This is a genomic window from Rhodoferax sp. P1_F3 (assembly GCF_056405715.1).
In genome coordinates this window covers 1-55,299 of record NZ_JBFUBO010000012.1, presented here as the reverse complement: position 1 = coordinate 55,299, position 55,299 = coordinate 1, and the positions used below count along the sequence as shown (strand labels likewise).

57 protein-coding genes and 1 tRNA gene (1 of these 58 only partly in view) are annotated in these 55,299 nt (G+C 61.0%); 26 read left to right on the top strand and 32 right to left on the bottom strand.

Annotation, left to right across the window (positions count from 1 at the left end; translation table 11 throughout):
* Window positions 1–1,150: the 3' portion of a Glu/Leu/Phe/Val family dehydrogenase gene (locus AC1DZ5_RS17945; protein WP_477891523.1), read on the top strand. The gene continues 176 nt to the left of window position 1, outside the view; 1,150 of the gene's 1,326 nt are visible here — the last part of the coding sequence; its start codon lies beyond the left edge, outside the window; the stop codon is at window positions 1,148–1,150.
* A gap of 36 nt (window positions 1,151–1,186) precedes the next feature.
* Here AC1DZ5_RS17945 and AC1DZ5_RS17940 read toward each other — a convergent pair whose 3' ends face one another.
* The 24 genes from AC1DZ5_RS17940 to AC1DZ5_RS17825 form a co-directional block, all read right to left on the bottom strand.
* Window positions 1,187–1,663 (bottom strand): DUF1178 family protein, encoded by a 477-nt coding sequence (locus AC1DZ5_RS17940; RefSeq protein ID WP_477891521.1) that lies wholly within the window; start codon window positions 1,661–1,663, stop codon window positions 1,187–1,189.
* A gap of 17 nt (window positions 1,664–1,680) precedes the next feature.
* On the bottom strand, window positions 1,681–2,280 hold the full coding sequence (locus AC1DZ5_RS17935) for an NUDIX domain-containing protein (protein ID WP_477891519.1): 600 nt from the start codon (window positions 2,278–2,280) through the stop codon (window positions 1,681–1,683).
* 15 nt (window positions 2,281–2,295) lie between these two features.
* A complete protein-coding gene (locus AC1DZ5_RS17930) occupies window positions 2,296–2,598 on the bottom strand; it encodes a DUF2818 family protein (protein ID WP_477891517.1) in 303 nt (100 codons plus the stop codon).
* A 15-nt stretch (window positions 2,599–2,613) separates the two neighbouring features.
* Complete coding sequence (gene nuoN / locus AC1DZ5_RS17925) at window positions 2,614–4,125, bottom strand: NADH-quinone oxidoreductase subunit NuoN (protein ID WP_477891515.1); 1,512 nt, start codon at window positions 4,123–4,125, stop codon at window positions 2,614–2,616.
* Between the two features lie 24 nt (window positions 4,126–4,149).
* A complete protein-coding gene (locus tag AC1DZ5_RS17920; RefSeq protein WP_477891513.1) occupies window positions 4,150–5,625 on the bottom strand; it encodes an NADH-quinone oxidoreductase subunit M in 1,476 nt (491 codons plus the stop codon).
* A 13-nt stretch (window positions 5,626–5,638) separates the two neighbouring features.
* On the bottom strand, window positions 5,639–7,684 hold the full coding sequence (gene nuoL / locus AC1DZ5_RS17915; RefSeq protein WP_477891511.1) for an NADH-quinone oxidoreductase subunit L: 2,046 nt from the start codon (window positions 7,682–7,684) through the stop codon (window positions 5,639–5,641).
* Window positions 7,685–7,689: 5 nt separating this feature from the next.
* On the bottom strand, window positions 7,690–7,998 hold the full coding sequence (nuoK, locus tag AC1DZ5_RS17910; RefSeq protein WP_138514852.1) for an NADH-quinone oxidoreductase subunit NuoK: 309 nt from the start codon (window positions 7,996–7,998) through the stop codon (window positions 7,690–7,692).
* Window positions 7,995–8,645, bottom strand: a complete 651-nt coding sequence (locus tag AC1DZ5_RS17905; protein ID WP_477891509.1) for an NADH-quinone oxidoreductase subunit J — start codon at window positions 8,643–8,645, stop codon at window positions 7,995–7,997. Before AC1DZ5_RS17905 ends, nuoK begins: the two co-directional genes overlap by 4 nt.
* Window positions 8,646–8,670: 25 nt before the next feature.
* A complete protein-coding gene (gene nuoI / locus AC1DZ5_RS17900) occupies window positions 8,671–9,195 on the bottom strand; it encodes an NADH-quinone oxidoreductase subunit NuoI (RefSeq protein ID WP_477891507.1) in 525 nt (174 codons plus the stop codon).
* Window positions 9,196–9,206: 11 nt separating this feature from the next.
* On the bottom strand, window positions 9,207–10,283 hold the full coding sequence (gene nuoH, locus AC1DZ5_RS17895; protein WP_477891505.1) for an NADH-quinone oxidoreductase subunit NuoH: 1,077 nt from the start codon (window positions 10,281–10,283) through the stop codon (window positions 9,207–9,209).
* Window positions 10,280–12,418, bottom strand: coding sequence for an NADH-quinone oxidoreductase subunit NuoG (gene nuoG, locus AC1DZ5_RS17890; protein ID WP_477891503.1), 2,139 nt, complete (start codon window positions 12,416–12,418; stop codon window positions 10,280–10,282). The genes nuoH and nuoG overlap by 4 nt, the downstream gene beginning before the upstream one ends.
* A gap of 12 nt (window positions 12,419–12,430) precedes the next feature.
* Complete coding sequence (gene nuoF, locus AC1DZ5_RS17885; protein ID WP_477891501.1) at window positions 12,431–13,783, bottom strand: NADH-quinone oxidoreductase subunit NuoF; 1,353 nt, start codon at window positions 13,781–13,783, stop codon at window positions 12,431–12,433.
* Window positions 13,783–14,271 carry an NADH-quinone oxidoreductase subunit NuoE gene (nuoE, locus tag AC1DZ5_RS17880; protein ID WP_477891499.1) on the bottom strand — a complete coding sequence of 163 codons (489 nt, stop codon included), beginning with the start codon at window positions 14,269–14,271 and terminating at the stop codon, window positions 13,783–13,785. The genes nuoF and nuoE overlap by 1 nt, the downstream gene beginning before the upstream one ends.
* Complete coding sequence (locus AC1DZ5_RS17875) at window positions 14,268–15,521, bottom strand: NADH-quinone oxidoreductase subunit D (RefSeq protein ID WP_477891497.1); 1,254 nt, start codon at window positions 15,519–15,521, stop codon at window positions 14,268–14,270. The genes nuoE and AC1DZ5_RS17875 overlap by 4 nt, the downstream gene beginning before the upstream one ends.
* A 12-nt stretch (window positions 15,522–15,533) precedes the next feature.
* Window positions 15,534–16,142, bottom strand: coding sequence for an NADH-quinone oxidoreductase subunit C (locus tag AC1DZ5_RS17870; protein WP_477891495.1), 609 nt, complete (start codon window positions 16,140–16,142; stop codon window positions 15,534–15,536).
* Window positions 16,143–16,150: 8 nt separating this feature from the next.
* Window positions 16,151–16,630, bottom strand: coding sequence for a NuoB/complex I 20 kDa subunit family protein (locus tag AC1DZ5_RS17865; protein WP_094478019.1), 480 nt, complete (start codon window positions 16,628–16,630; stop codon window positions 16,151–16,153).
* Window positions 16,631–16,633: 3 nt separating this feature from the next.
* A complete protein-coding gene (locus AC1DZ5_RS17860; RefSeq protein WP_310344383.1) occupies window positions 16,634–16,993 on the bottom strand; it encodes an NADH-quinone oxidoreductase subunit A in 360 nt (119 codons plus the stop codon).
* 63 nt (window positions 16,994–17,056) lie between these two features.
* A tRNA-Leu gene (locus AC1DZ5_RS17855) sits at window positions 17,057–17,141 on the bottom strand.
* A 117-nt stretch (window positions 17,142–17,258) separates the two neighbouring features.
* A complete protein-coding gene (gene secG, locus AC1DZ5_RS17850) occupies window positions 17,259–17,621 on the bottom strand; it encodes a preprotein translocase subunit SecG (protein WP_310344209.1) in 363 nt (120 codons plus the stop codon).
* A 34-nt stretch (window positions 17,622–17,655) separates the two neighbouring features.
* Window positions 17,656–18,399 carry a triose-phosphate isomerase gene (gene tpiA, locus AC1DZ5_RS17845; protein WP_477891492.1) on the bottom strand — a complete coding sequence of 248 codons (744 nt, stop codon included), beginning with the start codon at window positions 18,397–18,399 and terminating at the stop codon, window positions 17,656–17,658.
* Window positions 18,396–19,391 carry an NAD(P)H-quinone oxidoreductase gene (locus AC1DZ5_RS17840; protein WP_477891490.1) on the bottom strand — a complete coding sequence of 332 codons (996 nt, stop codon included), beginning with the start codon at window positions 19,389–19,391 and terminating at the stop codon, window positions 18,396–18,398. Before AC1DZ5_RS17840 ends, tpiA begins: the two co-directional genes overlap by 4 nt.
* A 66-nt stretch (window positions 19,392–19,457) precedes the next feature.
* Window positions 19,458–21,575: a polyribonucleotide nucleotidyltransferase gene (pnp, locus tag AC1DZ5_RS17835; RefSeq protein WP_477891488.1), complete on the bottom strand. Its 2,118-nt coding sequence runs from the start codon at window positions 21,573–21,575 to the stop codon at window positions 19,458–19,460.
* Window positions 21,576–21,795: 220 nt separating this feature from the next.
* The gene (rpsO, locus tag AC1DZ5_RS17830) at window positions 21,796–22,062 is read right to left on the bottom strand and encodes a 30S ribosomal protein S15 (RefSeq protein ID WP_477891486.1); all 267 of its coding nucleotides are present in this window, start codon (window positions 22,060–22,062) and stop codon (window positions 21,796–21,798) included.
* 130 nt (window positions 22,063–22,192) lie between these two features.
* A complete protein-coding gene (locus AC1DZ5_RS17825) occupies window positions 22,193–23,506 on the bottom strand; it encodes a branched-chain amino acid ABC transporter substrate-binding protein (RefSeq protein ID WP_477891484.1) in 1,314 nt (437 codons plus the stop codon).
* A 95-nt stretch (window positions 23,507–23,601) separates the two neighbouring features.
* On the opposite strand from AC1DZ5_RS17825, the gene AC1DZ5_RS17820 reads away from it, so the two are divergent.
* Entirely contained in the window at window positions 23,602–23,991 is a 390-nt protein-coding gene (locus AC1DZ5_RS17820; protein WP_477891482.1) for an Hsp20/alpha crystallin family protein, read from the top strand.
* 3 nt (window positions 23,992–23,994) lie between these two features.
* Here the strand turns inward: AC1DZ5_RS17820 and tsaD are convergent, their stop codons facing one another.
* Complete coding sequence (gene tsaD, locus AC1DZ5_RS17815; RefSeq protein WP_477891480.1) at window positions 23,995–25,050, bottom strand: tRNA (adenosine(37)-N6)-threonylcarbamoyltransferase complex transferase subunit TsaD; 1,056 nt, start codon at window positions 25,048–25,050, stop codon at window positions 23,995–23,997.
* Between the two features lie 70 nt (window positions 25,051–25,120).
* On the opposite strand from tsaD, the gene AC1DZ5_RS17810 reads away from it, so the two are divergent.
* From AC1DZ5_RS17810 to AC1DZ5_RS17780, 7 genes are all read left to right on the top strand, one after another.
* A complete protein-coding gene (locus AC1DZ5_RS17810) occupies window positions 25,121–25,882 on the top strand; it encodes a GNAT family N-acetyltransferase (protein WP_477891478.1) in 762 nt (253 codons plus the stop codon).
* Window positions 25,883–25,889: 7 nt separating this feature from the next.
* Window positions 25,890–26,537: an ANTAR domain-containing response regulator gene (locus AC1DZ5_RS17805; RefSeq protein WP_477891476.1), complete on the top strand. Its 648-nt coding sequence runs from the start codon at window positions 25,890–25,892 to the stop codon at window positions 26,535–26,537.
* 66 nt (window positions 26,538–26,603) lie between these two features.
* Window positions 26,604–27,053, top strand: coding sequence for a hypothetical protein (locus AC1DZ5_RS17800; protein WP_310344192.1), 450 nt, complete (start codon window positions 26,604–26,606; stop codon window positions 27,051–27,053).
* A gap of 470 nt (window positions 27,054–27,523) precedes the next feature.
* Window positions 27,524–28,768: a CmpA/NrtA family ABC transporter substrate-binding protein gene (locus tag AC1DZ5_RS17795; RefSeq protein WP_477891473.1), complete on the top strand. Its 1,245-nt coding sequence runs from the start codon at window positions 27,524–27,526 to the stop codon at window positions 28,766–28,768.
* Window positions 28,769–28,797: 29 nt separating this feature from the next.
* Window positions 28,798–29,739 (top strand): nitrate ABC transporter permease, encoded by a 942-nt coding sequence (ntrB, locus tag AC1DZ5_RS17790; RefSeq protein ID WP_477891471.1) that lies wholly within the window; start codon window positions 28,798–28,800, stop codon window positions 29,737–29,739.
* On the top strand, window positions 29,736–30,575 hold the full coding sequence (locus tag AC1DZ5_RS17785) for an ABC transporter ATP-binding protein (protein ID WP_477891469.1): 840 nt from the start codon (window positions 29,736–29,738) through the stop codon (window positions 30,573–30,575). Before ntrB ends, AC1DZ5_RS17785 begins: the two co-directional genes overlap by 4 nt.
* Before the next feature lie 245 nt (window positions 30,576–30,820).
* A complete protein-coding gene (locus tag AC1DZ5_RS17780; RefSeq protein ID WP_477891467.1) occupies window positions 30,821–32,035 on the top strand; it encodes an MFS transporter in 1,215 nt (404 codons plus the stop codon).
* Between the two features lie 188 nt (window positions 32,036–32,223).
* Here AC1DZ5_RS17780 and AC1DZ5_RS17775 read toward each other — a convergent pair whose 3' ends face one another.
* Window positions 32,224–32,973, bottom strand: coding sequence for a hypothetical protein (locus AC1DZ5_RS17775; RefSeq protein WP_477891465.1), 750 nt, complete (start codon window positions 32,971–32,973; stop codon window positions 32,224–32,226).
* 393 nt (window positions 32,974–33,366) lie between these two features.
* Between AC1DZ5_RS17775 and AC1DZ5_RS17770 the strand changes: the two genes are divergently transcribed.
* From AC1DZ5_RS17770 to AC1DZ5_RS17755, 4 genes are read left to right on the top strand one after another with little or no spacing between them, the layout of a single operon-like run.
* Entirely contained in the window at window positions 33,367–33,828 is a 462-nt protein-coding gene (locus AC1DZ5_RS17770; RefSeq protein ID WP_477891463.1) for an SRPBCC family protein, read from the top strand.
* A 32-nt stretch (window positions 33,829–33,860) separates the two neighbouring features.
* The gene (locus tag AC1DZ5_RS17765; protein ID WP_477891681.1) at window positions 33,861–34,208 is read left to right on the top strand and encodes an ArsR/SmtB family transcription factor; all 348 of its coding nucleotides are present in this window, start codon (window positions 33,861–33,863) and stop codon (window positions 34,206–34,208) included.
* Entirely contained in the window at window positions 34,171–34,662 is a 492-nt protein-coding gene (locus tag AC1DZ5_RS17760; protein ID WP_477891461.1) for an SRPBCC family protein, read from the top strand. Before AC1DZ5_RS17765 ends, AC1DZ5_RS17760 begins: the two co-directional genes overlap by 38 nt.
* Window positions 34,663–34,666: 4 nt before the next feature.
* Window positions 34,667–35,098, top strand: a complete 432-nt coding sequence (locus AC1DZ5_RS17755; protein WP_477891459.1) for a DUF1801 domain-containing protein — start codon at window positions 34,667–34,669, stop codon at window positions 35,096–35,098.
* Window positions 35,099–35,155: 57 nt separating this feature from the next.
* On the opposite strand, the gene cynS is transcribed toward AC1DZ5_RS17755, so the two are convergent.
* Complete coding sequence (cynS, locus tag AC1DZ5_RS17750) at window positions 35,156–35,599, bottom strand: cyanase (protein WP_477891457.1); 444 nt, start codon at window positions 35,597–35,599, stop codon at window positions 35,156–35,158.
* A gap of 56 nt (window positions 35,600–35,655) precedes the next feature.
* On the bottom strand, window positions 35,656–36,123 hold the full coding sequence (locus tag AC1DZ5_RS17745; RefSeq protein WP_477891455.1) for a nuclear transport factor 2 family protein: 468 nt from the start codon (window positions 36,121–36,123) through the stop codon (window positions 35,656–35,658).
* Between the two features lie 98 nt (window positions 36,124–36,221).
* Between AC1DZ5_RS17745 and AC1DZ5_RS17740 the strand changes: the two genes are divergently transcribed.
* Entirely contained in the window at window positions 36,222–36,797 is a 576-nt protein-coding gene (locus AC1DZ5_RS17740) for a TetR/AcrR family transcriptional regulator (RefSeq protein WP_477891453.1), read from the top strand.
* 1 nt (window position 36,798) lies between these two features.
* Here AC1DZ5_RS17740 and AC1DZ5_RS17735 read toward each other — a convergent pair whose 3' ends face one another.
* A complete protein-coding gene (locus AC1DZ5_RS17735) occupies window positions 36,799–38,559 on the bottom strand; it encodes a bifunctional protein-serine/threonine kinase/phosphatase (protein ID WP_477891451.1) in 1,761 nt (586 codons plus the stop codon).
* Between the two features lie 78 nt (window positions 38,560–38,637).
* Window positions 38,638–39,888, bottom strand: coding sequence for an ANTAR domain-containing protein (locus tag AC1DZ5_RS17730; RefSeq protein ID WP_477891448.1), 1,251 nt, complete (start codon window positions 39,886–39,888; stop codon window positions 38,638–38,640).
* A 367-nt stretch (window positions 39,889–40,255) separates the two neighbouring features.
* Here AC1DZ5_RS17730 and nirB point away from each other — a divergent pair, with 367 nt between their 5' ends.
* The 10 genes from nirB (at window position 40,256) to AC1DZ5_RS17680 (ending at window position 51,594) form a co-directional block, all read left to right on the top strand.
* Window positions 40,256–42,694 carry a nitrite reductase large subunit NirB gene (nirB, locus tag AC1DZ5_RS17725; protein WP_477891446.1) on the top strand — a complete coding sequence of 813 codons (2,439 nt, stop codon included), beginning with the start codon at window positions 40,256–40,258 and terminating at the stop codon, window positions 42,692–42,694.
* Between the two features lie 11 nt (window positions 42,695–42,705).
* Window positions 42,706–43,497, top strand: a complete 792-nt coding sequence (locus tag AC1DZ5_RS17720; protein WP_477891444.1) for a type IV pili methyl-accepting chemotaxis transducer N-terminal domain-containing protein — start codon at window positions 42,706–42,708, stop codon at window positions 43,495–43,497.
* A gap of 78 nt (window positions 43,498–43,575) precedes the next feature.
* The gene (nirD, locus tag AC1DZ5_RS17715) at window positions 43,576–43,959 is read left to right on the top strand and encodes a nitrite reductase small subunit NirD (RefSeq protein WP_477891442.1); all 384 of its coding nucleotides are present in this window, start codon (window positions 43,576–43,578) and stop codon (window positions 43,957–43,959) included.
* Between the two features lie 24 nt (window positions 43,960–43,983).
* Entirely contained in the window at window positions 43,984–46,791 is a 2,808-nt protein-coding gene (locus AC1DZ5_RS17710) for a nitrate reductase (RefSeq protein ID WP_477891440.1), read from the top strand.
* An 18-nt stretch (window positions 46,792–46,809) separates the two neighbouring features.
* Window positions 46,810–47,715, top strand: coding sequence for a DNA-binding protein YbiB (ybiB, locus tag AC1DZ5_RS17705; protein ID WP_477891438.1), 906 nt, complete (start codon window positions 46,810–46,812; stop codon window positions 47,713–47,715).
* On the top strand, window positions 47,712–48,530 hold the full coding sequence (gene cobA / locus AC1DZ5_RS17700) for a uroporphyrinogen-III C-methyltransferase (RefSeq protein WP_477891436.1): 819 nt from the start codon (window positions 47,712–47,714) through the stop codon (window positions 48,528–48,530). Before ybiB ends, cobA begins: the two co-directional genes overlap by 4 nt.
* Window positions 48,531–48,591: 61 nt before the next feature.
* Complete coding sequence (locus tag AC1DZ5_RS17695) at window positions 48,592–49,296, top strand: methyl-accepting chemotaxis protein (RefSeq protein WP_477891434.1); 705 nt, start codon at window positions 48,592–48,594, stop codon at window positions 49,294–49,296.
* A 143-nt stretch (window positions 49,297–49,439) separates the two neighbouring features.
* Window positions 49,440–50,684, top strand: a complete 1,245-nt coding sequence (locus AC1DZ5_RS17690; protein WP_477891432.1) for a BaiN/RdsA family NAD(P)/FAD-dependent oxidoreductase — start codon at window positions 49,440–49,442, stop codon at window positions 50,682–50,684.
* A gap of 131 nt (window positions 50,685–50,815) precedes the next feature.
* Window positions 50,816–51,028 carry a 30S ribosomal protein S21 gene (gene rpsU, locus AC1DZ5_RS17685; protein ID WP_105262375.1) on the top strand — a complete coding sequence of 71 codons (213 nt, stop codon included), beginning with the start codon at window positions 50,816–50,818 and terminating at the stop codon, window positions 51,026–51,028.
* 119 nt (window positions 51,029–51,147) lie between these two features.
* On the top strand, window positions 51,148–51,594 hold the full coding sequence (locus AC1DZ5_RS17680) for a GatB/YqeY domain-containing protein (protein ID WP_477891430.1): 447 nt from the start codon (window positions 51,148–51,150) through the stop codon (window positions 51,592–51,594).
* A 9-nt stretch (window positions 51,595–51,603) separates the two neighbouring features.
* Here the strand turns inward: AC1DZ5_RS17680 and AC1DZ5_RS17675 are convergent, their stop codons facing one another.
* Window positions 51,604–52,401: a DUF4399 domain-containing protein gene (locus AC1DZ5_RS17675; RefSeq protein ID WP_477891428.1), complete on the bottom strand. Its 798-nt coding sequence runs from the start codon at window positions 52,399–52,401 to the stop codon at window positions 51,604–51,606.
* A 16-nt stretch (window positions 52,402–52,417) separates the two neighbouring features.
* The gene (pmbA, locus tag AC1DZ5_RS17670) at window positions 52,418–53,839 is read right to left on the bottom strand and encodes a metalloprotease PmbA (RefSeq protein ID WP_477891426.1); all 1,422 of its coding nucleotides are present in this window, start codon (window positions 53,837–53,839) and stop codon (window positions 52,418–52,420) included.
* A gap of 23 nt (window positions 53,840–53,862) precedes the next feature.
* On the opposite strand from pmbA, the gene yjgA reads away from it, so the two are divergent.
* Together yjgA and mog are read left to right on the top strand one after the other, a co-directional pair.
* The gene (yjgA, locus tag AC1DZ5_RS17665) at window positions 53,863–54,525 is read left to right on the top strand and encodes a ribosome biogenesis factor YjgA (RefSeq protein WP_477891424.1); all 663 of its coding nucleotides are present in this window, start codon (window positions 53,863–53,865) and stop codon (window positions 54,523–54,525) included.
* Window positions 54,522–55,121 carry a molybdopterin adenylyltransferase gene (mog, locus tag AC1DZ5_RS17660; RefSeq protein WP_477891422.1) on the top strand — a complete coding sequence of 200 codons (600 nt, stop codon included), beginning with the start codon at window positions 54,522–54,524 and terminating at the stop codon, window positions 55,119–55,121. The genes yjgA and mog overlap by 4 nt, the downstream gene beginning before the upstream one ends.
* The last annotated feature ends 178 nt before the right edge of the window (window positions 55,122–55,299 follow it).

Below are 55,299 nucleotides of genomic sequence, written 5' to 3'. Positions count from 1 at the left end.
CCCCAAGCGCGCACTGATCGTGGACGTGCCTATCCAGCTGGACAACGGCACTGTGGCCCACTTTGAGGGCTACCGCGTGCAGCACAACACCTCGCGTGGCCCCGGCAAGGGCGGTGTGCGTTTTCACCAGGACGTAACGTTGTCGGAAGTGATGGCACTGTCGGCCTGGATGTCGATCAAGAACGCCGCGGTGAACGTGCCCTACGGCGGTGCCAAGGGCGGTATCCGTGTCGACCCCAAAACCCTGTCGCGTGGCGAGCTCGAGCGCCTGACGCGCCGCTACACCAGCGAGATCGGCATCATCATCGGACCCAACAAGGACATCCCTGCGCCTGACGTGAACACCAACGAGCAGATCATGGCGTGGATGATGGACACCTACTCCATGAACACCGGCTCTACCGCTACCGGCGTGGTGACAGGCAAGCCGATTGATCTGGGTGGTTCACTCGGTCGGCGCGAAGCCACCGGCCGCGGCGTGTACACCGTGGGCGTGGAAGCGGCGCAGCATATTGGTTTGGATATTTCCAAGGCACGCGTGGCCGTGCAAGGCTTCGGCAATGTGGGCGGTATCGCCGGCAAGCTGTTCGCCCAAGCCGGTGCCCGTGTCGTGGCCGTGCAAGACCATGGCGGCACCATTTACCAAGAGTCAGGCCTGGACGTACCGGCCCTGCTGGCCCACGTAGCGGCCCACGGCTCTGTGGCCGGGTTCACACCGGCCGAGGTGATTGCCAACGACGCATTCTGGGACGTGGACTGCGACATCCTGATCCCCGCGGCACTAGAGCAACAAATTACCAAGGCGAATGCCGGGCGCATCAAGGCAAAACTGGTGATTGAAGGCGCCAACGGCCCCACCACGCCCGAGGCCGATGACATCCTGCAAGAGCGCAACGTGCTGGTCTTGCCCGACGTGATTGCCAACGCCGGCGGCGTGACTGTGAGTTACTTTGAATGGGTGCAGGATTTCTCCAGCTTTTTCTGGAGCGAGGACGAGATCAATGCCCGTCTGGTGCGCATCATGAAGGAGGCATTTGCCGGCGTCTGGAATGTGGCGCAGGACCACAAGGTGAGCCTGCGCACCGCCACCTTCATCGTGGCCTGTAAGCGCATCTTGCATGCGCGCGAGTTGCGCGGCTTGTACCCCTGAGCAACGCCCCACGCAGTGGTGGAGCGACAAGCTCCGCTACTGCAGGGGCTCTTTGAGCGCTTCGGGGAGGGCAAAGGGCATCACATCAATGCCCTCCTCCACCAGCTCACGCGCTTCTTTTTCCGTGGTGCGGCCACGGATGCCACGTTCTTCGGCCTCGCCATAGTGCATCTTGCGCGCCTCCTCGGCAAACTGCGGCCCCACGTCGGTAGTGGTGGCCACCACGTGGCGCGCCATTGCCATCCATGCCGCAGCCAGGGCCGCATTGTGAGGCACGGTGGTCACTGCGTCACCGTGGGGCTTTTGGTCAACCGCCTGCTCTTGCTCTGCCGCAGGTGCGCGGGCGCCAGACAGGTTCAAACGTGGGGCACTGAGTTTTTTGACCACCGAAGGATCGCCACACACCGGGCATTGCACCAGCGCACGGGCGCACTGGGACACAAAATCGTCTTCCGACGCAAACCACCCTTCAAACGGGTGGCCTTGGGCGCAATGAAGGTCCAGAACTTTCATGGCCGTATTGTCCGCCCTCAGGGCATGGGCAGTGCCGCGCCCCATTGCAAAGGCCAGCTGCCTTGCAGGACTTGTTGCAACCACAGCGCACCCGTCAGAGTTTTGGCATCGGTGACCCGGCCCTGTTGGCACCACTGCAGCAGTTCTTCCAGCGTGGCGGTGAACACTTCCAGAAATTCACCCGCATCCAGCTTTGCAGCACCGGGCGTCAGGCCACGGGCAAACCAAATGTCAATGAATTCGGTGGAATACGCAATCGCCGGGCGCATCTGACCCGCGCGCGCCCATTCGGTGGCGGTGTAGCCGGTTTCCTCCAGCAGCTCGCGCTGGGCGCAGAACTGCACGGTCTCACCGGTATCCAGCTTGCCAGCCGGAAACTCCACCATCACCTGGCCAATGGGGTAGCGAAACTGGCGCTCCAGCACCACACGGATCTGGCCCGCATCGTCCTGCAGCAAGGGAATCACCATCACCGCACCGGGATGGACAAAGTATTCGCGGGTGGCAGAAGCACCGTCTGGCAAGGTAACGGTGTCGCGAAAGGCATGCAGGAATTTGCCTTTCAGAATTTCTTCGCTGGAGTGCGTGTGCTCACGCAGGTGGCTGTCGTCTTCCATAGAACGCGCTGGTGATCAGTCGCGCCGCTTGAGCAGGTAGCGATAGACAAAGCCCGGGAACGCAAACGTCATGAACAAGGCCCAGGTGATGGCAAAGAATTCCCAGCCCTGCGGAGTGATTTGCCCAGCGTGCTTTTCCAGACCCGCGCCCACCGCACCTGTCACGCCGTACCAGAGCAGCAACTCCAGCAAACGCAAGCCCAGCGACTTGCGCTGTGCCACAGGCAAAACGCCCATCAGTTTTTCGGTGAAGAACGGCAGGTTGGCACCCAACAGTGCCAACACCACCAACGCACCCACCGCGAAAGAATTGCCCATCAGCCGACTGCGACTTCAGGTGCCCAGCATCTGCTTGATGGACGCTGCACACAGCGCCATCAGCCCGCTGGGGAACAGACCCAACAGCAACACCAGGGCGCCGTTGATGCACAGCACCACGCGCACATCGGTCGGTGCACTCACGGTGGTGGCGGTAATGGGTTCATCAAAGTACATGACCTTGATGAGGCGCAGGTAGTAGAACGCACCGACCAGCGAGGTCAGCATGGCGAACACGGCCAATCCTAGGTAGAACGAATCACCCGAAGCGATCAAGGCTTGTAACACCGACAACTTGGCATAGAAGCCCACCATGGGGGGAATACCCGCCAAGGAGAACAAGGCAATGGCCATGATGGCGGCGTACAGAGGGCTGCGCTGGTTCAGACCGGCAAAGTCCGCAATTTCTTCACTCTCAAAACCTTCGCGCGAGAGCAGCAAAATCACGCCGAAGCTGGCCAGCGTGGTCAGCACATAGCTGATCACGTAGAACATGGCGGAACTGTAAGCATTGGCAGCCGGAGCAATATTGCCGTTGACCACACCCGACATCAGGCCCAACAACACAAAGCCGATCTGGGCAATGGTGGAAAAGGCCAGCATTCGCTTCACGTTGGTTTGTGCAATGGCGGCAAAGTTGCCGATCAGCAAAGACCCCACCGCCAGCACCATCAACATTTGCTGCCAATCACCCGCCAAAGGCAGCATGCCTTCGACCAGCAAGCGCATAACGATGGCAAATGCAGCCAACTTGGGCGCCGCACCAATCATCAGCGTCACCGCCGTGGGCGCGCCTTGGTACACGTCGGGAATCCACATGTGGAACGGCACGGCACCCAGTTTGAACGCCAGACCCGCCACGATAAAGACCAAACCGAACACCAGCACGCCGTGTTGGTACTTGCCGGAAGAAATAGCCCGGAACACTGCATTCACGTCCAACGAACCGGTGGCACCATAGAACATGGACATGCCGTACAGCAAGAAGCCAGACGCCATCGCACCCAGCACAAAGTACTTCATGGCGGCTTCAGTGGCGGTCGCGTTATCGCGGCGTAGGGCCACCAGCGCATAGCTGGACAGGGTCAGCAACTCCAGCCCCAGGTAGGTCACCAGGAAGTTGTTGCCGGAAATCATGACGAACATGCCCAACAAGGAAAACAGGCTGAGCGTGAACATCTCACCGCCGCGCAGCATGTCGCGCTGGCCAGCGTAGGGGCGGCCGTACACCAAGGTCACCATCACCGCCAGCGTGGCAAAGCACTTGAGCCAGTTGCCCATGGAGTCACTGACCACCATGTTGCCAAAGCCGTACACAGTTTGACTTACGCCCAGCCATGCTTGCGTAGCGCCCGTGCCAAGGCTTGCCTGCAACAACGCCACGACGGCTAACGTCAACAGGGTGAGTATGTAGGTGGCGCCGCGCAATGGCGTCTTGACACCCAAATCGGCGATGGCGATGACACAGGCCATCACCATGAGCACGATCTCGGGGTACACCGTGATCCAACTGAGTTTGTCAATCATCATTCGTCTCTCAATTCAGTCTGATCAGTTCAACTTGGACACTGCCACATGCTTGAGCAGCTGGGCCACCGAAGCATCCATGACATCGGTGAAGGGCTTGGGGTACAGGCCCATGTAAAGCACAGCGGCTGCCAGCAGCGCCAGCATCAGGAATTCACGCGCATTGATGTCCACCAGGGACTTCACATCGTCGTTGGTCACGGGGCCGAGGTACACCCGCTTGAACATCCACAGCGTGTAGGCCGCACCAAAGATCAAGGCGCTGGCGGCCGCAAAACCGATCCAGAAGTTGAACTTCACCGCACCCAGAATCACCATCCACTCGCCCACGAAACCAGCAGTTCCTGGTAGACCGCAGTTGGCCATGGAGAACAGCAGCGCAAACGCTGCGAACTTGGGCATGGTGTTGACCACACCGCCGTAGCTGGAAATTTCACGCGAGTGCACGCGGTCGTACAGCACGCCAATGGACAAGAACATCGCGCCGGACACAAAGCCGTGGGCAATCATTTGCACCAGACCACCGGCAACGCCGAGGTCGTTGAAGATAAAGAAACCCAGGGTCACAAAACCCATGTGTGCCACCGACGAGTACGCCACCAGCTTCTTCATGTCTTGCTGCACCATGGCCACCAGGCCCACGTACACCACCGCAATCAGAGACAGCGCGATCATGGTTGCACCCCATTCATGCGCCGCATCGGGCGCAATGGGCATGGAGAAGCGCAGGAATCCATAGGCGCCCAGCTTCAGCATGATCGCAGCCAGCACGGCGGAACCACCGGTCGGCGCTTCCACGTGCACATCGGGCAACCAGGTGTGCACTGGCCACATGGGAACCTTGACCGCAAACGCTGCAAAGAAAGCAAAGAACAGCAAAGTCTGAGGCGTACGACCCAAGGGCAGCGCATGCCAAGTAGCCAGATCAAAGCTGCCACCGGATTTGGTGTACAGGTAAATCAACGCCACCAGCATGAGCAAGGAGCCCATCAAGGTGTACAGGAAGAACTTGAAAGCCGCGTAAATCTTGTTCGGGCCACCCCAGATACCAATGATCAAGTACATCGGGATCAGCGTGGCTTCGAAGAACACATAGAACAGCAAGCCGTCCAGCGCCGTGAACACGCCAATCATCAGACCACTGAGGATCAGGAACGCGCCCATGTACTGGTTCACGCGCTGGGTAATGACTTCCCAGCCCGCAATCACCACCACCACATTGATGAAGGCGGTAAGTAGCACAAACCAGAAGGATATGCCATCCACGCCCAGGTGGTAATTGACGTTGAAGCGTTCAATCCAGCGGGCGTTTTCTACAAACTGCATGGCCGCCGATGCATTGTCGAACTGGCCATACAACGGCAACGTCACCAGCAAACTGACCGCGGACCCAATCAACGCGATCCAGCGCACCACACCGGCATGCTCATCGCGCCCGAACGCCAACAGCACCAGGCCGAAGGCAATAGGTGTCCAAATTGCAAGGCTCAACAAACCCATATTATTTTTCTCCTTAGCGGCCAAGCCATTGAACAACCATGGGCCATGTCACGAAGTAAGACATGATCAAGAACACGCCCAAAATCATGACCAGCGCGTAGTGGTACAGATAGCCGGATTGAACCTGGCGCACGAGACCCGAAATCCAGCCCACCAGCTTCCACGATCCGTTGACCACCGCACCATCGATGATGGCCTGGTCGCCCACCTTCCACAGCCCCATACCCAATCCGCGAGCGCCGCGGGCCAAGATGTTTTCGTTGATCCAGTCGAGGTAGTACTTGTTTTCCAACAAGTTAAAAATCGGCATCACGTTGCGCTTAATGGTGGCGGGAACCGCAGGGAACACCATGTACATCAGGTACGCCGTCACTACGCCTGCCAGTGCCAGCCAGAACGGCAAGGTCGTGAAGGCATGCATGGCCATTTGCAGCGGGCCATGGAAGGCATGGGCCAGCTCTTCCATCGCAGGGTGCTTCTCCAGGTCGACGGCTATCACGCCTTTGAAGAAATCGCCAAACAGCATGGGCTGGATGGTCAGGTAGCCGATCAACACCGAGGGAATAGCCAACAACACCAGCGGAACGGTCACAACCCAAGGGGATTCGTGCGGATGGTGGTCATGGTGATCGCCATGGTCCCCATGGTGGTCGTCGTGGTGTGCATCCGGGTTCTGGTCAAAACGCTCTTTGCCATGGAACACCAGGAAGTACATGCGGAAGGAATAGAACGCGGTGACAAACACACCTGCGAGCACCGCGAACGAAGCAAAACCGGCACCCGGCAGATGGCTTTCGTGCACCGCTTCAATGATGCTGTCCTTGGAGTAAAAACCGGCGAACAGCGGCGTGCCGATCAGGGCCAGAGATCCCAGCAAGGACGTGATCCAGGTGATGGGCATGTACTTGCGCAAGCCACCCATCCAGCGGATGTCTTGGTTGTGGTGCACACCCATGATGACCGAGCCCGCGGCAAGGAACAACAGAGCCTTGAAGAAGGCGTGCGTCATCAGGTGGAACACCGCCACGGAATAGGCCGAGGCACCGAGCGCCACCGTCATGTAACCCAGCTGTGACAGCGTGGAGTACGCGACCACGCGCTTGATGTCGTTCTGGATGATGCCCAAAAAGCCCATGAACAAGGCAGTGATGGCACCAATCACAAGGATGAAGTTCAACGCCGTATCGCTCAATTCAAACAGGGGCGACATACGCGCCACCATGAAGATACCGGCGGTCACCATGGTCGCGGCGTGGATCAGCGCGGAGATGGGTGTGGGGCCTTCCATGGAGTCTGGCAACCACACATGCAATGGGAATTGGGCCGATTTACCCATGGCACCGATGAACAGGCAAATGCAGATCACGGTGATCAGCATCCAGTCGGTTCCGGGGAAAGACAGCTGCGCCAGCGCATCTGCCTTGGCAAAGACTTCCGCATAGTTCAGCGTCCCGCCAAAGGCCACGATGAGGCCAATACCGAGGATGAATCCGAAGTCACCCACGCGGTTGACCAGAAAGGCCTTCATGTTGGCGAAGATGGCGGTCGGCTTGTTGAACCAGAAACCGATCAGCAGATAGGACACCAGGCCCACAGCCTCCCAGCCAAAGAACAGCTGCAGCAGGTTGTTGCTCATCACCAGCATCAGCATGGCAAAGGTGAACAGGGAGATGTAGGCGAAGAAGCGGTTGTAGCCTTCGTCCTCTTCCATGTAGCCCACGGTGTAAAGGTGCACCATCAGCGACACAAAGGTCACGACGCACATCATCATCGCGGTGAGGCCATCGACCAGAAAGCCGACCTCCATTTTCAAGCCACCGACCACCATCCAGGTGTAGAGGGTTTCGCTGAACCGGGCACCATCCAGTGCCACGGACTTCAAGGTGGCAGCCGACAAAACAAAGGCTATCAGCACACCCAAAATGGTCAGTGTGTGACTCAGCTTGCGGCCAATCCAGTTACCGCCAAAGCGGGTACCAAACACACCGGCGAGCAACGAGCCCACCAGGGGTGCCAGGGGAACGGCCAGCAGCGTAGAAGCAGAAAGGGTTTGACTCATTTCGATTAGCCCTTCAGCGTATTGAGTTCATCGACGCTGATACTGGACTTGTTGCGGAACAACAGAACCAGAATGGCCAAGCCAATGGCTGACTCGGCGGCCGCCACGGTCAGAATGAAGAACACGAAGATTTGTCCGTGCATGTCGTGCAGGTAATGCGAGAACGCCACAAAGTTGGTATTGACAGCCAGCAGCATCAATTCGATGGCCATCAACAACACAATCAGGTTGCGACGGTTCAAGAAAATGCCAACCACCGACAGCGCGAACAACATCGCGCCCAACGACAGGAAATGTCCTAAGGTCAAGGTCATACTTTGGTCTCCGCTTGCGACTCACCCACTTCAGGGGCTAGGGCTGCTTGGGTTGCGGCCATCTTCACCACGGTCATCCGGTCGCGTGACATCACGCGCACCTGGTCGCCGGGGCTCACATACTTGCTGTCCTTGCGGGTACGCAGGGTCAGAGCGATAGCCGCGATCACGGCAACCAACAAAATCGCGGCCGCAACTTCCAGCGGCAGCAGGTACTGGGTGTAGAGCAACTTGCCCAGTTCTTTGGTATTGGACGCGCCAGCCACCGCCGCGGCATTCGCAGCTTGGGGGTCATCCACCACACGAAAGCCACCCATCAGTACAGCGGCCATTTCGAGGGAAATCACAACCCCCACCAGAGCGGCAAGGGGAAAATGCTTCCAGAAACCAATGCGAAGATTCTCCACATTAATGTCCATCATCATCACCACAAACAGGAACAACACCATCACCGCCCCAACGTACACCAGCACCAGCGTGATGGACAAAAATTCCGCCTTCAACAGCATCCACACCATGGCCGCTTGAAAGAAGGTCAGCACCAAAAACAGCGCTGCGTGGACAGGGTTGCGTGCCGTAATCACCCGGAAGGCTGCAAACAGCAGCACGGCCGAGAACACATAGAAAAGACCGGTCGTAACACTCATGATTCAAACACTTTCTTGCGACGGATCAGCGGTACTTGGCATCTGCCTGTTTGGCAGCGGCAATTTCGGTTTCGTAACGATCGCCCACCGCCAGCAGCATCTCTTTGGTGAAGTACAGATCACCACGCTTCTCGCCGTGGTATTCCAGAATATGCGTTTCCACGATCGAATCCACAGGGCAGCTTTCTTCGCAAAAGCCACAAAAGATGCACTTGGTGAGATCGATGTCGTAGCGAGTCGTGCGGCGCGAGCCATCGCTGCGCACATCCGACTCGATGGTGATCGCCATGGCGGGGCACACCGCTTCACACAACTTGCAGGCGATACAGCGTTCTTCACCATTTTCATAACGGCGCAGCGCGTGAAGACCGCGGAAGCGGGGAGACAGCGGTGTCTTCTCCTCAGGAAACTGCACCGTGATCTTGCGTCGGAACATATAGCGGCCTGTCAAGGCCAAGCCCTTGAACAGCTCGATCAAAAGAAAGCTGGACAGGAAATCCCACAAGGAGAAGGCGGGCGAAGGTGTACGGGTCAAAGCAGTCGTTGTCATGTGTGGTTCCTTCAGGGCCAGATGTTGAAGGACGTTTGCATCCAAGCGCCTACTACCAGCAACCAAACCAGCGTAACCGGGATAAACACCTTCCAACCCAGACGCATGATCTGGTCATAGCGGAAGCGAGGGAACGTGGCACGAACCCAGATAAACAGGCTGACCACGGAGAAAGTCTTGAGGCCCAACCAGATCCAGCCGGGTATGAAGTCCAGCGCAGCCAGTGGCGACAACCAGCCGCCGAGGAACATCACCGTGGCGAGGATGGAGATCAGCCACATGTTGACGTATTCAGCGAGATAGAACATCGCGAACGACATGCCAGAGTACTCGACCATGTGGCCGGCCACGATTTCGGCTTCGCCTTCGACCACGTCAAATGGGTGACGATTGGTCTCGGCCAGTCCCGAGATGAAATAGACAACGAAAACAGGCAGCAGCGGCAACCAGTTCCACGAGAGGATGCCCAAGCCCTTGTCAGCCATCATGCCCTTGCCTTGGCCCAGCACAATGTCGGTCATGTTCATGCTGCCGGAAATCATCAGCACGATCACCAAGCAGAATCCCATGGAGATCTCATAGCTGACCATCTGCGCCGAAGCACGCATGGCACCCAGGAACGAATACTTGGAGTTGGAGGCCCAGCCAGCGACGACAACCCCATACACTTCCAAGGAAGTAATGGCCATCAGAAACAGCAAACCTGCATTGATATTTGCCAGCACCGCATCCGGACCAAACGGCACCACCGCCCAAGCCGCGAGTGCCGGCATGATCGTCAAAATGGGGCCGATGAAAAACAAACCCTTGCTGGCGTTTGTTGGCGTCAGGATCTCTTTGGTCAGCAGCTTGAGCGCATCGGCAATTGGTTGAAGGAGGCCCAAAGGCCCGACGCGGTTAGGACCGACACGGACCTGCATCCAGCCCAGAAACTTGCGCTCCCACAGGGTCAGGTACGCCACGAGCCCCATGAGCGGCAGCAACACCACAACAATCTTGATCAGCACCCACAGAACGGGCCATGCCACGCTGGTCCACCATGCTGCGGCCAGCAAGCCCAGGCCGGCGTTGTAAATCGTGTCGATCATGACAAAACCTCTTCCACAGATGGGGTCGCAGACCGGGCATCGGCCGTGAGCTGCAGAGATGTCGCGCGACGCACGGTACCGTCCAGCTGGTAAATCGACGCCACCACGGGGTCTTCTCCCTGCGAAGACACATCGACAGGACCGCGGTAGGCATTGCTCAAGCGTGCGGCCGGCACGAACTCGGGCACCGCTGCAGCGTCAGAGTGCAGGCTCTTCAGCACGTCTTGCGACGATTCAAAGTCAAACCCGGACAGGCCCATGAGGTTGGCGAGCACGCGCAGCACCTTCCAGGCGGGACGTGTCTCACCCAAGGGCTTGACCACCGCATGAAAACTCTGCACGCGCCCTTCCGCATTCACAAACGTACCCGAAGTTTCAGTGAACGGTGCAATCGGCAACAACACGTCGCTGAACGCCATATTGGCCTTGAAAGGGCTCAACGTGACCACCATCTCAGCCTTGGAAATACCTTGCGCGGCGGCGGCACCCGCGGCGCTGTCGTAGACCGGTTCGGTGTTGAGCAACAACGCGGCTTTCAGACCGCCAGCCAGCATTTGGCCAGCGTGCACACCATTGCCTTGCGGCACGGCGCCAGCGATCTGGGCGCCCACGGTATTGGCGGCTTCCGTCAGGTAGCCCACGGTGGCACCCACTTGCTCACCAATCCAGTTGGCCAAACTCAGCAGGCTGCTGGCTTTGGCGTGGTGTGCGGCGGCATTGCCCAGCAAGATAGCCTTGCGCTCGCCCGAGATCAGCGACAAGGCAATCGCCTTGGCCTGAACACTGGCGGTTCCGGAAGCGGGCGCTGAAACGCCCTTCTCTGCAGCTACGGCGGTGGCAATGTCGGCCAGGGATTGCACCCAGGCAGACGCAGGCACTTGCACGCTGTGCGTCACGGGCAACGCCCAGTCAGGGGTGCTGGAAGTGATGGCGCTGACCACACCACCGACTTTGGTAGCTTGGCGAATGCGCTGGGCGAACAGGGGATGGTCTTTACGGAGGTTGGAACCTACAACCAGAACTCGCTGCAGCTGTGACAAAGAAGCGATGCTGGTACCCAGGTAGCGCACACCTTCGGTGGCCACAAACTCGGCATTGCGCAAGCGGTAGTCGATGCTGTCGCTACCCAGGCCGCGCACCAAGGCACCGGCCAAATGCAGTTCTTCCAGGGTGCTATGGGGGCTGACCAAGGCGCCGATCGACGCAGCGCCGTGGTTAGCCTTGATTTGCTTCAACCCATTGGCCACGTATTCCAGGGCGGTTTGCCAGTCCACGCTCTTCCACTCACCGCCCTGCTTGAGCATGGGTGTGGTCAAACGTTCGTCGCTATTGAGCGCTTCGTAAGAGAAACGGTCGCGGTCGGCAATCCAGCATTCGTTCACCGCTTCATTTTCCAACGGCACCACGCGCAGAACCTTGTGGTTCTTGACCTGAACAATCAGGTTGGAACCTGTGGAGTCATGTGGACTGACCGACTTGCGGCGCGACAACTCCCAAGTGCGGGCGCTGTATCGGAAGGGTTTGCTGGTCAAGGCACCCACGGGGCAAATGTCAATCATGTTGCCCGACAGCTCGGAGTCCACCGAGTCACCGATGAAGGTTTCGATTTCGGCATGTTCACCGCGGTGCGACATGCCCAGCTCCATCACACCAGCCACTTCCTGACCGAAACGCACGCAGCGTGTGCAATGGATGCAACGGCTCATCTCTTCCATAGAGATCAGCGGCCCCACGTCCTTGTGGAACACCACACGTTTTTCTTCTTCGTAGCGCGAGGAGGAACCGCCATAGCCCACGGCCAAATCCTGCAACTGGCATTCGCCACCCTGGTCGCAAATCGGGCAATCCAGAGGATGGTTGATCAGCAGGAATTCCATGACCGACTTTTGGGCCTTGATGGCCTTGTCGCTCTTGGTACGCACGATCATGCCCTGGGTCACTGGCGTGGCGCAGGCAGGCATGGGTTTGGGCATCTTTTCCACGTCCACGAGGCACATGCGGCAGTTCGCCGCAATGCTCAATTTCTTGTGGTAGCAGAAGTGGGGAATGTAGGTGCCCGCTTTGTCGGCGGCATGCATGATCATGCTGCCTTCAACAATGTCCACCTTCTTGCCGTCGAGTTCGATTTCAATCATCTTGGGCTTTGCTTAAACGTGGGCCGCAACCATGCTGGTCTTGTGCTCTACGAGGTACTCAAATTCGTGCCGGAAGTGTTTGATCATGGCGCGCACCGGCATGGCCGCAGCGTCGCCCAAGGCGCAAATCGTGCGCCCCATGATGTTCTCGGCCACGTTGTCCAGCAGCGCCATATCGCTGGGACGGCCTTGGCCGTCCACAATGCGGTCCACCATGCGTGAGAGCCAACCCGTGCCTTCGCGACAGGGCGTGCACTGGCCGCAGGACTCGTGCATGTAAAAGTAGCTCAAGCGTTGCAAGGCCGTAACCATGCAACGGGTTTCATCCATCACGATGACCGCACCCGAGCCCAGCATGGAGCCTGCCTTGGCAATCGAGTCGTAGTCCATGGTGCATTCCATCATGATGGAAGCGGGCAACACAGGCGAGGAAGATCCACCGGGGATCACGGCCTTTAGCGCCTTGCCACCTTTGACGCCACCAGCCAACTCCAGCAGCTTGGCAAACGGCGTGCCCATGGGGATTTCGTAATTGCCGGGGCGCTCCACATCTCCACTGATGGAGTAGATCTTGGTGCCGCCGTTGTTGGGCTTGCCGCATTCCAGGTAGGCCTGACCACCGTTGCGGATGATCCATGGAACCGCCGCAAAGGTCTCGGTGTTGTTGATCGTGGTGGGCTTGCCGTAGAGGCCAAAACTGGCCGGAAACGGTGGCTTGAAACGTGGCTGGCCTTTTTTGCCTTCCAGCGACTCCAGCAAGGCGGTCTCTTCACCGCAGATATAGGCGCCAAAACCGTGGGCCGCATGCAACTGGAAGCTGAAATTGCTGCCCTGGATGTTGTTGCCCAGCAGGCCTGCGGCGCGGGCTTCTTCCAAGGCTTCTTCAAAGCGCTCATAGGCCGAGAAGATTTCACCGTGGATGTAGTTGTAGCCGACCGTGATGCCCATGGCATATGCCGCAATCGCCATGCCCTCGATTACGATGTGCGGGTTGAACTGCAGGATGTCGCGGTCCTTGCAGGTACCGGGCTCACCCTCGTCGGAGTTGCAGACCAAGTACTTCTGCCCCGGAAATTGGCGGGGCATAAAGCTCCACTTCAATCCCGTGGGAAAACCAGCACCGCCGCGTCCACGCAGTGAAGATTCTTTGACCGTGGCAATCACCTGGTCTTGCGTCAGGCCTTCACCGCCATCTTTACCCAGGATTTTGCGCAGGGCCTGGTAGCCGCCGCGCGCTTCGTAGTCTTTCAGGCGCCAGTTGTTGCCGTTCAGGCCTGCATAAATTTGGGGGTTGATGTGGCGATCGTGGAAGCAGGTTTGCACGCCGGTGGCGCGAAACTGGGAGAGAAGGTTCTCAACGGTCATCACTTGCCCTCCGTGGCGCGCAGGCCATCCACCAACTGGTCCAGCTTGTCGTTGCTCATGAAGCTGCACATGGTGCGGTCATTCACCAGCATCACGGGCGAATCAGCGCAAGCGCCCAAGCATTCGCTCTGCTGCAGAGTGAACATGCCGTCGGCCGTAGTCTCGCCCATGTGGATCCCGAGCTTGTGCTCCAGGTGGTGCAAGGCCTTTTGGCCATCGCGCAACTGGCACGGCAGGTTGGTGCATACGTTCAGCTTGAACTTGCCCACCGGACGCTGGTTGTACATGTTGTAGAAAGTCGTGACTTCGTGCACCGCCATGGGTGCCATGCCCAAATGGGCCGCAATCACTTTTTCACTTTCCGCACTCACAAAGCCCAGCTCCTGCTGAACGATGGACAGGCAAGCCATCACGGCAGACTGCTTTTGATCGGCGGGGTATTTGGCCACTTCACGGTCGAAGCGCGCCTTGGTAGCGTCAGAGATCATCGGTCAATCTCTCCAAAAACAATGTCCATGGTGCCGATGATGGACACCGCATCCGCAATCATGTGACCGCTGGCCATTTCGTTCAGACCGGCCAGATGGGCAAAGCCCGGTGGGCGGATCTTCAGCCGATAAGGTTTGTTGGCACCATCACTCACGATGTAGATACCGAACTCGCCCTTGGGGTGTTCCACGGCGGCGTAGGCCTCGCCTTCGGGCACGCGGAAACCTTCGGTGAACAGCTTGAAATGGTGGATCAGCTCCTCCATGCTGCTTTTCATGGATTCACGTGAAGGCGGCGCCACCTTGTGGTTGTCCGTGATCACGGGGCCGGGGTTGGCCTTGAGCCAGTCCACACACTGCTTGATGATGTGGTTGGACTGCTTCATCTCTTCCATACGCACCAGGTAGCGGTCGTACACGTCGCCCGTCTTGCCCACGGGGATGTCAAAGTCCAGCTTGTCGTACACCTCATAGGGCTGCTTCTTGCGCAGGTCCCAGGCAATGCCGGAACCGCGCAGCATGGGGCCCGTAAAGCCCAAGTTCAGCGCGCGTTCGGGTGTCACCACACCGATGTTCACGGTGCGCTGCTTCCAGATACGGTTTTCGGTCAGCAGCGTGTGGTATTCCGCCAAGCAGGCAGGGAAACGCTGCGTGAAGTCCTCAATGAAGTCCAGTAACGACCCTCGGCGGTTTTTGTTCAGCTCGGCTACACCTTTGGCATTGCGAATTTTGCTCGCCTTGAACTGGGGCATGGTGTCAGGCAAGTCGCGGTACACGCCACCAGGACGGAAGTAGGCGGCGTGCATGCGGGCGCCACTGGCGGCCTCATACATGTCAAACAGGTCCTCGCGCTCGCGGAAGGTGTAAATCAGGATGGTGGAACTGCCGCAGTCATTGCCATGCGAGCCCAGCCACATCAGGTGGTTCAACAGGCGGGTGATTTCAGCAAACATCACACGGATGTACTGCGCACGCACTGGCACCTCAATGCCCAGTAGCTTTTCAATGGCCAAGCAGTAGGCGTGCTCGTTGCACATCATGGACACATAGTCCAGGCGGTCCATGTAGGGCAACGCCTGGATATAGGTCTTGGTCTCGGCCAGCTTTTCAGTGGCACGGTGCAGCAGGCCAATGTGGGGATCAGCGCGCTGGATCACCTCACCGTCCAGCTCCAGCACCAGGCGCAAAACGCCGTGTGCCGCAGGGTGCTGCGGTCCAAAGTTCAGAGTGTAGTTCTTGATTTCAGCCATGCATTCAACTGCTTATTGCAGGCCTCCGTAATTGTCTTCCCGGATGATGCGGGGCGTGATCTCGCGCGTCTCGATCGTCACTGGCTGGTACACCACGCGGGCCTGCTCGGCATCGAAACGCATTTCAACATGCCCGGTGGTGGGAAAGTCTTTGCGAAAAGGATGGCCGATGAAACCGTAGTCGGTCAGGATGCGGCGCAGGTCGTTGTGGCCTTCAAAAACGATGCCAAACAAATCGAAAGCTTCGCGCTCGAACCAATTAGCCGAGTTCCAGATATCGTTGACGGATGCCACCGCAGGCATGTCGTCGTCAGGCGCAAACACCTTCAAACGCAGGCGCTGGTTCAGGCTCACGGACAGCAGATGACTGACGACCGCATAGCGTGGGCCCTCATAGGCGCCGTCTTTGTACTCGGAGTAGTCCACGCCGCATAGGTCCAACAGCTGCTCGAATTTGCAGCCAGGCGCATCGCGCAAGGCCAGCGCGGCTACTTGGTAATCGGCCGCAGACACGATCACCTGGACTTCACCCAGCGCGATGGAAATATGTTTGGCTTTGTCACCCAACGCTGCCTGAACAGCGGCCTGAATCGTTTCAGGACGAACGGAATAAACAGTCATGGGGCTCCTCAGGCGCGCGCAATGGTTTCAGTGCGGCGAATCTTTTGCTGCAATTGCAAAATGCCGTACACCAGCGCTTCGGCGGTGGGGGGGCAGCCAGGCACATAGACATCGACCGGCACAATGCGGTCACAGCCACGTACAACCGAATAACTGTAGTGGTAATAGCCACCACCATTGGCACACGAACCCATGCTGATAACCCAGCGCGGCTCGGACATCTGGTCATACACCTTGCGCAAGGCGGGTGCCATCTTGTTGCAGAGGGTGCCGGCCACGATCATCAAATCGGACTGGCGCGGGCTGGCACGAAATACTTCGGAGCCAAAGCGGCTCAGGTCATAGCGGGCGGCCGCTGCGTGCATCATTTCCACGGCGCAGCAAGCCAGGCCGAAGGTCATGGGCCAGATGGAGCCGGTTTTGGCCCAGTTCATCACCGAGTCGTAGCTCGTGGTGACAAAACCCTCTTTCAAAACACCTTCAATCATTGCTTACTCCCAGTCCAAGGCGCCTTTTTTCCACATGTACACGAAGCCAATGGTCAAAACGGCCACAAACTCCGCGCCAATCAAAAACCCGAAGAAGCCAATCTCTTTGAGAGACACAGCCCACGGGAATAGGAAAGCGGTTTCCAAGTCAAACAAAATGAACAGGATGGCTACCAGGTAGTAGCGCACGTCGAACTTCATGCGGGCATCTTCAAATGCCTCGAAGCCACATTCGTAAGGGGAGTTCTTCGCGGGGTCGGGGCGGTTGGGGCCGAGAATGTAGCCCAGCACCTGGGGGACTACACCGACGCCAATACCGACCAAGATGAACAGGAGAACGGGGAGATATTGATCGAGGTTCATCTTGAGATTCTGATCACCGTGATTGGCGCGCCCAAGAATACATCTGAACGCGCTGATTTTTGCTGGTGCCTTCGGCGAGACTCGAACTCGCACAGCTTTCGCCACTACCACCTCAAGATAGCGTGTCTACCAATTTCACCACGAAGGCGGCTCTCAGTTGGTGAATTTGCGTGAGGAACCTTGCGGCATTTGCTTATTCACCAGCCCTAGAGTTTACCCTGAATTTACCCTGCCACTGGCAGGGACAAGGCATTTAAACAGCCATTTACTTGGCTGGAATCTGCGCGGCGCCAGAGGCGGGTGCAGCAGGTGCAGATTCAGCGGCAGCGGGCGCTGCTGCAGGCGCAACGACGGCTGCGCCTTCGAGCACGGAACCCGAGCTGGCAGGACGCAGATTGCCGAAATAGGCCAGCGCCAAGGTGCAAACGAAAAACACGGTGGCCAGCACTGCGGTGGTGCGCGACAGGAAGTTGGCACTGCCACTGGCGCCGAACAGGCTGCCCGAACCGCCGCTGCCAAATGCCGCGCCCATGTCAGCGCCCTTGCCGTGTTGCACCAAAATCAGGCCGATCATGCCCAGGGCCGACAACATTTGAACCGTCAAAATAATCGTGACTACGATGTTCATAACTAACTCCTCAATTTAAAAAATCTGCGCAGCGTCAAACCGCTGCGGCGATGATGGACAGGAAGTCCGGCGCCTTCAACGAGGCACCACCTACCAGCCCACCGTCAATGTCTGCCTGACCCAACAACTGGGCGGCGTTGGCTGCATTCATGCTGCCGCCGTACAGAATCTGCACGCGGTCCGAATGTTCCGTGGCGGCATGCAACTGGGCACGCAACACCGCATGCACCTGCTGCGCCTGCTCGGGACTGGCTGTTTTGCCGGTACCAATGGCCCACACAGGCTCATACGCCACCACGATCTCGCTAATGCAATGGCCGTTGGTGTGGATCACAGCAGCCAGTTGGCGTTTGACCACCTCTTCGGTCAACCCAGCTTCGCGCTCCTGCAGCGTCTCGCCCACACACACGATGGGCGTGATGCCAGCGGCCAAGGCCTTTTGGGCTTTGTTGGCCACGACAGCATCGGTCTCGCCATGGCACTGGCGGCGCTCGGAATGGCCCACGATGGCATAGCGCACGCCCAAGTCTCGCAACATGCCCGCAGACACCTCACCCGTATAGGCACCGACATCGTAGGCCGACACATCTTGCGCGCCCACGGCAATCGCCGAACCCTTCACCAAGGCACCCACCTCTGCCAAATACGGCGCAGGCACGCACACGGCAATGTCGCAAGCCGCCTGGCCCACTCCGGCCAGCAACTGCTGCACCAGCGCAGCGTTGGCGACCGTGGAGCCGTTCATCTTCCAGTTGCCTGCAATCAATTTCTTTTTCATGCTGCATCCCACTTCAAAACAATTTTGCCAACGTGCTGGTTGCTCTCCATCAGCGCATGGGCTTTCGCCCCATCGGCTGGGGCAAACACGCTGTGAATCACCGCCTTGATACGCCCGGCAACCAGCAAAGGCCAGACCACGCGCAAGCACGAAGCCGCAATCGCCGCCTTGAATGCCACGGGCCGCGCACGCAAGGTGGAACCCGTGATGGTCAGCCGCTTGCGCAGCACCAACCCGGCGTTGATCTCGCTCTGCACACCGCCCTGCACCGCGATGATGACCAGTCGACCATCGTCTGCAAGACACTGCACTTCCTTGGCCACATAGCCGCCTGCCACCATGTCCAGCACCACATCCACACCACGCCCCTGCGTGAGGCGCAAGGCCTCCGCCTGGAAGTCTTGGGTTTTGTAGTTGATGGCATGGTCGGCACCCAGTGCCAGGCAAGCCGCACACTTCTCGTCGCTACCCGCCGTCGCAATCACCGTGGCACCCAGGGCCTTGGCCAGCTGGATGGCGGTGACGCCAATACCGCTGGTCCCACCCTGCACTAGCAAGGTTTCCCCGGCTTGCAGACGGCCTCGGTCGAACACATTGCTCCACACGGTGAACAACGTCTCGGGCAGGCTCGCCGCTTCCACATCGCTCCAGCCTGCGGGCACCGGCAGGCACTGGCCTACAGGCGCTACGCAAAACTCGGCATAACCACCACCGGCCACCAGCGCACAGACACGGTCACCGAGCTGAAAGCCAGCAGCCTGCATGGCTTGGGCGTCGCCCGACACGATGGTGCCTGCCACTTCCAGCCCCGGAAGGTCGGAAGCGCCTGCGGGCGCCGGGTAGTGCCCGGCACGCTGCAGCACGTCAGGCCGGTTGATACCGCTGGCTGTTACACGAATGCACACCTCCCCCACGCCCGCAACAGGCGCAGGACGGTCCACCAGACGCAAAACGTCGGGTGGACCGAAGGACGAGATTTCGACAGCTTTCATAGCCAAATCAACCGGTAGCCCCCGTGCTTATTGCGCGAGCAGCTACCAATTCAATAGCAAGGTGAATTAACCTTGCTCGCCGTTTTGGGCGGGACGGTCCAGCAGTGCCTTCATGGACAGCTTGATGCGGCCCTTTTCATCGGTCTCCATGACCTTGACCTTGACGATCTGGCCTTCGGACAGGTAGTCCGTAACCTTTTCGACGCGCTCGTGGGCGATCTGGCTGATGTGCAGCAGACCGTCCTTGCCAGGCAACAGGTTCACCAAGGCACCGAAGTCCAGGATCTTGGTGATCGGGCCTTCGTAGACCTTGCCGATTTCGACTTCAGCCGTGATCTGCTCGATGCGGCGCTTGGCTTCTTCAGCCTTGGCTGGATCGGCGGACGCGATGGTGATGGTGCCGTCTTCGTCGATGTTGATTTGCGTGCCGGTTTCTTCGGTCAGCGCACGGATCACGGAGCCGCCCTTGCCGATCACGTCACGGATCTTCTCGGGGTTGATCTTCATCGTGAACAGGCGAGGCGCGAAGTTGGACACTTCGGTCTTGGCTTCGGCCATGGCCTCTTGCATCACACCCAGAATGTGCATGCGCGCTTCTTTGGCCTGGGCCAAAGCAACTTGCATGATTTCCTTGGTGATGCCCTGGATCTTGATGTCCATCTGCAGCGCGGTAATACCGTTGGTGGTACCAGCGACCTTGAAGTCCATATCGCCCAGGTGATCTTCGTCACCCAGGATGTCGGTCAACACGGCGAAGCGGTTGTCGTCCTTGATCAGGCCCATGGCGATACCCGCCACGTGCGCCTTCAAAGGCACGCCAGCGTCCATCAGCGACAGGCAGCCGCCGCAGACGGAAGCCATCGACGAAGAGCCATTGGATTCAGTGATTTCCGACACCACACGCATGGTGTAGGGGAACTCTTCTTTAGTAGGCAGCACGGCAACGAGTGCGCGCTTGGCCAGACGGCCGTGGCCGATTTCGCGGCGCTTGGGCGTGCCCACGCGACCGGTTTCGCCGGTGGCGAACGGAGGCATGTTGTAGTGCAGCATGAAGCGGTCTTCGTAGTCGCCGCTCAGCGCGTCGATACGTTGGGCATCGCGCTCGGTACCCAGGGTGGCAACCACCAGGGCCTGGGTTTCGCCGCGTGTGAACAGGGCGGAACCGTGGGTGCGGGGCAGCACGCCGTTGCGGATTTCAATCGCGCGCACGGTGCGGGTGTCGCGGCCATCGATACGGGGTTCGCCGGCCAGAATCTGGCTGCGTACGATCTTGGCTTCGATGTCGAACAGCAGACCTTCCACAGCCACGTTGTCGAATGCAGCGCCGTCGGCCTTCAGGGCGGACATGACTTCAGCGTAGGCAGAGCGGCAGGCTTGGGTACGGGCTTGCTTGTTGCGGATTTGGTAAGCAGCAACCAGCTTGTCCTTGGCCAGGCCGTCGATCTTGGCGATCAGGGCTTCGTCCTTGGCGGGGGCTTTCCAATCCCACACGGGCTTGCCGGCTTCGCGCACCAACTCGTGGATCGCGTTGATGGCAATGGCGCCTTGTTCGTGACCATAAACCACGCCACCAAGCATGATTTCTTCGGACAGCTGCTGGGCTTCAGATTCGACCATCAGCACAGCGGCTTCGGTACCAGCAACGACCAGATCCATGATGGAGTCTTTGCGCTGGGTTTGGCCGGGGTTCAACACGTATTCGCCATTGATGTAACCCACGCGGGCTGCACCGATGGGGCCGTTGAACGGCACGCCAGACACGGACAGCGCGGCGCTGACAGCGATCATGGCGGCAATGTCGGCGTCCACTTCAGGGTTCAACGACACGGTGTGGATCACCACATGCACTTCGTTGAAGAAACCTTCGGGGAACAGAGGACGGATGGGGCGGTCAATCAGGCGGCTGGTCAGCGTTTCAAATTCGCTGGGGCGGCCTTCGCGCTTGAAGAAGCTGCCGGGGATCTTGCCAGCGGCGTAGGACTTTTCCAGGTAGTCCACGGTCAAGGGGAAGAAGTCTTGGCCGGGCTTGCCTTCAGTCTTGGCGACCACAGTGGCCAGCACCACGGTACCGTCCATGTCCAGCAGCACAGCGCCGGTGGACTGGCGTGCAATTTCGCCGGTTTCCATGGTGACCGTGTGTTGGCCCCATTGGAAGGTCTTGGTAACTTTGTTGAAAATACTCATGTCTTATCTCCTGTGAGTTAGGGGTCATGTTTGGGAGGTTTGGGCCACCTCACCCGAGCCCGGAGCCAACATCACAGTCCACGATGCCATTCCAGAAAAACTCCGGCGTAGACCGGAATCGCTTTGGAATGACACAGCTTCGCTCTGTTTTTGCCGTCTCCGAAGTAAAAAACGCCTGAGCTAGTGACCTAACTCAGGCGCTTCACATTCGTGGGACCGATTACTTACGCAGACCCAGCTTGGCGATCAAAGCAATGTAGCGGTCAGCGTCTTTGCTCTTCAGGTAGTCCAGCAGCTTGCGGCGACGGCTCACCATGCGCAGCAGACCGCGGCGACCGTGATGGTCCTTGGCGTGGGTCTTGAAGTGGGGGGTCAGTTCGTTGATACGGGCGGTCAGCAAAGCCACTTGGACTTCGGGGCTGCCGGTATCGCCAGCTTGACGTGCGTTGTCTTTGACAACAGCGGCTTTGATGCTAGATGCAATCATGTGTTTTCCTGATGTTTTGGGACTGCACGCTAGGCGCCGTCCCGGTTTGTACAACTTGCGCCAACAGCTGGAACTGCCACTGGCGTGCGCCCTGCCGAATGCAAAGCCGCTCGATTATAACCCGGTCGCATCAGGGACGCACCATCTTGCAGCTGGTGGCCTGCTCGGCCGCCGCTGCGGGCACGGTTTTCACTACGCGAAATCCGTAGCCCGAGCCTTCCACGTCAAATTTGACGCCCGGCGTACCCTGGCGTTCCATCATGCCCACCACCAGGGTTTGCTGGAATTGGTGATCGGCCGCGCGCATGGTTCCGGTTTGACCACTAAAAGTGATGTTAGCCCTTTCCAGCTGTGCGGCGACAGCTACCATATCGATAGCACCATTGGCACCCGCCCCGCCCTGCTTGCCGGCGGCCTCCAGGCTCTGGGCCAGCGCTTCCACCAACAACTGCATGCGCATATGCACATAGTCGTCTTCGGGCTTGGGGTAGCGCACGCGAAAGGACTTGTAAAACGCCTCGCTGGCCGCGGTCTGCACATTGGGCAGCCAGTCGGCCACGGCCACCACCTTGCCAATGCCCGCGTCGCCAATCGCAGCCGGGGCGCCTAGGGCGTTGCCATAGAAGGTGTAGAACTTGCCGTCAAAGCCCACGTCCTTGGCGGCTTTGATGAGCAGGCTCAGGTCATTGCCAAAGTTGCCCGTGATTACGGCGCCCGCACCGCTGGCCTTGATCTTGGTGGCGTAGGGCAAAAAGTCTTTCACACGGCCCAAGGGGTGCAGCTCGTCGCCCACCACCTGCACGTCGGGGCGCTGCACGCCCAGTTGGCGACGGGCTTCGCGCGCCACCGACTGGCCGAAGCTGTAGTCCTGGCCAATGATGTAGACGCTCTTCAAAGCCTTGTCGTCCTTGAGCACGTCCATGAGCGCGGCCATGCGCATGTCGGAGTGCGCATCAAAGCGGAAGTGCCAGAAGCTGCATTTCTCATTGGTCAGATCGGGCAGTACGGCCGCGTAGTTAAGGAACAGCACGCGCCGCGCCGGGTCACGCTCGTTGTGTTTGTTGATGGCGTCGATCAGTGAGGCCGCCACGCCCGAAGAATTGCCCTGCAGGATGATGCGTGCACCGCCATCGATGGCCGAGCGCAGCGCAGACAGCGCCTCTTCGGTCTGGCCCTTGCTGTCAAAACGCTCCAGTTGCAGCATCTGGTTGCCACCAGCGTTGGCGGGCAGCTTCACACCACCGCGTGCGTTCACACGCTCTACGGCCCAGACAAAGTTGCGAAACGCGGCTTCACCACCGTTGGCGTTGGCGCCGCTAAAGCCTTCGATGACGGCAATCTTGATAGCCGCGGGGGTTTGGGCGATGACGCTGGCGACCGACAAAACGGAGGCAAATAGCGCTGTTGCGCCCAATTTCAAGACCTGGCGGGAAAGAATAAACATGGGGAGATTTCTCTTGAAATGAGAGGGAAAGCGCTCAGCTTGGGTACATGCGGCGCTCGCTGTGAGAGCCGCGCAGTGTACTAGGAGTCCACACCATGTTTTTTGCCTCTGCACCTTCCGCTTTCCAGTCTGCCGTGCGCCGTCCGGTGTATGCACATGCAGGCCGTTCCGTCGATCGTTTTCTCGATGACGCACTCTTCACTGCACGCCAAAGCGCCGGTGCCTACAAGCAGGACGAAACCTCGTTCACCCTGACGCTGGACATGCCCGGCATCGCCAAGGAGCAGCTCAGCATTTCCATCGACGGTGCCGTCGTTCGCATCCAGAGCAAGGAAGACGCGCCCCGCCGCTACCGCGCAGCCTACGAATTCCCGCAGGATGTAGACAGCGCACTCAGCGAAGCCAAGCTGGAAAACGGTGTGCTGACCTTGAAGCTGGCTAAAAAGGTGCCGGTGAACAACGCCACCGAACTGACCATTCAGTAGAACTTAGAGCGTATGCAGCGGCCAGCGGGGCTTGACGTCGAAAGCGTAAGCCTTGCTGGCAGTCTGCAAACCGCTTTGCAAGCGCATCGCCGCGGCCATGGCAATCATGGCGCCGTTGTCGGTGCACAGGTGCAGCTCGGGGTAGTGCACGCGCACGCCGCGTTTGGCGCACTCGGCGTTCAGCAGCTCACGCAGCTTGCGGTTGGCGCCCACGCCACCGGCCACCACCAGGCGCTTCAGGCCGGTTTGCTTGATAGCAGCCATCGATTTTTTCAGCAGCACTTCCACAATCGCCGCCTGCGTCGATGCCGCCAAGTCGGCCTGCTGCTGGCGCGGCAAGGCGTCGAACACGGTCACCGCACCCGCAGCCACCATGCGCTGGCTTTGCACCAGCACGGCAGTCTTCAGACCCGCAAATGAAAAGTCCAGATTGCCGCTGTGCAGCAGTGGCCGTGGCAGCTGGTAGGCTGTGGGGCTGCCCTCCTCCGCCAGCTTGGACAGCAACGGCCCACCGGGGTAGGCCAGGCCCATGAGCTTGGCGGACTTGTCAAAGGCCTCGCCCGCCGCATCATCAATCGTTTCGCCCAACAGCTCGTAGCGGCCCACGCCGTCCACGCGCATGAGCTGCGTGTGGCCACCGGACACCAGCAGCGCCACAAAGGGGAATTCGGGAGGATCTGCGCTCAGGAATGGGGACAGCAAATGCCCTTCGAGGTGATGCACGCCCAGCACCGGTTTGTCCAGCGCCGCGCCCAATGCGCAAGCCACGCCCGCGCCCACCAGCAAGGCACCGGCCAAGCCGGGCCCGCGCGTGTAGGCCACCACGTCTACATCCTGCAAGCTGTGGCCGCTGTCATTCAGCACCTGCTGGGTGAGCGGCAGAACGCGGCGAATATGGTCGCGGCTGGCCAGCTCGGGCACCACACCGCCATAGGCCTGGTGCATCTCGATCTGGCTGTGCAGCGCGTGGGCCAGCAGCGTGGGCACGGCAGTGCCGTGCGACTCCACCATGGCCACGCCTGTTTCGTCACACGAAGACTCGATTCCCAACACCAGCATGCTTGTTTCCTTCAGAGCCGCCGAGTTTAGAGGATGGGGCCTGCGTGGTCGCACCCGGCACAATGGCGTTATGGACCTGCCTTTGACCGATGACGCCGTTGCCCGACTGGAAACCTCCACCCGCGACGCCGTGGCTCCACCCCACTACGAAACCCTGGACGGCTGGCTGCTGTCGTATGACACCTCCACCATCGGGCGCGCCAAAAGCGCTGTGCCGCTGCGCCACCACAGTCTGAGCCCTGCTGCCCTGCCAGACATCTGCGCGCGCTACGCCCAGCGCGGCCTGAAACCGATTTTTCGCCTGGCCGATGTGGCGGGTCTGGCCGATGTGCAGGCCGAACTGCGCCGTCTGGGCTTTGCGCCTACGCAGGCCACGCTGGTGCAGGTGGCGCCCACGGCCACCGTAGCGGGCCTGAGCACCGGCACCGCCGCCACCTGGTCCCCCACACCGACCAAGCATTGGGCCGCGGTGTACACCGCGCCGGGCTTTGACCCAGTAGATGGCCAGCACCGCCTGCAGGCGCTGAGCCGCGGCCAGCAAGGCGTGTACGCCAGTCTGGTGCAAGACGGCCAACCGCTGTGCGCGGGCACCGCGGTCTACAGCCAGGGCTGGGCCAGCCTGCACGGGCTGCGCACCGTGGTGGACGCACGCGACCGGGGCTTGGCCGCACAACTGATGGCCTGCCTGGCCCAAGAGGCCCTGCGGCGTGGCCTGACGGAAACGTTTTTGCAGGTGGAGGCAGAAAACACCGCCGCCCTGGCCCTGTACCAGCGCGCGGGCTTTGTTACCGCCTGGCGTTATCACTACTGGCGTGAATTTTGCGTGCCATGATGTGCCTATGACCGAGCCGCTTCGCATCGTCGTGATCAACTCTGACCTGCTGGTCGATGACCCGCAGGATGCGCACATGTTCAGCCAGGCCGAGCGCTCGCGCAGCCTGCGCATTGGCCTGCTGGAAAGTGGCTTTAACCTGGTGGCGTCGTTGCCAGCCGATGTGTACCTGACCGAACGTCTGGCACAGCTGCAGCCCGACATGATCATTGTGGACGCCGAGAGCGACGCGCGCGACGCGCTGGAGCATGTGGTGATGGCCACGCGCGACGAGCGCCGCCCCATCGTCATGTTCACCAACGACAACGACAGTGGTAATGCGCGCGCAGCCGTGGCCGCCGGTGTGTCGGCCTACATCGTGGCGGGCTTGCAGACCGAGCGCATCCGCCCCATTCTGGACGTGGCCATGGCCCGTTTTCAGCACGAGCAGGCCCTGCGCCAGGAGCTGGCCGCCACGCGCACCGAACTCAACGAGCTGTCCGCCGTGCTGCAGGACCGCAAAGTGATTGACCGCGCCAAGGCCATGCTGATGCAGCGCCAGCAGCTCAGCGAAGAAGCCGCCTACGCCAAGCTGCGCAAGACCGCGATGGACAAAAACCTGAAGATTGTGGAAGTGGCCCAGCGCATGCTGGACGTGGCCGACCTGCTGTCCTGACACAGGCAAACAACTGGTTACGAGTGGTTCACACAATTGGCACAAATCAGAACTAAGCTGTACCCCATGCAACCCGAAATCCCTATCGAACAACTGGCCGCCGAGGTGTACGACGCTGCGCCCGCTGCAGAAAAAGAGCGCATGGTGTCGCAGCTGGTGGGCAAGATTTACGAAACTGCGCCGGCCGCCGTGCGCAGCAACCTCATCCTGACGCTGATGAAGCCGCTGGGCGTGCTGTCCTTGGTGGCGGTGGCCGACGGCATCTTTGCCAAGATCCGCTTTCGCGGTGGCTGGCCCGATGTGCAGGTGCTGCCCGATGACGTGAAGAATGTGGAACCCCAGGACGTGGTGGCCCTGACCCACTATGCGCAGCAGGTCAGCTTGCATGTGCTGGACGGCCTGGCCCGCGTGGTCACCTCCTCGCCAGTTCTGGCGACTTCCGCCGCCGCTGCGCTGCTGATCCACATCCTGATGCAGCGCCACGGCGTTGAGCGCCGCGCCAAGATCCGCGACTAAACCCGCCGCCGAACCCTCTCAACGGTCGCAGGCTGCGCCACCGGCCAGCCTTGCAGCAGCGCAAACAGCAGGCGCCCAGCGACTACGCGCCCCAAACCACGGCATAAACACCTGGCAAGTTCCCGGCAAGCGCCTGCTACTGGGGCCTTTTCCCGACGTTGGTGCAGCGCACAAAACCAGTGCACCGTCTGCATTTTTAAATAGAACATGCCTCTAGCCCCCGTATTCATTGCGCAAGCAGCTCCTGAATTAATAGCACCCCATAGCAGGAGCAACCTGGCACAGACATTGCATTAATCCGTGCGAGACCGGCAACGGTCATGCACTGCACCCCATCTAACGGCGGGTAGGGCGCAGGGCAAACAGGACAAAGGCGTCCCCACGGGTTGACTCGCGCACTGCGCAGTCAACCCAGTGCGGACGCCTTTTTTGTTTTTCGTTTTGTGTTTTTCACTTCTGGAGCGTGTGCCATGACTGATCTTCTGAAAGCCAAACTCAGCCGCCGTGCTGTTCTGCAAACCGCGGCCGTAGGCGTGGTGGGCATCAACCCTGCGCTGCGCGCTGCGGTGTACGCCGGTGGCTCTGACGCCCCGGAGAAAACCGAGGTCAAGATCGGCTTCATCCCGCTGACCGACTGCGCCAGCGTGGTGATGGCCTCGGTGCTGGGCATCGACAAGAAATACGGCGTCACCATCATCCCCAGCAAGGAAGCCAGCTGGGCCGGTGTGCGCGACAAACTGGTGAACGGCGAGCTGGACTTTGCCCACGTGCTGTATGGCCTGGTGTACGGCGTGCACCTGGGCGTGGGCGGCCCCAAGAAAGACATGGCCGTGCTAGCCACGCTGAACAACAACGGTCAGGCCATCACCCTGTCCAAAAAACTGGCGGACAAAGGCGCGGTGGACGGCCCCAGCCTGGCCAAGCTGATGCAGACCGACAAACGCGAATACACGTTTGCGCAAACCTTCCCCACCGGCACGCACGCCATGTGGCTGTACTACTGGCTGGCCGCCAACGGCATCAACCCCATGGCAGATGCCAAGGTCATCACCGTGCCACCGCCCCAGATGGTCGCGAACATGCGCGTGGGCAACATGGACGGCTACTGCGTGGGCGAGCCCTGGGGACACCGCGCCATCATCGACGGCATCGGTATCACCGCCACCACCACGCAGGACATCTGGAAGGACCACCCCGAAAAGGTGCTGGGCACCACGGGCGATTTCGTCAAGAAGTACCCCAACACTGCACGTGCCGTGACCGCCGCGATTCTGGAAGCCGGCCGCTGGATCGACGCCAGCCTGTCCAACAAGAACAAGATGGCCGAAACCATTGCCGACAAGAGCTATGTGAACACCAGCGTGGACGCGATCAACCAGCGCATTCTGGGCCGCTACCAAAACGGCCTGGGCAAGACCTGGGATGACCCCAACTACATGAAGTTCTACAACGACGGTGCGGTGAACTTCCCCTACCTGTCGGACGGCATGTGGTTCCTGACACAGCACAAGCGTTGGGGTATTTTGAAAGAACACCCCGATTACCTGGCTGTGGCCAAGCAGATCAATCAGATCGACATCTACAAGCAGGCCGCCACTGCCAGCAAGACCCCGGTGCCCAAGGACGTGATGCGCACCAGCAAGCTCATGGACGGCATGGTCTGGGACGGCAAGGACCCCAAGAAATACGCCGACAGCTTCAAGGTCAAAGCCTGAGTTTTTGCGGGACTGAATAGGAGATCCATATGGTCAGCGCTGTTTTCCACTCCCCCTTGGCCACGTCGGCCGAAGGGTCTGCTATCAAAAAGGAAGCTGCTAGCGCAGCATCCACGGGGGCTAGCATGCAAAAAGCAACTAAACCTGCGGCTGTGGCGGCAACGCCCACCGCTGCCAAGCCGGGCTACGACTGGCGTGGCTTGGCACTGATGGTGCTGCCACCCGTGATGGGCCTGGCGCTGCTGGTGGGCATCTGGGCGCTGGTCAGCATTGGCACCAAGAGCAGCATCCCCAGCCCCTGGGAAACACTGCAGCAGGCCATCACCATCTTCAGCGACCCGTTCTACCGCAAAGGGCCGAACGACCAGGGTGTGGGCTGGAACGTGCTGTTCTCTTTGGAGCGCGTGGCGCTGGGCTTTGGCCTGGCCGCGGCCGTGGGCATTCCTGCGGGTTTCATGATCGGTCGCTTTGAGTTTTTGAGCCGCATGTTCAACCCGCTGATCAGCTTGCTGCGCCCTGTGTCGCCCTTGGCCTGGTTGCCGATTGGCCTGCTGGTGTTCAAGGGTGCGAACCCTGCCGCCATCTGGACCATCTTCATCTGTTCCATCTGGCCCATGATCATCAACACCGCGGTGGGCGTGCAGCGCGTACCGCAGGACTACATGAACGTGGCCCGCGTGCTGAACCTGTCTGAGTGGAAGATCGTCACCAAGATCCTCTTCCCCTCGGTGCTGCCCTACATGCTGACCGGCGTGCGCCTGGCAGTGGGCACGGCCTGGCTGGTGATCGTGGCGGCCGAGATGCTGACCGGTGGCGTGGGCATTGGCTTCTGGGTCTGGGACGAGTGGAACAACCTGAACGTCAAGAACATCATCATCGCGATCTTCGTGATCGGCATCGTCGGGCTGATTCTGGAATACGCCCTGATCAAGATCGCAACCGCATTCACATTCGAAGAGGTGAAGTCATGAGCACTGTGTCCGCCAACACCAAGTACATCGAAATCCAGGGCGTGGCCCAGACCTTCAAGACCAAGAAGGGCCTGTTCCCCGCACTGCGCGATATCAACCTCACCGTGGCCAAGGGCGAGTTTGTTGCGCTGATCGGCCACAGCGGCTGCGGCAAGTCCACGCTGCTGAACCTGATTGCCGGCCTGACCACACCCACCGAGGGCTCGCTGATCTGCGCCAACCGCGAGATCAACGGCCCCGGCCCCGAGCGCGCAGTGGTGTTCCAGAACCATTCGCTGCTGCCCTGGCTCACCTGCTTTGAGAACGTCTACCTGGGCGTGGAGCGCGTGTTTGGTGCGGGTGCCAAGAGCACTGGCGCTGCCTCTGAAAACAAAGCGCAACTGAAGGCGCGTACCGATGCCGCACTGGCTCTGGTGGGCCTGACCGCTGCGGCGCAAAAGCGCCCTGGCGAGATCAGCGGCGGCATGAAACAGCGCGTGGGCATTGCCCGCGCACTGGCCATGGAACCCAAAGTGCTACTGATGGACGAACCCTTTGGTGCGCTGGACGCGCTGACCCGCGCCAAGCTGCAGGACGAGCTGCTGGAGATCGTGGCCCGCACCCAAAGCACGGTGGTGATGGTGACGCACGATGTGGACGAGGCCGTGCTGCTGTCGGACAAGATCGTGATGATGACCAACGGCCCGGCCGCCACCATTGGCGAAGTGCTCAGCGTGGACCTGCCCCGCCCACGCAACCGCGTGGAGCTGGCCGACAGCCCGCAGTACCTGCAGTACCGCAAGGCCGTGATCGACTTTTTGTATACACGCCAGGCCCACGTGGAGAAGGCGGCCTAACCGCAGCTTCCGGCCACACACACAAAAGGGCGCCCTCCACGGCGCCCTTTTTTTGTGCATGAACCGCACTCAAAACAGGCACAGATCCTGCTTGAACAAATTACGACCAACGAAGGTCTAGCAGTGTTGCGGTTGATCGCCTACCGTCAGGGTAGGCGCGCACTTGGTGTCTGAAGCCCTAGCGGCTCCAGCGATTTCCGCACGTCCCCCCCTCCCACAGCCCCTCTTCTCTACGGAGCCCATTCATGGCCGGATTTCGTCAATTTTTAAAAAGCGGACATACCCCTACATTGTTCGCTGCATTTTTTTACCTGACGTTCTCATTCGTCATCTGGGTGATGAACGGCGCCATGGCGCCCTTCATCAGCGAACAGTTTCAGCTCAGCGCCGCCCAGAAGGGCTTTCTGCTGTCTATCCCCATCGTGGCTGGCGCCATCATGCGCTTTCCCTTGGGGTTGCTCGCGCAATACGTGGGGCGCAAGACCGCAACGCTTGTCGAGCTAGGCCTGATTTTCTGCACCATGTGTTTCGGCTACTTCTTCGTGCACTCCTATGACGACCTGCTGAAGATGGCACTGTTACTGGGCGTAGCGGGCGCCAGCTTCGGCGTGGCCATGTCGCTGGGCTCGGGCTGGTATCCGCCCAAGTACAAGGGCTTGGCCATGGGCTTGGTGGGCGCGGGCAATGCGGGTACCGCGCTGGCCGCGCTGCTGGCACCACCCCTGGCCCAGGCCTACGGCTGGCAGACGGTGTACGGCTTTGCCGCCCTCGCTTCGCTGCTCCCCATGGTCGTCGTGTTGCTGATGGCCAAGGAGCCGCCGGACCGTGATGAGCATGCCTCCATGCGCGAACATCTGGCCTGCCTGCTGGAGAAGGATGGCTGGGTCTTTAGCCTGATCTACGTGGTGACCTTTGGCGGCTTCATCGGCATCGCCACGTTCCTGCCCACTTATTACTACGACCAGTTCGGCGTGAGCAAAGTGCAGGCCGGGCAGCTCACGATGCTGGCCGCGCTGATGGGAGCCGTGGTGCGTGTCGCAGGGGGCTGGATTTCCGACCACTGGGGGGGGGTCAACACACTGACCGTAGTGCTGGTGGCCGTCGCACTGGCGCTGGTCGGTGTGGGGCTGTCCTCGGGCTCGTTGGTCATGACCACGCTTCTGCTGATCCTGTGCTTTGCAGCCCTGGGCGCTGGTAACGGCGCGCTGTTCCAGCTAGTGCCGCTGCGCTGGCCCACCTCCACAGCGGTGGCCGGCTCCATGATCGGTGAAATCGGTGCACTGGGTGGAGGCACCATCCCGGCCCTGATGGGGCAGTCCAAACAGCACTTGGGCAGCTTCCTGCCCGGCTTTGTGGTGCTGGCCGTGTTTTCCCTTCTGATGCTGGGCGTCATGCGCAAGATGCAAGTCCGCTGGACCCGCACTTGGGCCGAAAAGGGAGGTCGTGCGCGTAGCGCATGAGCCTCGCGCAGCGAGGGTAGAACGCGAAGCGTTCGTGCCTCACTTTCAGTGCAGGCTCACTTGCGAAGCAAGTTAAGCGAAGCGTGCCGGAACTAAAAAGGCGGGCGCGCACGCGGCGCCTAACAATCAATCGCTACTAAAACAGTAGCTAGCCGCGCAGATCCCACGGGGGCTGCGCGGCTTTTTTTCTACACATCCATCGCGTTGGCAGGAACACTGATGTGCGCAATAGGCGGCCTGTGCACCATGCAGAACAGGATGTGAATGGGGACATAGACAGAGGCGAAACGGTAGATGGCGTGTTGAAATGCATCCACCGACAAGTCGCTATTCAGGTTCAAAGTGACCTGGGCTGAATATCGTGCGGCATACAGAAACAGGACGGGCGACGACAGGAGTTCTTGCAACACAGCCCAACCCAAACCACCGGCCACTGCTGCTATCCAAAACCAGACTCCGTTGAGCCGCCTGGAAGAATAAGTCCCTATTGCAGACATGCCCAGCGCAAGTCCCAAGGTGCAAAACCCATACAGAGCAAAGAAGAAGACCAGATTTGAAGGAAGATGTCCGTCAGCAAGCTGAAACCCCACCAAGTAGGCGGCCCCGAACAACAGGATTGGGCTTGTGTAGAAGATGAGCCAAGGCAGTTTTTGGGGGCGTCTCGTCTGCAATTGACTTCGCAACCATTGGAACCCTCGGATTCCCAGAACCGGCAGCACAACTGCAAAGGTAATCACCTCCCCAGCCGTGTCCAGCCACGAGTACATGTTGCTTGCGAGAACCAAAACAACCACCAGAACGACACTGATCGGGATACTCACAAAGAAAAACATTCGCGTTGCATGCGCATGAAAGCGCCCCGCAACGGCCACCATCACCACGCAGAGCACCAAAGGCCCAAGCTCTTGCAAGAACGAAAAATGGTGAATCCAATTCAACAGGAGTAGTCCGCTAGGCGCCATGTAAATCGGCATACACATAAACGCGTAAACGAGCCCCAGAACGCCGGCTACTGCACGCACCCATATTGACTTCATTTGATTCACAGCTCCCTTTAATCACGCTTACGCCACTGTTTGAACTTGCCTTGGCTGCCTCAAAACCAGCCGTCTGCAGATTATGTAGGCGCTAAAACTACACCTGAATCGGGAAACGCCGCCCCACGCCCGCACCGCCTCAAACACAGACGCTACTAAAACAGTAGCTAGCTGCGCAGATCCTACGGGGGCTGCGCGGATTTTTCTTGCCAATTCATTTTTCAGGCCGTTGCAGCATTTGACATGCAAGTATTTACTTGCATATAATTCTCTGACACTTCAAGGAGAACAGTCATGGTGGATATCCTGCACAGGGTCGGTATCAAGTCGTCGGTAGCTGCCGTCTACCAAGCGTTGACCACGCGCGAAGGTCTTGCAGCCTGGTGGACGCACAACACGCAAGGGGACGCCGCTGCGGGCGGCGCCCTCACCTTCCGCTTCAGCGTCGACGGGGTTGAGATCGGCGGCTTTGACATGAAGGTGCTGGAGCTGGAGCCGTCCCGCAGCGTGCTTTGGCAGGTGGTGGATGGCCCTGCGGAATGGATATGCACGCGCATCCGTTTCGACCTGCAGCAATCCGGCGAACACGCCATCGTGCTGTTCAAACATCAGGGCTGGAAAGAACCCGTGGAATTCATGCACCATTGCAGTACCAAGTGGGCGATGTACCTGATGAGCCTGAAATCGCTGGTAGAAACCGGCAAAGGCACCCCCAACCCGCACGACCCGCATATCAGCGGCGACGGCGCGGACTGAGGTGCCACCAATGACGAAAGCACGTTTTGGATATCGACAAAGTTTTCAAGGCACTGGCCGACCCGACGCGCAGGCGCCTACTCGACCAGCTGCACAGCGAGAGCGGCCAGACGCTGGGCGCGCTGTGCGAACACATGGACATGACGCGCCAGGCCGTCACCCAGCATTTGCAACTGCTGGAGGCGGCCAACCTGGTTGCCGTGGTGTGGCAGGGACGCGAGAAGCTGCACTACATCAACCCCGTGCCGCTGCATGAAATTCACACGCGGTGGATCGCCAAGTTCGAGCACCACCGGCTTGACGCCCTGCACCACCTGAAGCAACAACTGGAAGGTAAACAGCATGACAACGACCGCAACGACACCCCCCGCAAAACCTAGCTTTGTGTACGTGACCTATATCCAGACCACGCCCGAGAAGGTGTGGCAGGCCTTTATGGACACCGACGTGATGGCGCAGTACTGGGTGGGCCCTACATCGGAATGTGCCCGCGTCAACGTGTCGGACTGGAAGCCCGGCTCGAAATGGGAGCACCAGCGTCTGGACGCTGCGCGCACCGTGGACATCTGCGGCAAGGTGGTGGAGTGCGACCCGCCCAAGCGCTTGGTCTACACCTGGGCACGCCCCAGCGAGGCCGACGACGAATCCAAACACTCGCGCGTGGAAATCGACATCGAGCAACGCATTGATGGCTTGGTCCGCCTGACCGTCAGCCACATAGACCTCGACGCGCAAATGCTGGCAGGTATTTCAGGCGGCTGGCCTGCGGTGCTGTCGAACCTGAAGACGCTGCTGGAGACCGGGCATGTGCTGCCCAGAGTCCCAGCAGCCTAAGACCATGAAAAAGTCAGCCCCAGACCCCAGCGGGTCCGCATCGGAATTCATCACGCAAAGAATCGCCGATCTGGGCGACTGGCGCGGGACCACGCTAGGCAGAATGCGCCAGCTGATTCAAGAGGCCATCCCGGACGTTGTCGAAGAGTGGAAGTGGATGGGCACGCCGGTGTGGTCGCACCACGGCATCCTGTGCACCGGCGAGTCTTACAAGGACAAAGTGAAACTCACCTTCGCCAAGGGCGCGTTACTGCCAGACCCAGCCAACCTCTTCAACGCCAGCCTGGACGGCAACATGCGCCGCGCCATCGACATCCACGAAGGCGAAGAAGTAGACGCAGCCGCCTTCAAGGCGCTCATTCAGCAAGCGGGTGCGTTCAACAGTGCAGGCAAGGCCAAACCTGCGAAGAAAGCGAAGTCAGCCCCCGGGCTTTGAAAAGTAGCAAGGAACTTCAGTGACAAAGAAGACGCGCTTCCAGCCAACTGCCCGCGCTCAATACTGCCTGTACGGAAGAAACTTGCCGGAAAGCACCACGTTGACGCGGTCGCCCTTGGGGTCGGGCTCGCGCACGATGTCCATGCTGAAGTCGATGGCGCTCATGATGCCGTCACCAAACTCCTCGTGGATCAGTTCCTTGATGGTTGTACCGTACACGTTGACCAGCTCGTACCAGCGGTAGATCAGGGGGTCGGTAGGAACCGCCGTGGGGAGTGAGCCTTTGTACGGCACCACCTGCAGCCATTTGATCTCTTCGGCGCTAAGGCCGAAGATCTTGCCGACGACCTTGGCCTGCTTTTCGTCAAAGGTCATTTGGCCCAGGCAACCGGCGGTCACCCACTCTTTACTCAGCCCCACCTTCTTGGCAACGCTCTCCCACTTCAGCCCTTTGCTGACTTTGGTCGCGATGATTTTTTCAGTAACGTCGTTGCGGTTCATAAGTGCTCCTTGGCGGCAGTGGTTGGAAAGTCAAGATGGAATGCAAGAAGTGCACCTTACAGGCCGAGGTCACTCAGGTCCGGATGGTCATTAGGGCGGCGGCCCAAGGGCCAGAAGAATTTGCGGTCAGACGCCTGGATCGGTTGGTCATTGATACTGGCGTGGCGATGGGTCATCAAGCCGTCCGCGTTGAATTCCCAGTTCTCGTTGCCGTAGCTGCGAAACCAGTTGCCTGCGTCGTCGTGCCATTCGTATGCGAAACGCACCGCAATCCGATCATTGGCGTGGGCCCAGATTTCCTTGATCAAGCGGTAGTCCAACTCGCGTGCCCATTTGCGCTCGAGCAATGCCTGTGCGGCCTCTCGGCCGACAGGAAACTCGACGCGGTTGCGCCAGCACGTATCCGTGCTGTAGGCGAGCACTACGCGCGCAGGGTCACGCGAGTTCCAGGCGTCTTCGGCCAAGCGCACCTTCTGTATGGCGGTGGCAAGGGTAAATGGGGGCAATGGTGGACGGGCTTCCATGGGGAGTGGACCTTTTCAAAAGCAATGGGGCATACGTAGACAGATCTGTCTGCATGCAAATGCTAATCGATGTAGACAGACTTGTCTACAATGACGACATGTCGCTATTTCCCACGCCCGAATTGAAAGACCAGCCCCCCCGTGAGCGCATCTTGCTGACCGCGCACCGGCTTTTCTACAGCGATGGCATTCGGGCCACGGGCATCGACCGCGTGATTGCAGAATCGGGCGTGGCCAAGGCGACCTTCTACCGCTGCTTCCCCAGCAAAAACGAGTTGATCCAGGCCTTCCTGGCCTACCGGCATGAAAAGTGGATGGACTGGTTCACCGATGCCCTGCGCCGCCACGGAACCAAATTTGCAGGCACAGATGCCCTGGTACCTGTGCTGCGGGAGTGGTTTGAAGACGATGGCTTTCGAGGCTGCGCGTTTATCAACAGCGTGGCGGAGCTGGGCGGAACCCAGCCCGAAGTGATTGACATTGCGCGTACGCACAAGGAAAGCATGGCGGCAGCGGTGGCCACGCTGCTCCCCCCATCCAGGCATCGACAGAAGGACGCACAGGCCATGGCGCTAGCCATAGACGGCGCGATTGTTCAGGCCCAAGGCGCACAGAGGCCTGAGGGGGCTTTGTCTAGCCTTGCGCACATCTTGCGCGCGCTTCGGGCAGCGTAGGCTATTTCGGCAAAAACAGCAGCCAGTACACCAGCAGAATATTCAGCAGCACCGACACGCCCAACGCCACCTTCCAGATGGCGGTGGGGTCCCGCTGCATCAGCGGTGTCGCCATGGGTGCGTTTAGCGGGCGGCTTGCGCCGCGCTCCAGCGCCAGCAGGAATTCTTCGGCTGTTTCAAATCGCTGGCGCTGGTCGCGGGCCACGGCTTTTTGCAGCACGTGGTCCAGCCAGATGGGCACCTCGGGGTTGTGGCGACTGGGGGGCGTGGGGTCGCGGTAGTAGCGACCCACCTGGTAGGGCAGCACATCGCCATAGGGCAGTTTGCCGGTGAGCAGCTGGTAGAGCGTCACGCCCAGCGCAAACAAATCGCTCTGTGCATTGGGAAGTTGGGCTTCGCCGTCCTCCGCTTCCGTCTTGCCATTGCCGGCCTTGGTGCGAAAGCCCCATTGCTCGGGATTCACATAGCTGGGCGTGCCCGCGTGCAGCGCCCGCATGGCGGCGGGTTCACGCCCGCTCAGGGCTACCCCCAGGTCCAGCACGCGCAGCACGCCGTCGTCACCCAGGTGGAGGTTGGCGGGCTTGATGTCGCGGTGCACCACGCCCTGCCGGTGCAGGCGCGCCAGCCCCTTGAGTGCCTGCATGGTGTAGCCCAGCGCCACGGCCGGCGCCACGCGTGTGTGGTGGTCCAGCTGCTGCTGCAGGGTCTCCCCGCCATGCCAGTCATACAGCACATAAAACGCCGAACGCTCACGGCCATTGGGCAAGCGCTCGTGCACGGCCACCAGGTGGTCCGCTGCGCGAGATGAATGCATGCGCAGCGCCAGCCACGCCTCATGGGCCAGCATGGCGCGCTCTTCCTGGTCGTGGGCGCGGGCGGTGTTCAGGGTCTTGAGGGCGTACAGCGTCTGCGTCACCGGGTCACGCACCTGGTACAGCACATTGATGCCGTTGTCTGCAATGGGCGCCGTCACGGCAAAACCGTCCAGCGTGTCGCCGACTTTCAGCTTTGCGGGTATGGGCAAGGCCTCGGCCCGGCGGTTGGCATCGGCCAGCGTGGCCTCCAGCAGGCCCTGCACGCGCACCACCATGGCGGACACGTTGTCGTTGCTGCCCCGGGTCAGCGCCAGGTCCACCAGCTTCTGGGCGGCCTCACGCGCGTCGGCCATGGCCGCATATTCGGGCAGGCGGCGGGCCGCCACTTCGCCGTGCACACCATCGGTGAGCAGAATGAACACATCGCCCACCTGCAGGTCGCCCTGCAGGTAGTCCACCACCAGGTGGTCTTCGGCCCCGACGGAGCGCAGCAGCTGGTGTTTGAGGTCCGGGTGGTTGACCACATGGTCTTGCGTGAGCTGGGTGGCCTTGCCGTCGCGCACCAGGTAGCAGCGCGCATCCCCCACATGGGCCAGCGTGTACGAATGGCCGCGCAACACCAGTGCGGTCAGCGTGGTCAGGCCCATGGCAGGCTGACGGCGCCGGTTGATGCCACACAGCCAGGCGTTTTGCGCAGCGATGATGCGGTCCAGGGCGACGGTCGTGTCCCAGGTCTCGGCGGTGCCAAAGTAGTCGCGCACCAGGCTGGTCACCGTGGTCTGCGCAGCCTCGCGGCCCATGCCACCAGCGCTAACGCCGTCGGCAATGGCAACGATGGAGCCCATATCCTCTTGCCCGGGGGTGGGCAACATGGCGGCGCAGAAGTCTTCGTTAAGAGGTTTGCGCCCGGCCAGGGATGCAAAGCCAATGTCTATGTCAAAAGCCATGCACCAAGATAAGCAATTTCAGTGCCGAATGTTGCTGCAACGCACCAAAATCGTGCGGGTTAACCCTAGACCCTTGCCTCATCCCAGCAGCATTTGCATGCTGTGTTCGTAGTGGCCCGACAGCTGCTCGAACAGGCCCAGCAAGGTTTCGCTGCCCGCCGCCAGATCTTCCAGCCGGGCGCCGCGCTTGGCAGGACTGAGGCGCTGGGCGTCTTGGGCCGCGGCCACCATCTGCAGCCACGCCACGCCTGCAGCACCCAGGGCCTCATGGATGGCGGGGGTGCTCAGGGGCAGGCCATTCAGGTAGGTGAGCGCTTTTTCAAATTCCTGCTGGGCAGCGCGCATGCCGGCCTGAGCCAGCTCCACCGCCATGCCCTCGCCTTCCAGCGCCAACAGCGCGTACTTGCCGAAGCGCTGCGACAGCATGCGCTGGCGCCCCGCCAGGTTCAGCACCTGCAGCGGTGCGGCGGCGCCCGAGCTTTCCAGGCTGGCCGTCAGGCGCTCAGCGCCCAACAGCAAGGCCTCGGCCTCGCGCTCCACCACGTCAGTGCCACCTGCGGCCAACGCGGCCTTCAGCAGCTCCCAGGTGTGGGCCACCTGCGCCAGCAAATCGCCATAGGTGGGCTGCGACAGGTTTTTGCGCAACAGCGCAAAGTTGCTGTCCACCCACAGCACCGAGTCCTGCAGCAGGGCAGTGTGGTGCACGGCCTGGACCTGTGCAGCCTGCAGCAGGTGCAACTTGACCAAGCGCTGCGACAACATGCGCAGTTGGCCCGAGCGGTTCACCACCTCGGCAAAGTGGGCCGACTGGATGATGTGCTGCGACAGCTGGCCCATGCGCTGGTTGGAACTCATGGCGGCCGAGCGCAGGGTGCGGAAGGCGTCATCGTCCGACAGGCTCTGGGCCCGCATCAGAATGCCCTTAGCCCTGTCCACCGCCTTGCGCTCCTCGAAGCGGGTGGCCAGTTCTTCATAGGCTTGGCGCTGTTGCTCGGCCTTTTGAAACCGTGCCTGTGCCAGATGGATGAGCGGGCGCAGCCGGTTGGCCCCATAGCCGTTCACCACATAGGCATGCACGCCGCACTCGGTGGCCTGCTCGATATGGCTGGCATCACTGTCATTCGTGAACACGATCAACGGGCGTGGCACGGTTTGCCCCACCACTTGCAGCGCCTGGAACCACGCGCTGGTGGGCAACGGCACGTCGCAAACCACCACATCTGGTGCGTGCAGCACCACGCCCTGCACCAACTTGCTGCAATCGTCGACCGTGGCCAGCACCGAAATGCCCACCGCCTGCAGGTCGGCGGCCAGCGTGGGCGCGGTCATTTGGCGGGTGGAGCAAAGCAGGACGGAAATCATAAAAAATCAGGTTTAGCCAGGAACAGCGGGGCTCACAAGCGATTCAGGGTCACGCAATTCGCGCACCAGACCCACGGCAAACAGGGCCGATGCAGACAAGTTCCGATCATATGGCACAGCTCTTGCATTAGCTGAGCCGGGCGCAACGACGCGCTCAAACGAGATGACAGCCATGCCGGTTCTGCGCACAACGAAGTCGCGCAGTCGCAGTCTGTCCAACGCCAGTGCTTGCTGGTGCGCCTTTGCATAAGGCGCGGATCTCCTCTACCCCCTAATTTCTGGCATGTGGCCCCGCCACATCCGCTTGAGTCTTCTCGTCCTTGGAGTGGCTACTATGAAAAAATCGAAACTGGTAATGATTGGCAACGGCATGGCCGGCGTGCGCACCATTGAGGAATTGCTCAAGGTGGCCCCGGACCTGTACGACATCACCGTCTTTGGTGCCGAGCCCCACCCCAACTACAACCGCATCTTGCTGAGCCCGGTGCTGGCTGGCGAGCAGACGCTGGACGAGATCGTGCTGAACTCCTTTGAGTGGTACACCGAGAACAACATCACGCTGCACGCTGGCAAAAAAGTGGTGGAAGTGGACCGTGTCAAACGCATCGTCAAGGCGTCGGACGGCACTGAGGCCGAATACGACCGCCTGCTGATCTGCACTGGCTCCAACCCTTTCATCCTGCCCATCCCCGGCAAAGACCTGGAAGGCGTGATCGCCTACCGCGACATTGCCGACACCAACGCGATGATCGACGCGGCCACCAAGTACAAGCACGCCGTCGTCATCGGTGGTGGCCTGTTGGGTCTGGAAGCGGCCAACGGCCTGATGCTGCGCGGCATGACCGTGAGCGTGGTGCACGTGATGCCGACGCTGATGGAGCGCCAGCTGGACACCGTGGCCGGTGGCCTGCTGCGCAAGTCGCTGGAAGAGCGTGGCCTGCAGTTCCTGATGGGCGCTCAGACCCAGGAGCTGGTGGGTGGTGAAGATGGCCGCGTGAAGAGCATCAAGTTCAAGGACGGCACCGAAGTACCGGCCGACCTGGTGGTGATGGCTGTGGGCATTCGCCCCAACACCGAGCTGGCCTCCAGCATGCGCCTGCATGTGGACCGCGGCATTGTGGTGACCGACACCATGCAAACCGTGACCGACGCCCGCATCTACAGCGTGGGCGAATGCGCAGCCCACCGCGGCATTGCCTATGGCCTGGTGGCCCCGTTGTTTGAGCAGGCCAAAGTGGCCGCCAACCACCTGGCCATGTACGGCATTGGCCGCTACACCGGCTCGCTCACCTCCACCAAGCTGAAGGTGACAGGCATTGATCTGTTCTCGGCCGGCGACTTCACGGGCGGCGACGGCACCGAAGAAATCGTGATGAGCGACCCCTTTGGCGGCGTCTACAAAAAGCTGGTGATCAAGAATGACAAGCTGGTGGGCGCCTGCATGTACGGCGACACCGTGGACGGCAGCTGGTACTTCAAGCTGCTGCGCGACGGCCGCAGCATTGCCGATATCCGCGACAAGCTGATGTTTGGCGAGAGCGGCTCCAACATCGGTGACGTAGGCCACCAGGGCCAGAACAAAGCCGCCGCCATGGCCGACAGCGATGAGGTCTGCGGCTGCAATGGCGTGAACAAGGGCACCATCTGCAAGGCCATCCGCGAGAAAGGCCTGTTCACGCTGGACGAGGTCAAGAAGCACACCAAGGCCAGCGCATCCTGCGGCTCCTGCACCGGCTTGGTGGAGCAAATCATCATGTTCACCGCCGGTGGCGACTACTCCGCCACGCCCAAGACCAAGGCCATGTGCGGCTGTACCGACCATGGCCACCAGGCCGTGCGCGACGCCATCGTGAAGGAAAAATACCTCACCATCGCGCAAGTGCAACAGGGCATGGGCTGGAAGACTCCCAACGGCTGCTCCAGCTGCCGCCCTGCGCTGAACTACTACCTGATCAGCAGCTGGCCCAAAGAAGCCAAGGACGACCCACAAAGCCGCTTCATCAACGAACGCAGCCACGCCAACATCCAGAAGGACGGCACCTACTCCGTCATCCCGCGCATGTGGGGCGGCGAGACCACGGCCGACGAGCTGCGCCGCATTGCCGATGCTGCCGACAAGTACAAGGTGCCCACCATCAAGGTCACCGGTGGCCAGCGCATCGACTTGCTGGGCGTGAAGAAGGAAGACTTGGTCGGTATCTGGAAAGACATCGGCATGCCCTCCGGCCACGCCTACGCCAAGGCACTGCGCACGGTGAAGACGTGTGTGGGATCTGAGTGGTGCCGCATGGGCACGCAAGACAGCACGCAAATGGGCAAGGACCTGGAGCGCGCGATGTGGCGCATGTATGCACCGCACAAGGTGAAGTTCGCCGTCTCCGGCTGCCCGCGCAACTGCGCCGAGGCTGGCATCAAGGACGTGGGCGTGATCGGTGTGGACAGCGGCTGGGAAATGTATGTGGCCGGCAACGGCGGCATCAAGACCGAGGTGGCGCACTTCCTGGTGAAGGTGAAAACCGCGGCCGAAGTGCTGGAGTACACCGGTGCGTTTTGCGAGCTGTACCGCCAAGAGGGCTGGTACCTGGAGCGCACCGTGCATTATGTGAACCGCGTGGGCCTGGACTATGTGAAGAAGCGCATTCTGGAAGACCACGAGGGCCGCAAGGCGCTGTGGGAACGCCTGCAGTTTGCGCTGGACGGTGAGCCCGATCCCTGGTTCGACTTCAAGGACGCGCAGGTCGACACCCGCCAGTTCGAAGCTGTCAAAGCCTGAGGGCCACCGCCATGCAACGCAGAACCCTGATTGCTGTAGCCGCTGCCGGTGGGCTGGGTCTGGCACTGCCAGCCCAGGCCCAGGTGGTGGACCTGAGCGACGCCATCAACAAGGCCGGACGCCAGCGCATGCTGAGCCAGCGCATGGGCAAGGCCTGGCTGGCCCTGCTGCAAAACGTGGAAAAGACCAGCGCGCAAACCGTGTTGGACAAGTCCATGTCGCTGTTTGACCGCCAGCTCGCCGAGCTCAAAGGCTTTGCCCCCACACCCGACGTACAGGCCACCTACGGCAAGCTCGACGCAGCCTGGTCCGAGTACAAGACCGCGCTGGTGGGCAAAAGCCCCAACCGCGAAAACGCGGGCAGCCTGCTGCAGCTGGACGCCAAGGTGCTGGCACTGGCGCACCAGGGCACGGTGCAGTACGAGGCGGCGCTGGCCAAGCCCGTGGGCAAGCTGGTGAACATTGCCGGGCGCCAGCGCATGCTGAGCCAGCGCATGGCCAAGTTCTACCTGGCCGCCACGCTGCCGGTGGATGCCAGCGTGGCTACGGCCGAGATTGCCAAGGCGCGCAACGAGTTCACCGCCGCCATGGAGCTGCTGCGCAACGCGCCCGAGGCCACCCTGCGCATCAAGGACGAGCTGACGCTGGCCGATGCACAGTGGGTGTTCTTCGACATGGCCCTTAAGCAGCTGCAAGAAGGCGCACAACGCCCCCGGCCCATGGCCGAGATATTCATCAGCAGCGAAAACCTGCTGGCGGTGATGGACCGGGTGACCGGCATGTACTCCAGCCTCAAAGCGTAAATTTATACAAAATAGGCCTCTAGCCCCCGTTAACATTGTGCGGGCAGCTACCAAAACAATAGCATTAGGAAGAACAAAATGACCGAATGGACCTTGATCTGCAAGATTGAAGACATCCCCGTGCTGGGCTCTCGCCGTGTGGCGCGCACCCAGGGTCTGGACGTGGCGGTGTTCCGCAACACGCAGGACGAAGTGTTTGCGCTGCTGGACCGTTGTCCGCACAAGGGCGGCCCCCTGAGCCAGGGCATCGTGTTTGGCACCAGCGTGGCCTGCCCGTTGCACAACTGGACGATTGGCCTGTGCGACGGCCAGGCCAGCGCCCCTGACGAGGGCTGCACGCCCAAGTTCGAAGTCAAGCTGGACGGTGACCAAGTGTTTCTGAAAACTACCGAACTGCAAGGCCACGCCACCGACCTGGTGCGCCCCATCGCCGGCCCCGTCAGCCGCAACGCCACCGCCTGACCGTAAGTAGAAGGACACCCAAGCATGACCGAAACGCGCTCCACCTGCCCGTACTGTGGTGTCGGCTGCGGCGTCATCATCGAGTCGCAGGGCGCGCAAATCACCGGCGTGCGGGGCGACCCGGACCACCCGGCCAACTACGGTCGCCTGTGCTCCAAGGGTTCCACGCTGCACCTGACGGCCAGCGAACCGGTCACCCTGCAAACCCGGCTGCTGCAGCCCCTGCAGCGCCTCCAACGCGAAGCCGCGCCCCAGCCCATGTCGTGGGACAGTGCGCTCACGCTGGCCACCGACCAGTTCGCCCGCATCATTCAAAACCACGGGCCCGATGCCGTGGGCTTTTACGTCAGCGGCCAGCTGCTGACCGAGGACTACTACGTCTTCAACAAGCTGGCCAAGGGCCTGATTGGCACCAACAACATCGACACCAACTCGCGCCTGTGCATGAGCAGCGCGGTGGCCGGCTACAAGAAAACGCTGGGCGCCGACGCCCCACCCGCCTGCTACGACGACGTGAACCACGCGCAAACGATTTTCATCGTCGGCTCCAACACCGCGTTCGCCCACCCCATCCTGTTCCGACGTATCGAAGACGCCAAGCGCAAGAACCCCGCGCTCAAGATCATGGTGGCCGATGTGCGCCGCACTGACACCGTGGAGCTGGCTGACCTGTTCCTGCAGATCCAGCCCGGCACCGATGTGATGCTGTTCAACGGCATGCTGCATCTGATGCTGTGGGAGGGCTGGACCAACCCTGCTTACATTGCCGCGCACACCACAGGCTTTGAAGACCTCAAGGCCACGGTGCGCGACTACACACCCGATGCCGTGGCGCAAACCTGCGGCATCAGCAAGGCCGACCTGCTGGAGGCCACGCGCCTGTTCGCCCAGAGCCCAGCCACGCTGAGCCTGTACTGCCAGGGCCTGAACCAGTCCAGCAGCGGCACGGCCAAGAACACCGCCCTCATCAACCTGCACCTGGCCACAGGCCAGATTGGCAAGGCCGGTGCCGGCCCGTTCTCGCTGACCGGCCAGCCCAATGCCATGGGCGGACGCGAAGTGGGTGGCCTGGCCAATTTGCTCTCCGCCCACCGCGACCTGGCCAACCCCGCACACCGCGCCGAAGTGGCCGCGCTGTGGGGAGTACCCGATGTGCCGTCCACCCCCGGCAAGACCGCCGTGGAGATGTTCCAAGCTGCGGCCGATGGTGAGATCAAGGCGCTCTGGATTGCTTGCACCAACCCCGCGCAAAGCATGCCCGACCAGACCACCGTACGCCGCGCGCTGGAGCGCGCCGAGTTTGTGGTGGTGCAAGAGGCTTTCAGCACCACCGCCACCTGCCGCTACGCCGACCTGCTGCTGCCCGCCACCACCTGGGGTGAAAAAGAAGGCACGGTCACCAACAGCGAACGCCGCATCAGCCGTGTGCGTGCCGCCGTGGTGCCACCCGGCGCGCCCGACACCGCCCCGCGCCATGACTGGGCCATTGCCACCGACTTTGCGCAGCGCCTGGAGCGCGCGCTGGGCCGCGACACGACCACCGGCACGCTGTTCCCCTACCCCACGGCCGAATCGGTGTGGAACGAGCACCGCGAATCCACCCGCGGCCGCGACCTCGACATCACCGGCATGGACTACGCCCAACTGGACGCCAAGCCCCTGCAGTGGCCCATGCCCGAAGGTGCCAGCACTGGCAAGGTGCGCCTCTACGAAGATGGCGTGTTCCCCACGCCCGACGGCCGCGCCCGCTTTGTGAATGCGGAGTACCGCGGCGTGGCCGAGCCGCGCGAGGCACGCTACCCGTTCTCGCTGACCACGGGCCGCCTGCGCGACCAGTGGCACGGCATGAGCCGCACCGGCACGCTGGGCCGCCTGTTTGGCCATGTGCGCGAACCCGTGCTGCAAATGCACCCGCAGGACATGGCCCGCCGCCTGATCCAGGAGAACGACCTGGTGCACGTCACCTCACGTCGCGGCTCCATCCTGGTGCCCGTGCAGGCCAGCCCCGAAGTGGGCATGAGCCAGGTGTTCATGGCCATGCACTGGGGCGAAGAATATTTGAGCGGCGTGAGCGCCACCGGCTCCCGGCTTGCCGGAGTCAACGCCCTCACCACCTCGGCCTACTGCCCAGACTCCAAACAGCCCGAGTTCAAGCACGCGGCCGTCAAGGTGCTGAAGGCCGACATGCCATGGACCCTGCTGGCCATTGCCTGGCTACCCGCCACCGAGGTGCTGGCCGTGCGCGGTGCACTGCAAGCCCTGATGTGCCGCTTTGCCTTTGCCAGCTGCGTGCCGTTTGGCAGCGCCGGAGATTCCAAGGGCCATGAGCGCAGCGGTGTGCTGTTCCGGGCGGCCGACCTGGAGGCAGCTTCGGATGAGGTGCTGCAAGAGATCGAAACGCTACTGCAACTGAACGGCGCTGACGTGGTGCGCTACGCCGACAAGAAGCGCGGCCAGCGCCGTGCCGTGCGCCTGCAACGCGCCACGGTCAACGCCACGCTGGAAGGCTTCATGCTGGCCGGCGACACACGCGCCCAAAGCTGGATGACCACGCTGCTGCAGGATGAGCAGCCCGCGCAAAACTACGGCCGCGCGCTGCTGGCGCCCGGTGCCACACCGCCCCTGCCCGTGCAGTCGCGCGGCAAGGTGGTGTGCACCTGCTTCAACGTGACTGACAGCGCCATCAACTCCGCACTGGCCAACTGCACCGGTTTTGCCGCCGATCGCATGGCCACGCTGCAAAGCACGCTGAAGTGTGGCACCAACTGCGGCTCGTGTGTGCCGCAGCTGCAGCGCATGGTGCGCACCAGCATGGAGCCGACCACCGCCTGAGTCACGGACAATCGCCCCATGGCTATCGGCAAATACATCAAAGAAATCGGGCGCGGCAAAGACGGCGCCCGTCCCCTCACCCGTGAACAGGCGGACGACCTTTTCGGTCAGGTACTGGACGGCACGGTCACCGATCTGGAGGTGGGCGCGTTCTGCCTGGCCATGCGCATCAAGGGCGAAACCGCCGAAGAGATGGCCGGCTTTCTGGACGCCACGCGCCGCCGCATGGCGCTGCTGCCCGCCAGCACGCAGCCCGTGGTGGTCATCCCCAGCTACAACGGCGCGCGCAAGCTGCCGCTGCTGACGCCGTTGCTCGCGCTGCTGTTGGCACGCGAAGGCCTGCCCGTACTCATCCACGGCGCCGCCACCGAAGACCGCCGGGTTTTTATATCGGAAGTGCTCGTAGCCCTCGACATTCCTGCGCAAGCAGCTATCAATTCCGTAGCACCAGGTGCGGTGGCGTTTGTGCCCACAGCCCTGCTGTGCCCCGGCCTGCAGCGCCTGCTGGATGTGCGCCGCGTGGTGAACCTGCGTAACCCGGCGCACAGCCTGGTCAAGCTCATGAACCCGGTGGACGGCCCGGCACTGCTGATTAGCAGCTACACGCATCCCGAGTACGCCATCTCCATGGCCGAGACGCTGGCCCTGGCGCAGTCCAACGCGTTGCTGATCCGCGGCACCGAGGGCGAGGCCGTGGCCGACCCGCGCCGCACGCCCAAGATGCAGGCCTTTGTGAACGGCCAGTCCACCGACCTGCAGGCCTACCAAGCCGGCTCGCTCACCGATCTGCCCGAACTCCCCACCAGCACCGATGCGGCCACGACTGCGGCCTACATCCGCGCAGTGCTGGCCGGCAGCCAGCCCGTGCCCGCACCGATTGCGCACCAGGTGGCGCACATTTTGCAAATACACCGCAACCTATGACACACGACCTTTCCAGCGCGCCCTCCAGCGGCCACGTCACCCTTGTGGGTGCCGGCCCCGGCGACCCCGAGTTGCTCACGCTCAAAGCCCTCAAGGCCATCCAGCAAGCCACGGTGCTGCTGGTAGACGACCTGGTGAACGAGGCCATCGTGGCCCATGCCCAAGCCGGCGCCCGCATCATCCATGTGGGCAAACGCGGGGGTTGCAAGTCCACACCGCAATCGTTCATCGAGCGCCTGATGATCACGGCCGCGCTGGAGGGCGAAAACGTGGTGCGCCTCAAGGGCGGCGACCCCTTTATCTTCGGCCGCGGTGGCGAAGAGGTGGAGCATTTGCAGGACGCCGGTGTGCGCGTTTCGGTGGTCAACGGCATCACTGCCGGCCTGGCCGCGGTCACCTCGCTCAACGTGCCGCTGACGCACCGCGAACATGCGCATGGTGTGGTGTTTGTCACCGGCCACGCCAAGCCCGGCGACAGCGGAACCGACTGGCCCGCACTGGCCGCTGCGGCCGACCAGGCCAAACTCACGCTGGTGATCTACATGGGGGTGAGCGGCGCTGCCGACATCCAGCATGGTCTGCTGCAGGGCCTGCCATCGGACACGCCCGTGGCCATCATCCAGAACGCCAGCCTGCCCACCCAGCGCCACGCGGTGTGCGCGCTGCAGGCGCTGCAGGCCACTATCGTCCGCGAACAGTTGGCCAGCCCCAGCGTCATCGTGGTGGGCAATGTGGTGCTGGGCATCCAGGCTGCCAGCTCCTGCGAGATGGCACCTGCAACGTCTGTTTCCGCTCTGGTTAAAAGATTAGGGTAAATACTTAGCTCGGGCATTCTTTTTGCTTATTGAACTCCACGCGAAAGGAATTCCCCCCATGATGACCACCAGTCTCGCCCATTCCCCCGCTTCGGCTTTACTTCCTGTCCGCGCCACCGGCACCCGTGCACCTGCCACGGGGCAGATTTCCGACCTGAACCTCGCCGCGCGCCAGCGCATGCTGTCGCAGCGCATGGTCATGCAAACCCTGTTGGCGGCGAATGGCGATGCCCGCCAGCTGACCGCCGCACACGGCACCTTCCAACTGTTTTGCGACAGCCATGCGCGGCTGCTGGGCACCATCCAAAACTACGATGCCCCCAGCGCACAGCGCCTGCGCACGGTGTACGAAGGTGCACAGGGCGTGAACGCCATCATCCAGACCTTCATGGACCTGATGCGCACCGCGCTGGAGCACATTGCCAGCCAGTCGCGCCGGACCACAGCGGTGCTGGAGAGCATCGTCGATTCCACGGACGGCGTGCTTGAAGCCCTGAACACCGCAACCACTACCTTTGACGTGGTAACCAAAGCCAAAGCCGATTTGCTATTCAAGGAACTCACCGGCATCGTCTCCGACATCCACACCATTGCCCGCGAGGCCAAGGTGGTGAGCTTCAACGCCCAGGTGATGGCCGCACGCGCGGGCCACCAGGGGCGCGAATTTGCGGTGGTGGCCAATGTGCTCTCGGGCATCAGCACCGAGATTGACGGGCTGTCACGCAAGGCGATTGATTTGGCGGATCGGAATCGGCAGCAGGCCTGAACACGGCCTCTTGTGCTCGCGCAGCGCGCTGGGGCCCGCAGCCCGGCGCTCATAGCCCTTCGGGCCCGAAATCGCGCCAAACTGCGTGCCCCAACACGCTACGAACCGTTTCACTCCAACAGGCCGTCCCCTACACTGCGCGCATGCATAGTTTTGACGTGGTGATCATGGGTGCCGGGGCTGCCGGTTTGTTTTGCGCCGGGGTGGCGGGCCAGCTGGGCCTCAAGGTCCTGGTGATCGACCACAGCGAGAAGGTGGCCGAGAAGATTCGCATCTCGGGTGGCGGGCGCAGCAACTTCACCAATGTGGACGTCACCGCGGCCAACTTCCTCAGCGAGAACCCACGCTTTGCCAAGTCGGCCTTGTCGCGCTACACACCAGCCGACTTCATTGGCTTGATGAAGAAACACGACATTGCCTTCCACGAAAAGCACAAGGGCCAGCTGTTTTGCGACCGCTCGGCCGAAGACCTGATTGCCATGCTGCTGGCCGAGTGCGCCGCGGGTGGCGTGGAGCGCTGGCAGCCGTGCAGCGTCAAATCCATACGGTTTCTGGCCGCTAGCCCGCATGGAAATTGCGCGAGCAGCTATGAAATTGAGAGCGACCGCGGTGTCATCCGTTGCGGCGCGGTGGTCATCGCCACTGGCGGCCTGTCCATTCCCAAGATCGGTGCCACCGACTTTGGCTACCGTGTGGCCAAACAGTTCGACTTGCCGCTGGTCACGCCCCGCCCCGCGCTGGTGCCGCTGACCTTTGACGAGGCCGCTTGGGCCCCGTTTTCCCAGCTCTCGGGCCTGTCGCTGCCCGTGGACATTGCCACTGGGGCCAAGAAGACAAGCATGGCGTTTCGCGAAGACCTGCTGTTCACCCACCGCGGGCTCAGTGGCCCGGGCGTGCTGCAAATCTCCAGCTATTGGGCCGAAGGCACACCCATCCGCCTCAACCTGGCGCCTGGCACCGACCTGGCCAGGCATCTGGCCGAAGCCAAAGCGACCTCGCGCAAGCGCATTGCCAACGAGCTGGCCGGCCTGGTACCCAGCCGCCTGGCCGACACCTGGGTAGAACAGGGCAAAACCTGGGGCCACGATTGGCAGCGCCCGGTCAACGAGGCCAGCGACAAGGCCCTGAATGCCCTGGCCGAGCACCTGAGCCGCTGGGAACTCACCCCCACCGGCACCGAGGGCTACCGCAAAGCCGAGGTGACGGCGGGCGGCGTGGATACCAAAGTGCTGTCCAGCCAAACCCTGGAAAGCCACCAACCGGGCCTGTTTTTCATTGGAGAAGTGGTGGATGTGACCGGCTGGCTGGGCGGTTACAACTTCCAGTGGGCCTGGGCCAGCGGCTACGCCTGCGCCCATGGCTTGGCATCGCGCATTAACGCGTTATAATCACGGGCTATTCTGGCAGTCTCCTCATCGGCCAATACTAGTTATAGATGGGGAAATACCGCTGAACGTGGCATGTGGGTCTCGATCTCCCCCCATGACTGGCGACAGCACATTTTGGAATTCATTACGTAATGACAACGATCCGTGTAAAAGAAAACGAGCCCTTTGACGTCGCCCTGCGTCGCTTCAAGCGCACTATTGAAAAATTGGGTTTGCTGACCGACTTGCGCGCCCGCGAGTTCTATGAGAAGCCCACTGCAGAGCGCAAGCGCAAGAAGGCTGCCGCCGTCAAGCGCAACTACAAGCGCATTCGCAGCATGCAGCTCCCCAAGAAACTGTTCTAAGTTTCTGGCCCATGAAGCTGTACGCAGCTTCTGGCCACAAAAAGCTCGCCTGGGGACGCTCCGGCGGGCTTTTTTCATTCTGTAGCCTCACTTTTGTTCCACTTTCAGGAAGCACCGTTATGTCACTCAAAGACCAGATCACCGAAGACATGAAGACCGCCATGCGCGCCAAGGACAGTGAGCGCCTGGGCACCATCCGCCTGCTACTGGCGGCCTGCAAGCAAAAGGAAGTGGATGAGCGCGTGGTGCTGGATGACGTCATGGTGGTGGCCATCGTGGACAAGCTGATCAAACAGCGCAAGGACAGCATCGAAGCCTTCATCAAAGCCGAACGCCAGGAGCTGGCCGACAAGGAAGCGTCCGAAATGAAAGTGCTGCAGGCCTACCTGCCCCAGCGCATGTCTGCCGAGGAGGTGCTGGCTGAGGTGAAGGCCATCGTGGTCGAACTGGGCGCTGCAGGCCCGGGCGACATGGGCAAGGTCATGGGCGTGGTGAAAACCCGCCTGGCCGGCAAAGCCGAAATGGGCACCGTGTCTGCGGCCGTCAAAACCGCCCTGGCAGGCTAAACCACTGCGCTAGGGCTGCACCTTGACCAACGTGGTCACGGCGCTGGCCAGCGCCTGGTTAGGGCTCAGGTTGTCCAGAAATTCCAGCTTGAGCGTGTAGTCCCCCGCAGGCGGGGTCAACCAGGTTTCGGTCTGCCCATCCACAAACTCCATTTCGGCCGCGGTACCGGTTTTGCTGGTCACCGTGAGCTTGAAATGGCCCGTATCTTTCTCCTGCTGGCTCGCATGCGCCACATTCAGGCCAGACGCATGGAACTGCACGCGGAACGGCACTTTCACCTCCGGGCTGGCCACATGGACCTCCAGGCCCTTCTTCACCAGGCTTTTGGGGTCGGTGGCGTTCTTCTGGGTGACGGTGATCTTCAGGGGCTTGCTATACACAAAATGCGGCAGGTGATTTCCGTCGGCCAGCAACATGCGCAGCGTGTAATTACCTGGGGCCAGCGTCAACACGGTCTCCATCTGGCCTTTGCCAAAGTGGATGTACTGGTCGTTGAAAGGCAAGGCTGCCTTGAAATCCAGCGGCAGATCGCGGTTTACCAGCAGGTGGTGGTGGCCGCTTTTGCCGCCCAGCGGCTTGGCAATGGGCGCCAGGCCCCAGCCGCCCGACAGGCCGAACTTGAGCACAAACGGAGTTTCGATGCGGTCACCGGACTTGAGATTGGTGAAATAGGCTTCGGCCTCACCGCGCGGCAAAGCTGCCTGCCACGGGTGCAGCACTCGCGCAGGGGGCACCGGGTTTTGAGCCAGCACCGCAGCGCTGGCAGCCAACGCACCTACGCCCGCTATCCATGTAAAAGCACGCATCAGCAACCTCCCTGGTTTAGCTACCGGCTACTTTCATTTTGTTGATCAGTACCGACCCCACTGTCTTGGCACCATAGTTGTAGGCATCTGCGCCCACAGCCACGATCCCCTTAAGCATGTCTTTCATGTTGCCAGCAATGGTAATTTCATGCACCGGGTAGGCAATGCGGCCTTTCTCGACCCAGAAGCCGCTGGCGCCACGCGAGTAGTCGCCCGTCACATAGTTCACGCCCTGCCCCATCAACTCGGTCACCAGCAGGCCGGTGCCCAGCTTTTGCAGCATGGCGTCCAGGTCGTCACCGGCCTTGGTCAAACGGGAGGTGAAGGTCAGGTTGTGCGAGCCGCCCGAGTTGCCGGTGGTGCGCATGCCCAGCTTGCGGGCCGAATAACTGCTCAAGAAATAACCCTGCACGCGCCCGGCATCCACCACCTTGCGGGCCTGCACGCGCACGCCTTCGTCGTCAAACGGCGAGCTGCCTTTGCCGCGCAGCACAAACGGGTCTTCCTGAATGTCGATGTGCTTGGGCAGCACTTGCTTGCCCAGCGAATCGAGCAAAAAACTGCTCTTGCGGTACAGCGCGCCGCCACTCACGGCCTGCACAAAGGCGCCCACCAGCCCAGCCGCCAGGGGCGACTCAAACAGCACCGGGCATTCCACCGTGGCAATCTTGCGGGCCTTCAGGCGGCTCAATGCGCGTTCGGCAGCGTAGCGGCCCACGGCCTGGGGTGAGGCGAGTTCGTCCGCCGAGCGCATGGAGCTGTACCAGGCGTCGCGCTGCATGTCGTTGCCCTTGCCCGCAATCGGCGACACCGAAAGCGAGTGGCGCGAAGAGGCATAGCCCCCGCGGAACCCGCGTGTGTGGGCGCTAAAAAAATGCGATTGCTGGGCCGATACAGCCGCGCCTTCGCTGTTGGTAATGCGCTTGCTCACGCCCAGGGCGGCGGCTTCGCATTCCAACGCCAACTTGGCGGCTTCTTCACTGGTTACGGCCCATGGGAAGAACAAATCCAAGTTACGGCTGCGATCGGCCACAGACACGATATCGTCGGCATCGGGCAGGCTGGCAAACGGGTCTTCGGCCGTGAAGCGCGCGATGTCGTAGGCCGCGCGTACGGTTTGCTCGATGGCGGCATCCGAAAAATCAGAGGTGCTGGCGTTACCACGGCGGTTGCCCACATAGACGGTCACGCCCAGCGATTTGTCGCGGTTGCGCTCCACATTCTCCAGTTCGCCGTTGCGCACGGACACGCTCAGCCCACAGCCCTCGGACACTTCGGCGCCGGCGTCGGTCGCCCCCAGTTTCTTGGCCTGCGCCAGTGCGGTGTCCACGCGCGACTCGAAAAAGTCGCGGGTGTAGGCAAAGCCGCTGTCGGCCGGTTTGGCCTTGGGAGTGGGAGATGGGGAGGTGCGCCCAGAGGCGGAGGTGGGTTTCTTCATGGCGACGGCTATGATACTTGGCTATGTCACGCAAACTAAAAAAGGGCTATTACGTCAAGGGTCAGTTCGTCGCCGAAGGCAGCGCACTGGACTTGGAGTACAAGCGCGAACTCAAGGGCACGGATGAGCCCACCCGCACCGACCTCAAAAAGGAAAGCACCGAGCTGCAAAAGCTCGGCGAAGACCTGCTGACGTTGCGCACCGAACTCATCACCAAGTTGGACCTGCCCGACAAACTGGTGGAGGGCGTGGCGGAAGCCAAGCGCATCACCAACTTCGAAGGCAAACGCCGCCAGATGCAGTTCATCGGCAAGCTGATGCGCAAGCTGGAACCGACCAAGTGGGACGAAATCCGCGCCGCACTGGAAGAACAGCACATGCCGTCGGCCAAAGAAACCATGGTGCTGCACCAGGCCGAACAATGGCGCGACCGCCTGATTGCCGACGACGATGCGTTGGGCCAATGGCTGACCCTGAGCCCCGCCACCGACAGCCAGAACCTGCGCGCCCTGGTGCGCCAGGCCCGCAAGGATGCCAAGCCAGAGAAACCCGGCGAAGCCCTGCGCCACGGCCGCTCGTACCGCGATATTTTTCAGCTGGTGCGCGAAGCCCTACTGGCCCACCAGGATGGCCCCAGCTCTGACGATGCCGACGATGGGGCCGACTACGACGGAGACGAGACGTGAGTGTTTCGGGGTTTGAGTCGGTAAAAATTGGCATTGTTTCCATCAGCGACCGCGCTTCCAGCGGCGTCTACGAAGACAAAGGCCTACCCGCCCTGCAAGACTGGCTGAGCCGTGCGCTGCACAACCCGATCCAATTCGAAGCGCGGTTGATTGCCGACGAGCAAAAATCCATTGAAGACACACTGATTGCGCTGGTGGATGCGAAATGTGCGCTGGTGCTGACCACCGGTGGCACCGGCCCGGCCCTGCGCGATGTGACGCCTGAGGCCACACTGGCCGTGGCCGACAAGGAAATGCCGGGCTTTGGCGAGCAGATGCGCGCCATCAGCCTGCACTTTGTGCCCACCGCCATCCTCTCGCGCCAGGTGGCGGTGATCCGCAAGCAAACTTTGATCATCAACCTGCCGGGCCAGCCCAAGGCCATTGCGGAGACGCTGGAAGGCTTGAAAGGCGCCGACGGTCAACAGATCGTGCCGGGCATCTTTGCCGCCGTGCCTTACTGCGTGGACCTGATTGGGGGGCCCTATCTGGAAACCGTGGACACAGTCTGCAAGGGCTTTCGGCCCAAGAGCGCGGTGCGACCCGTGCGTAGCTGAACCCACACAGCCGTAAAAAAGGCCCCGAGGGGCAATGCCAGTCAGTTAAGAGCTGACTGGCATTTTTTTGATGGGTACTTGCTGCGCGTAGAGCGTTTGACCTGGCGTGGGAAACTGCGATCCGTGCGTCGCACGGGCAGCACGAAGTAGCGGGCCTGGTCTAGAAGACGCTGCAAGT

Excerpts from the sequence above, each read along its gene's own strand:
- tsaD (WP_477891480.1), bottom strand. The coding sequence starts at position 25,050 with ATGCTGGTGTTGGGAATCGAGTCTTCGTGTGACGAAACAGGCGTGGCC.
- AC1DZ5_RS17940 (WP_477891521.1), bottom strand. The coding sequence starts at position 1,663 with ATGAAAGTTCTGGACCTTCATTGCGCCCAAGGCCACCCGTTTGAAGGG.
- nirB (WP_477891446.1), top strand. The coding sequence starts at position 40,256 with ATGAAAAAATCGAAACTGGTAATGATTGGCAACGGCATGGCCGGCGTG.
- AC1DZ5_RS17935 (WP_477891519.1), bottom strand. The coding sequence starts at position 2,280 with ATGGAAGACGACAGCCACCTGCGTGAGCACACGCACTCCAGCGAAGAA.
- AC1DZ5_RS17930 (WP_477891517.1), bottom strand. The coding sequence starts at position 2,598 with ATGGGCAATTCTTTCGCGGTGGGTGCGTTGGTGGTGTTGGCACTGTTG.
- AC1DZ5_RS17860 (WP_310344383.1), bottom strand. The coding sequence starts at position 16,993 with ATGAACCTCGATCAATATCTCCCCGTTCTCCTGTTCATCTTGGTCGGT.
- pnp (WP_477891488.1), bottom strand. The coding sequence starts at position 21,575 with ATGAGTATTTTCAACAAAGTTACCAAGACCTTCCAATGGGGCCAACAC.
- AC1DZ5_RS17735 (WP_477891451.1), bottom strand. The coding sequence starts at position 38,559 with ATGGCTTTTGACATAGACATTGGCTTTGCATCCCTGGCCGGGCGCAAA.
- AC1DZ5_RS17690 (WP_477891432.1), top strand. The coding sequence starts at position 49,440 with ATGCATAGTTTTGACGTGGTGATCATGGGTGCCGGGGCTGCCGGTTTG.
- nirD (WP_477891442.1), top strand. The coding sequence starts at position 43,576 with ATGACCGAATGGACCTTGATCTGCAAGATTGAAGACATCCCCGTGCTG.
- nuoE (WP_477891499.1), bottom strand. The coding sequence starts at position 14,271 with ATGATCTCTGACGCTACCAAGGCGCGCTTCGACCGTGAAGTGGCCAAA.
- AC1DZ5_RS17805 (WP_477891476.1), top strand. The coding sequence starts at position 25,890 with ATGACCGAGCCGCTTCGCATCGTCGTGATCAACTCTGACCTGCTGGTC.
- AC1DZ5_RS17720 (WP_477891444.1), top strand. The coding sequence starts at position 42,706 with ATGCAACGCAGAACCCTGATTGCTGTAGCCGCTGCCGGTGGGCTGGGT.
- cynS (WP_477891457.1), bottom strand. The coding sequence starts at position 35,599 with ATGAACCGCAACGACGTTACTGAAAAAATCATCGCGACCAAAGTCAGC.
- rpsO (WP_477891486.1), bottom strand. The coding sequence starts at position 22,062 with ATGATTGCATCTAGCATCAAAGCCGCTGTTGTCAAAGACAACGCACGT.
- AC1DZ5_RS17840 (WP_477891490.1), bottom strand. The coding sequence starts at position 19,391 with ATGAAAGCTGTCGAAATCTCGTCCTTCGGTCCACCCGACGTTTTGCGT.
- AC1DZ5_RS17710 (WP_477891440.1), top strand. The coding sequence starts at position 43,984 with ATGACCGAAACGCGCTCCACCTGCCCGTACTGTGGTGTCGGCTGCGGC.
- nuoF (WP_477891501.1), bottom strand. The coding sequence starts at position 13,783 with ATGACCGTTGAGAACCTTCTCTCCCAGTTTCGCGCCACCGGCGTGCAA.
- AC1DZ5_RS17740 (WP_477891453.1), top strand. The coding sequence starts at position 36,222 with ATGTCGCTATTTCCCACGCCCGAATTGAAAGACCAGCCCCCCCGTGAG.
- AC1DZ5_RS17865 (WP_094478019.1), bottom strand. The coding sequence starts at position 16,630 with ATGATTGAAGGTGTTTTGAAAGAGGGTTTTGTCACCACGAGCTACGAC.
- AC1DZ5_RS17785 (WP_477891469.1), top strand. The coding sequence starts at position 29,736 with ATGAGCACTGTGTCCGCCAACACCAAGTACATCGAAATCCAGGGCGTG.
- AC1DZ5_RS17810 (WP_477891478.1), top strand. The coding sequence starts at position 25,121 with ATGGACCTGCCTTTGACCGATGACGCCGTTGCCCGACTGGAAACCTCC.
- nuoL (WP_477891511.1), bottom strand. The coding sequence starts at position 7,684 with ATGAGTCAAACCCTTTCTGCTTCTACGCTGCTGGCCGTTCCCCTGGCA.
- AC1DZ5_RS17755 (WP_477891459.1), top strand. The coding sequence starts at position 34,667 with ATGAAAAAGTCAGCCCCAGACCCCAGCGGGTCCGCATCGGAATTCATC.
- AC1DZ5_RS17730 (WP_477891448.1), bottom strand. The coding sequence starts at position 39,888 with ATGACCGCGCCCACGCTGGCCGCCGACCTGCAGGCGGTGGGCATTTCG.
- nuoH (WP_477891505.1), bottom strand. The coding sequence starts at position 10,283 with ATGATCGACACGATTTACAACGCCGGCCTGGGCTTGCTGGCCGCAGCA.
- nuoN (WP_477891515.1), bottom strand. The coding sequence starts at position 4,125 with ATGATTGACAAACTCAGTTGGATCACGGTGTACCCCGAGATCGTGCTC.
- AC1DZ5_RS17780 (WP_477891467.1), top strand. The coding sequence starts at position 30,821 with ATGGCCGGATTTCGTCAATTTTTAAAAAGCGGACATACCCCTACATTG.
- rpsU (WP_105262375.1), top strand. The coding sequence starts at position 50,816 with ATGACAACGATCCGTGTAAAAGAAAACGAGCCCTTTGACGTCGCCCTG.
- AC1DZ5_RS17680 (WP_477891430.1), top strand. The coding sequence starts at position 51,148 with ATGTCACTCAAAGACCAGATCACCGAAGACATGAAGACCGCCATGCGC.
- AC1DZ5_RS17770 (WP_477891463.1), top strand. The coding sequence starts at position 33,367 with ATGGTGGATATCCTGCACAGGGTCGGTATCAAGTCGTCGGTAGCTGCC.
- AC1DZ5_RS17695 (WP_477891434.1), top strand. The coding sequence starts at position 48,592 with ATGACCACCAGTCTCGCCCATTCCCCCGCTTCGGCTTTACTTCCTGTC.
- AC1DZ5_RS17800 (WP_310344192.1), top strand. The coding sequence starts at position 26,604 with ATGCAACCCGAAATCCCTATCGAACAACTGGCCGCCGAGGTGTACGAC.
- cobA (WP_477891436.1), top strand. The coding sequence starts at position 47,712 with ATGACACACGACCTTTCCAGCGCGCCCTCCAGCGGCCACGTCACCCTT.
- AC1DZ5_RS17875 (WP_477891497.1), bottom strand. The coding sequence starts at position 15,521 with ATGGCTGAAATCAAGAACTACACTCTGAACTTTGGACCGCAGCACCCT.
- nuoI (WP_477891507.1), bottom strand. The coding sequence starts at position 9,195 with ATGACAACGACTGCTTTGACCCGTACACCTTCGCCCGCCTTCTCCTTG.
- tpiA (WP_477891492.1), bottom strand. The coding sequence starts at position 18,399 with ATGAAAAAGAAATTGATTGCAGGCAACTGGAAGATGAACGGCTCCACG.
- AC1DZ5_RS17745 (WP_477891455.1), bottom strand. The coding sequence starts at position 36,123 with ATGGAAGCCCGTCCACCATTGCCCCCATTTACCCTTGCCACCGCCATA.
- AC1DZ5_RS17920 (WP_477891513.1), bottom strand. The coding sequence starts at position 5,625 with ATGGGTTTGTTGAGCCTTGCAATTTGGACACCTATTGCCTTCGGCCTG.
- ybiB (WP_477891438.1), top strand. The coding sequence starts at position 46,810 with ATGGCTATCGGCAAATACATCAAAGAAATCGGGCGCGGCAAAGACGGC.
- yjgA (WP_477891424.1), top strand. The coding sequence starts at position 53,863 with ATGTCACGCAAACTAAAAAAGGGCTATTACGTCAAGGGTCAGTTCGTC.
- ntrB (WP_477891471.1), top strand. The coding sequence starts at position 28,798 with ATGGTCAGCGCTGTTTTCCACTCCCCCTTGGCCACGTCGGCCGAAGGG.
- AC1DZ5_RS17760 (WP_477891461.1), top strand. The coding sequence starts at position 34,171 with ATGACAACGACCGCAACGACACCCCCCGCAAAACCTAGCTTTGTGTAC.
- AC1DZ5_RS17795 (WP_477891473.1), top strand. The coding sequence starts at position 27,524 with ATGACTGATCTTCTGAAAGCCAAACTCAGCCGCCGTGCTGTTCTGCAA.
- AC1DZ5_RS17820 (WP_477891482.1), top strand. The coding sequence starts at position 23,602 with ATGTTTTTTGCCTCTGCACCTTCCGCTTTCCAGTCTGCCGTGCGCCGT.
- AC1DZ5_RS17870 (WP_477891495.1), bottom strand. The coding sequence starts at position 16,142 with ATGACTGTTTATTCCGTTCGTCCTGAAACGATTCAGGCCGCTGTTCAG.
- secG (WP_310344209.1), bottom strand. The coding sequence starts at position 17,621 with ATGAACATCGTAGTCACGATTATTTTGACGGTTCAAATGTTGTCGGCC.
- AC1DZ5_RS17675 (WP_477891428.1), bottom strand. The coding sequence starts at position 52,401 with ATGCGTGCTTTTACATGGATAGCGGGCGTAGGTGCGTTGGCTGCCAGC.
- nuoK (WP_138514852.1), bottom strand. The coding sequence starts at position 7,998 with ATGACCTTGACCTTAGGACATTTCCTGTCGTTGGGCGCGATGTTGTTC.
- AC1DZ5_RS17825 (WP_477891484.1), bottom strand. The coding sequence starts at position 23,506 with ATGTTTATTCTTTCCCGCCAGGTCTTGAAATTGGGCGCAACAGCGCTA.
- nuoG (WP_477891503.1), bottom strand. The coding sequence starts at position 12,418 with ATGATTGAAATCGAACTCGACGGCAAGAAGGTGGACATTGTTGAAGGC.
- AC1DZ5_RS17905 (WP_477891509.1), bottom strand. The coding sequence starts at position 8,645 with ATGAGTGTTACGACCGGTCTTTTCTATGTGTTCTCGGCCGTGCTGCTG.
- pmbA (WP_477891426.1), bottom strand. The coding sequence starts at position 53,839 with ATGAAGAAACCCACCTCCGCCTCTGGGCGCACCTCCCCATCTCCCACT.